The following is a 55,223-nucleotide window of genomic DNA, read 5'->3' as shown; positions in this document are numbered from 1 at the left end:
CGCGGTGCGACCTTTTGAAGGCAAGATCGATTTCACCTGGGCGCCGTCGCCGCTCGACGACACGCGTCGGGCGGCGGAGCGCGTCCGGGCGCTGCTCGACGCAAGCCCCTCTTCCGCCTGACGCGCGGGTTTGCGCAGCGGCGATTCGTCCGGTAAACCGGAGATTATGAGCACGCTCGCCGACGCCTCTCCGATCGACCTCGACCGGCTGCGCGCGACCCCGGTCGCCGACGCGCCGTTTGCGCATCTGATCGTTCCGGGCTTCCTTAGGGCGGACGTCCGAGATGCGGTCGAGGCGGATTATCCCAAGATCGACAAGCCCGGCTCCATTCCGCTGTTCTCGGTGACCAGCGGCCCGGCTTTCCAACGCATGATCGACGCCCTGCGCGGTCCCGAGATGACGGCGGCCATGTCGGAGAAGTTCGACCTCGATCTCGCCGGACGCCCGACGATGGTGACGGTGCGCGCGCGCTGCCGCGCCAAGGACGGCCAGATCCACACCGACAGCAAGGGGAAGCTGGTCACCGTTCTGCTGTACATGAACGGCGGCTGGGAGGCCGAGGGCGGGCGCCTCAGGCTTTTGAACGGCCCGGACAGTCTCGACGATTTCGCCGCCGAAGTGCCGCCGGACGCCGGCACTCTGTTGGCCTTCAAGTGTACGCCGGACGCCTGGCACGGCCACAAGCCCTACGAGGGGCCGCGCCGCGCGATCCAACTCAACTGGGTGGTGGACGAGAGCTACGTTCGGCGCGAGCAGCGCCGCCACGGCCTCTCCGCCTTTCTGAAGAAGCTGCCCTTCGCCTCCTGACGCTCGGGGCGGCCGACCTTCTTACCGCGACCTATCTCAAGGACAGGCCGACATGGCGCTCACCATCGAAACCTTCTCCAACAAGATCGGCGGCTTCTCCACCTTCAAGGCGTTGGGCCACCCGCTGGCGGCGGAGCCGGCGAAGCAGCTGCGCGCCAAGCTGGAGGCCGCCGGTCCCGTCGCGCTTTACGATCCGACCGGCATGGCCGAGGCGGTGAACGCGATTCACGATCTCTCCGGCCTCGACCTGTGCGGCCTCTTCGTGCAGGACGTGGAGACGATCGGCGACACGCGCATCGGCCTGCAGGCGCAGCCGGTCACCGATCTGGCGTCCTCCGGGGCCAAGGCCGTTCTGATCACCGCCTTCGAGGCCGAGCGCTTGGCCGATCAGATTCGTCACCTTCTGCCCGAAGGCGCGGACTTGATGACGCTCGACGCCCTGCGCATTCCCGAGGATATGCAGACCAACCCGCGGCGCTATCTCGACAATCTCAACTGGGCCACCAATTTCGCCTTCTTTCGCGACGACGAGGGACGGCACACGCGTCTGGTCACCGCCAACTACTGGGGCGGCTACGGCGCGGAGAAGGTCGAGATCTGGGCTTGTCTGTTCGACGCGGACGGCCGGCGGCTCGCGCACTGGCGCGAAACGCTGGGGCCGGCCAACGCGGGCGTCGTTTTCGACAGCCGGGACGTGCGCGCGCGCTTCGACCTCGGCCCCTTCGCGGGTCAGCTGTTCCTGCACGTCATCGGGGCGAAGGGGCACGACATCGTCAAATACGCCCTCGACACCTACGGCGACGACAACGCCGCGCTCTCCTGCACGCACGACGCCAACGCCTGGCCGGCCGATCTCTACGCCGGTCTACCCGCCCCGGACCAGGGCGAGCGGGTGACGCTGTGGGTCCAGAACAGCCACCCCGCCCCGATCCCGAAAGGCGCGATCGGCCTGCGGCGGATGGGCCGGGATCAGACCGTCTGGTTGGACCGCGAGGTGCCGCCCTTCGGCTCTTATCCGCTGGACGTGGCCGACCTGCTCCCGGGCCTCGCCTGGCCGGAGCAGATCGAGATCGAGGCCGGCAAGCACATGGTCCGCCCGCGCTACGAGATCGTGAAGGGCAACGGGCGCGAGCGCATCAGTCATCCGAACGTCGAGCGCGTCGATCTGGTCGACGATCCGAAGATCCGAACGCTGGAGGATCTGATGGGCAAGGGCTACATCCTGCCCGCCCCGATCCTTCCGCCGGCGGACTACGACAGCGTCGCGCTGCCGACCCCGATGTCGACCGCGCAGACCGACCTGCCGACGCAGGCGGTGCTGTACGACGCCGGCGGGCGGGAGATCGCGCGTCACAGCTTCGGGCGCCTGCCGCGCGACCACGCGCAGACGCTCGACCTTCGCGCGCTGGCGCTGGAGGCCGGCCTCGGCGCCGGCGAGTACGGCCACGCCGAGCTGATCTACGACTTCCGCGACGGCGGGGTCGCGGACGGCTGGCTGCACGGGCTGTTCCGCTACACCGACCGGCGCTCAGGCCATGCGGCGGAGACCAGCTTCGGCGCGCACATGTTCAACCATGTCCTGACCTACAAGGGCGAGCCGCAGAGCTACGCCGGCAAGCCGCCGGGCCTGTCGACGCGCCTCTTCCTGCGCATCGGACCTGACGGTTACGACGCCTTCTGCCATTTGATCTATCCGGTCTCGACCGAGTGGAAGGCGACCAGCCGCACCGAGCTGACGCTGACCGACGGCCAAGGCCAGGCGGTGGCGAGCGAGACGGTCGAGATTCCCGCCGGCGGCAGCTTCCGCTTCACCCAGCGCGGCCTGTTCTCCGCCGAGGCCTGCGCGCAGGCCGGCGCGGACGGCTACGTCCTGATCCGCGACACGACCTGCCGCCTCTTCGGCTATCACGGCCTGATGGCGGGCGAACGCGGCGCGGACAGCTTCTCGCTCGACCATATGTTCGGGTTCTGAGAGGAGCGGCCCTTCGCGAGGGTCTTGCGCGCCCCCGCAAAAGCGGGGCCTCAGGCGGCCCGCCCACGCGGCGGAGGAGCTTGAGAAAGGTCCCCGCCTGCGCTGGGACACACCCTCAAGGCCAGGCCGCCAGCGGAGCCCCCTAGAACCCCGTCGCCCAGGCCTTGTCCCGGGGGAACGCCGAGGGGCGCCGTCGTCGCCTGTCGCTTGTCGGCGCGTCACACCCCCAGATGGCGATGCAGGAAGTCCGGATCCGCCATCAGCTGCTCGCCGTCGCCGTTGAAGACCAGTTCGCCTTTCACCAGCACCAGGTGACGGTCGCAGATCTCGACCAGCCGCTTCACGTTCTTGTCGACCACGAGACAGGCGATGCCCGTCCCTTTGATCTCGCCCAGCACCCGCCAGATCTCTTCGCGGATCAGCGGGGCCAGTCCCTCCGTCGCTTCGTCCAGCAACAGCAGATCCGGATTGGTCATCAGCGCCCGCCCGATGGTGAGCATCTGCTGTTCGCCGCCGGACAGATTGTTGCCCCAGTTGTCGATGCGCTCGGCGAGCCGCGGAAAAAGCTCGAGCACCCGCTCTAGCGTCCAGTCCACGCGGCCGTCGCGCCCGGGCCGCGCGGCGACGATCAGATTTTCGCGCACCGTCAGATTGGGAAAAATTCCGCGCCCTTCCGGCACGAAGGCCAGCCCGCTGGTGGCGCTCTTGTAAGAGGGACGGCCCGTCGCCGGCTCGCCAAACTGCATCACCATCCCGCGTTTGGGCGCGACCAGCCCCATGGCCGTGCGCAGCGTCGTCGACTTGCCCATGCCGTTGCGGCCCATCAGGCTCACGCACTCGCCCCGCCCAACCGTGAAGCTGAGGCCGCGCAAGATGTGGCTCGCCCCGTAATAGGTGTGCACGTCCTGGAAGCTAAGCGCCGCCTCGGCTGCGCGCGCCTCAACCTTCTCGGCGATTCCGGTCTCCGCCATCTCGTTCCCGTCCTTCAGATCATCTCGTCGCCGAGATAGGCCTCGCGCACCGTCTCGCTGGAGCGGATTTTCTCCGGCGGCCCGGTCTCCAGCACCGCGCCGTTGACCATCACCGTCAACTGATCCGCGACCGCGAAGACCGCGTCCATGTCGTGCTCGATCAACACCACGCAATGGGTCGCCTTCAAGGTGTGGATCAGCTGCACGATGTTCTCGGTCTCCTCCGGCCCCATGCCGGCGAGCGGCTCGTCGAGCAACAGCACCTCCGGCTCGGTCGCCAGCAGCATGGCGACCTCGAGTTGGCGTTGCTCGCCGTGGCTGACATTCGCGGCGACCGTGCGCGCGCGATGCGTCAGGCCGGCCAGCTCAATGGCCCGGTCGGCGCGTGCGGCCACATCCTTTCGCGCGGAGGCCGCTCGAAAGAACCGCATCGAGGAGCGCATGCGCGACTGCGCGGCCAGCCAGACGTTCCGGTAGCAGGTGAATTCCGGAAAGATGTTGGTGCGCTGATAGCTGCGCCCCACCCCGAGCTGGCTGATCCGGTGCGGCGGCATGGAGGTGATGTCCTGGCCGCGATAGATCACCTGGCCCGAGGTCGGCGTCAGATCGCCGGAGAGCAGATTGATCAAAGTCGTCTTGCCGGCGCCGTTGGGTCCGATCACCACGTCGACCCGGCCGGTCGCGAAATCCAGCGTGACGTCGCGCACCGCCTGCAGACCGCCGAAGCTCTTTGAGACGGCTTTCGTGCTGAGAACGGGGCCGCTCACGGCTTCTCTCCCTCTTCGGTCTCAAGCGGATCGGGTTCCGCCCGTCCGGCGCCGGCCAGCGTCCCCACGAGGCCGTTTTTCAGGCCCAAGACGACGGCGATGACGAAGGCGCCGATGATGATCTGGAAGTGGTCGGCCATGAAGCCGACCAGTTCGCGTTCTTTCGCCAGCTCCTCCACGCCCAGGAAGGCGACGGCGCCCACGATCGGACCGATCAGCGTGCCCATGCCGCCCAGGATCACCATGACGAGGCCGATCCCGCTTTCATGCCAGCCGAGCAGCTCGGGCGAGACGTAGCCGTCGATGCAGGCGTAGATGAAGCCCGCGAGACCCGCGACCGTGGCCGAGATGATGAAGCTGACCAGCTTGTAGCGATAGGTGTCGTAGCCGAGCGCGCGCATCCGGTGCTCGTTCACCTTGATGCCCTGGATGACCTGACCGAAGGGGGAGCGCAACAGCATGAGCAGCAGCCCGTAGACCGTCAGCATCGCGCCGACGGCGAACCACAGCAGGGCCTCTCGGCTGCCGAAGCTGAAGAGCTGGACCTCGCCGATCGCCAGCACCGGCTTCACCCAGATATAGGCGCCGTCGCTGCCGCCGGCGATCTGGCTGTCGTGGAAGAAGTAGAACAGCATCTGCGCGAAGGCGAGCGTCACCATGATGAAGTAGATGCCGCTGGTCCGCACCACCAAGGCGCCGATCAACCCGCCCACCAGAGCGGTGACGCCGAGCACGACCGGCAGCGCGAACAGAAGGTTCGCGGCCTCGTACTCCGGCGAATAGATCTGAAGGCTGTAGGCCGCCAACCCGAAGAACGCGGCGTGACCGAAACTGACCAGCCCTGTGTAGCCGAGCAGCAGATCAAGGCTCATCGCAAAGATCGCGAAGACGATCATGCGCGTCGCGACCTTGATCGCGTAGGTCTCGCCGAAGAGCGGCGTCAACGCCAACCCGAGCACGATCGCGGCCAGCACCAAAAGCGCGGACAGACGGGGAATCGTCACCATCTCGTTTCTCTCCTCGCCCGACCGGTCAGTGCGCGCGGCCGTAGAGGCCGGCCGGCCGCCACAGCAGAATCGCCGCCATCAACGCGTAGACGGTGACGGAGGTGAGATTGTCGACGCTGAGCCCGCTCATCAGCTCGACATCGTCGAAGCTGCGCAGGATCGTGGCGCCGAGGCTGTCCATCAGGCCGATCAGCAGCGCGCCGACGAAGGCGCCCTTGATCGAGCCGATGCCGCCGATGACCACGACGACGAAGCTGATGATCAGAACCTGCTCGCCGATGCCGGGATAGATCGAGCGCTCCGGCGCGGCCAGCAGTCCGGCCAGCGCCGCCATCGTGACGCCGATCGAAAAAACCGTGGCGAACAGCACCTTGGTGTTGATCCCGAGCGCCTGGATCATCTCCGGATTGGAGGAGCCCGCGCGGATGCGCATGCCGAGGCGCGTCTTCTGCACCACCCAATACATCACGCCCGCCAGCGCCAGACAGACCAGCGCCAGGAACAGATTATAGGCGGGATAGGCCTGCACCTCGGTCAAGGGGATCGAGCCCTGGAGGAACTCCGGCTTGGGAATGCTGTGAGGATCGTCGCCCCAGATGATCGACTGCATCTCGTTGAAGATCAGGATCAACCCGAAGGTCAGCAGCACCTGCTGCAGATGGTCCCGATGGTAGAGATGGACGATGAAGAGCCGCTCCACCAACAGTCCCAGCAACGCGGCCAAAGGCGCGCCGAGGAGCACCGCCCAGAAGATGCTGCCGGTCCAGCTGGTGAGCGACCAGGCGAGATAGGCTCCGATCATGTAGAAGGAGCCGTGCGCCAGATTGATGACGCCCATGATGCCGAAGACGATCGTCAGCCCGCTGGCGATCAGGAACAGCAGCAGGCCGTACTGGACGCCGTTCAGCGTCTGAATAAGCAGAAGTGTGAGATCCATCCCCGCCGCACGTCTTTCTTTTGGAAAACCACCGCCGGACGCTCTGTCGCTGTCGGCGCCTTTGAAAAACCCGGTCGACAGGGCCCCTCCAGGCCGCCGACCGGGTTTTCGAAAGGCGCGGACGGGGGCCGTCGACTCAGGGGTCGACGGCCCCGCCGCGATAGTTGGGGCCTCAGCCCATGCTGCACCCCTGGGACGGCGCGGACAGCGCCTCGACCGCGATCCGCTCGACCGCGTTGACGCCGTTCGTCACCTTGCGCAGGTAGAAATTCTGCACCGGGTTGTGGGCGGCCGACAGCTTCAACGGCCCGCGCGGGCTGTCGATCACGGCGTTCTCCATCGCCGCGACCATCTCGCCGCGCGCGCCCATGTCGCCGTCCACGGCCTCCAGGCCGATGCGGATCAGTTCCGCCGCGTCATAGCCCTGCACGGCGTAGACGTCCGCTTCCTTGCCCCACATTTCCCGATAGTTCCGGCGGAACACCTGGTTGACCGGATTGTCGAGCGTGTCGGCGTAATGCAGCGTGGTGCGGATGCCCTCCGCGGCCTCGCCCTGCGCCTCGGTCACGCCTTCGGTCAGGAAGCCTGCGCCGGTCAGCTCGATGCCCGAATCCTTCAGGCCGGCCGCCGCCCAGTCCTTGACGAACTTAACCGCGCCGCCGCCGGCGAAGAAGGTGTAGACCGCGTCGGGCTTGAGCGCCGCGATCTCGGAGAGGACCGACTGGAACTCGACGTCCGGGAAGGGCACGCCGATTTCCTTGACGATCTCGCCGTCGCCCCCCGTCTCCTTGAGGCCGTCCGCGTAGCCGTCCTTGAAGCCCTGGGCGGACTGCTGGCCGGCGCCGTAGTTCCAGTAGCAGGTGACGACCCGCTTCTTGCCTTCCTCGGCCAGCACGCGGCCCATGGGATAGCCCGGCTGCCAGTTCGAGAAGGAGGAGCGGAAGATGTTCGGCGCGCACAGCGGGCCGGTGATCTGATCGGCGCCGGCGTTGGGGATCACCGTCATCACGCCCTCTTCGCGGGCGATCTTGGCCATCGCCATGGCGACGCCGGAATGCACGGGCCCGACCAGGAAATCGACCTTCTCACTGTTGACCAGCTTGGAGGTGTTCTCCGTCGCCTTCGGCGGCGCGGCTTCGGAATCGAGGCGGATCAGCTCGATCTCGCGGCCGCCCAGCATGTCCTTGCCTTGGGCGAAGCGCATCACCATCGCGTTGGTGATCGCCTCCCCGAGGCGGGCGTAGGTGCCGCTATAGGGCAGCAGCGTGCCGATGCGGACCTTCGCCTGCTGGCCGATGGCGAACTTGGTCGGCGTGAAGCCGGCGACCGCGCCGACGCCAGCCGCCGCGCCCATCAGGCCGAGGGCCCGCCGGCGCGTGAAATCAGTTTTTTTGCTCACTTTGCGTTTCTCCCAGACGTTGCGACCTCAGATCTCGCGACCCCGGTCGGGCAGCGATTGCACTTGATGTTCGACCGCCCGGCGATCGCCGCCACGCCCCAAGCCGGAGCGGACGACGCTCGTCGGGCGTTCGGAATGGGACGGGAGCCGCTCGCCGCTCGCCGCGCGAAGATGCCCCGACGCGCCCCGGAACGTTCCGGCTCGCCTCGGCGGCGGTCGCGTCGATCGGCGCTTCGCTCCCTGTCTCACCCCGCCCTTACTCGACGTCGTGCGGCTCTTGCCCGGCCGCTTCGCGTCTGAAGCCTAACCGCTTCCGCCGCCGCCGGGAACCCGGCCGACGCGGCGTCGGACGGACGAAGCATCGCCGTCGCGCCGATATTTTAAGCTTAAAATATTTCCCGGCGCAACGGGCGTTCTTCACCCGTCAAGTAAATGCAGTATATTGCATGCGGTCGCCCGCCTCAACGCTGTTTCGCGCGCCGACGTCCCTTGGCCTGATCCGGACAATGCATTATGCTGCATTTCCTTAGGGGCAATCAGGCTTCAGACGACGAGAGGCGATAGAGCGATGGCCGAGCCGAAAAGCGACAATTGGATCGAAACCTTCCGCGGCGCGGTGTTGGCGGCGGAATACGATCCGGAATCCACCATGAATTCGCGCCTCTATATCGAGCGGTTCGATCAGGCCACGTGGTTCCTGATGCATGCGATCGGCGTCACCCCGCGCGGCGTGAAGGCGGACGGCCGTCGCGTGGCGGTGGTTCGCCAGAGCTTCCAGTATGTCCGGGAGTTGAAAGGCGGGGAGCTCGTGACGATCCAGTCGGGCTTCATCGCCGTCGGCAAGAAACACTTCCGCTTCATTCACCGCATGCTTGATGTCGAGACGGGCGCGCTGATCGCAAGCGCCGACATGACCGCCGTTCAGGCGAGCCTAGAGACCGGCAAGACCGTGCCCTTGCCGGCGCCCCAGGTCGAGAAGGCCGAGGCGCTGACGATCACCGAGGCGGAGATCGAGTGAGGGGCGGGCCTAGGTCCCGCCAGCCGGCCGGGTCGACGCCCTCCTATTCCCCGCCGCCGCGCGTCGCGGCTCAGGCGGCGCCCAACGCCTTCTCCCGAATCTGGGAGAGCGATTGAACAGGGGTCAACGCTTCCGGATCGATGATCAGGTGAAGCAGCGCCGGGCGCCCCGCCTCGGCCTCCGCCATCGCCGTCTCGAAGGCTGGGAAGAATTCCTCCGTCCTCTCGACCCGCGCCGAATGGGCGCCGTATGCGGCGGCGAGCGCCGCAAAATCGGGGTTGCGCAAATCGGTGCCGCTGACCCGTGTCGGGTACTCGCGCTCCTGATGCATGCGGATGGTTCCGTACATGCCGTTGTCGACGACGATCACCAGAATTCCCAGGCCGTACTGCGCGGCCGTCGCCAGTTCCTGGCCGTGCATCATGAAGCACCCGTCGCCCGCGAAGGCGATCACCGGCCGGTCCGGATGCACGGCCTTGGCCGCGACCGCGGCCGGCGCGCCGTAGCCCATCGAGCCGGACGTCGGCGCCAATTGGGTGCGCCAGCCGCGGTAGGGGAAGAAGCGATGCACCCAGGTGGTGTAGTTGCCGGCCCCGTTGGCGAGGATCGCATCCTCCGGCAGGGTCTCGGCGAGCCAGCGCACGATGTCCGCCATTTGCAGCGCGCCCGGGACCGGCAGCGGTTCGATGTGCGCCTCATAGTCCGCGCGCGCGGCTGCGCGGTGAGCGGCCCAACGCGACCCGTCCAGCGGCGCCAAGTCGCCTAGGGCGCGCGCAAAGGCCTTCACGTCCGACACGATTCCGAGATCGGCGTCATAGACCCGGTTGAGCTCCTCGGCCTGCGGATAGACATGGATAAGCTGTTGGCGCGGGCGCGGCGGCTCGACCAACGTGTAGCCGGCCGTCGTCGATTCGCCGAGGCGCGCGCCGACGACCAGAAGCAGATCCGCCTCCTTGACCCGCGCCGCCAGCGCCGGATTGATCCCGATCCCGACATGGCCGACATAACAGGCGCTGCGGTTGTCGAGATAGTCCTGGCAGCGGAAGGAGGCGGCGACCGGCAAGTCTGCGGCCTCCGCAAAGGCGCGGACGCGGGCGAGGCTTTCCGCGTCCCAGCCGCCGCCGCCCAGCAGCGCCAGCGGTCGCTCCGCCGCCGCGAGACGCCGGTGCAGGTCCGCCATCGCCGCCGGCGTCGGCGCCGCCTCGAGCGGCGCGTACCGATCGACGGCCGGGGGCGGCGCGACGCGCTCGCTCAGCATATCCTCCGGCAGGGCCAGGACGACCGGACCCGGCCGGCCGGATGTCGCGGTGTGGAAGGCGCGGTTCAGATACTCGGGGATGCGCCGCGCATCGTCGATCTCGGCGACCCATTTCGCCAACGCGCCGTACATCTGGCGGTAATCGACTTCCTGAAACGCCTCCCGGTCACGCATGTCCCGCGCGACCTGGCCGACCAGCAGAATCATGGGCGTCGAATCCTGAAAGGCTATATGGACGCCGGCGGCGGCGTTGGTCGCGCCTGGGCCGCGGGTCACCATCGCGACGCCCGGTCGACCGGTCAGTTTGCCGTAGGCGTCGGCCATCATCGCCGCGCCGCCTTCTTGACGGCAGGTGATGAAGCGAATCGAGCCGCCGACCAACGCGTCCAGCAGCGCCAGATAGCTTTCCCCCGGAACGCCGAAAGCGATCTCCGTCCCGTGAATCGCCAAGGCCTCCGCAAGCAGCTCGCCGCCGGTCTTTGCGCTCTGGTTGGTCATTCCGCCCTCATTCCCGGATCAAGAGAATAGCCGCCCGTCGTCAGCTGCGGCATCCTAATCGCAGGGGCCGGCGAAGCAAACGTCCTAGCCTTGAGTTTTACCGTGCCGTCCGATTCTCGGCCTTATGATGCGGTTTGGGCTTTTCTCGCGAGGCACGGACAAGCCTACTCCCGTAAGATTACGGGGAAAGGGGCCGTTCGCGGACGGTCCCGCGCAGCGCGGGGGGCGCATGGCGGCGCAGAGCGGCGCCTGCGGTCGAGGGCGGAGGATTGCACGAGACCGCCACGGTTCTTGGGGTGATGCGGCGCACAGCATGAGCGAGACGGCGATTCACAGCTTCCAGGGACGCTTCGGCCGCGTCGCCTTGCATCGCGCGGTTGATCCGTCGCCGGCCCACACCCACCCGCAGCTGCACATCCTTCTGAAGATCGACGGCGGCGACGGGCGCTATCGCACCGAGAACGGCGCCGCCGCCCTGACCGATCGCGCCGCGGTGCTGATCAATCCCTGGTGCGCGCACAGCCGCGACGGCGCCGCCGACGGGCAAGCGTGCCTGTACCTCGCCCTTTACATTGAACCTAGCTGGCTCGGCAGGCCGGCGATCGGCCTGGCCGAGACGGGCTATCCGCCGGAGATCTTCGCAAAGCCGGAGCAGGCTCTCGACGACGAAGTCTGCGCCGCGCGGGACGGGCTGGCGCAATTGCTGCTGGCCCGCCGAGAGCGCGACGAGGGCGAGCGGGACGATGACGCCGCCCTGGAGGAGCCGCTCTTCGCCCTGCTCGCGCTGCTGCTGGCGCGCTGCGTCGGCGGCGCCCATTTGCCGCGGGGCGTGCGCCCCATCGATCAACGCATACGGCGCGCGATCGTGGTGATGCGCGAAGCGCTCTCCAAGGATCCGGGTGTGGACGCGATCGCGGTCAGCGCCGGCCTGTCCCGCTCGCGTTTCTTCGAGCAGTTCCGGGATTGTTGCGGCATGACGCCCCGCCATTATGCGGACACCCTGCTGCTGGAGGAGGCCGTGCGCCGCCTGACCGAGGATGACGCGCCGATCGCCGAAATCTCGGATCAGTTGGGCTTCAGCGCCCAAAGTCATTTCACCCGCTTCTTCCGCAACAAGACCGGCGTCTCGCCAAGCGCCTACCGCCGCGGCGCACGGCCGTGGCGAACGCGGCGCGACCGCGGGTTGGAGACGCTGCTCACCGCGACGCAGTAGCTGCGCGCCGGGGGTCCCGTCGTTACTCCGCCGCCCCGCCGGACGCTTTCAGAAAGGCCGTCAGATCGGCGCGGTCCTGCGGATCGGGCAGGCGCTGGATCGGCATCTTGGTGCCGGGCAGCATCACGTCGGGACCGACCTCGAACAACTCGGAGACCGTCTTTTCGGTCCAAATGAAATCGGCGTCCTCAAGCGCGGACGAATAACGATAGTCCGGCAAGCCGCCGACGCGCCGACCGAAAATCCCATGCAGGGTCGGGCCGGACTTGGGCGGTCCGTCGGGCGTCAGGCTGTGGCACACGGCGCACTTGCGAAACTGGAAGGCGCCGCGCTCGACCGGGTCGTCGCTGTCGGCGAAGGCGCGGCTCACCCGATCGATCGGCTGGAAGGGCGTTCCGCCGCCGCCCAAAGGCGCGCCGTCCTCGGTCGAGAAGACGCGGGTCACCGAATCGACGCCGGAGGCGTAGATCGCGCGCCCGTCGACCGCGAAGTCGAGGGCCCAGACCGCCCGGTAATGGTCGATGGGCACGTCCAGCCGCGGCTCGGCCGCGCTCCCCGCCAGCCGCCACAGCAACAGCCTTCCGTCGGTCCCGCCGCTGGCGATCTGCCGGCCGTCCGGCGAGATCGCGACCGCCAGAACGGCGCCCTCATGCGCCTCCAGCCGGCGGATCTCCCGCCGCGTTGCGACATCCCATATGCGCACGACGCCGTCGGCCGAGGCGGTGACGAGACGCGCGCCGTCCGGGGAGAGTTCAAGATCGTTGATCGGAAAGCCGGCCTCCGCGAACAGGCCGGCCTCACCGCCGTCCTGCTGCGCCGGCCAGGTGCGCAGAGCCCCGTCATGACCGCCAGAGATCAGGCGCCGCCCGCCGTCGAAGAACCGCACGGCGTTGACCGGCCCTCGATGGCCGTCAAAGGTTCGAAGCGGCGCGCCGGTCTCGGCGTCCCACAGGCGCACCGTCCGATCCCAGGATGCGGTGGCCAGGCGACGGCCGTCCGGCGAGCGCGCGAGGTTGACGACTTTCTGGCTGTGGCCGGACAGCACGTGCAGCGTTTCCCCGGTGTCGAGGCTCCAAATCCGCGCGGAGCCGTCGTCGCTGACGGTCGCCGCGCGCCCGCCCGGCAGAAACACGCCCGCGTTCACCGCCGCCTCGTGGCCGTAGAGGCGCACCGCTTGCTCGCCCGCCGCGAGATCCCAGACGATGGAGAGGTCGTCGAAGCCGGACGTGATGGCGCGCGCGCCGTCAGGGCTGAGCGCCACGTCGCGCACCGGCGCCCCGTGCCCCAGCAGATCGGCCGCCGCCGGCTGCGACGCCGCCCAGAGCCCAGACGCGACGAGGGCCGCGCGGGCGAGAGACGCGACGCGTTCGCAGGATCGGCGCATGCGCGCCCGGCGAAACCGCACCTCCGTCACCCTTCCGCACCGCCCTCGCTTCATCCTATCCGCCGCGATCCGAGGCGGCGCGCTCTGGGGAGACGCCGACCTGAGCGCGCCCGCCGGCCTATTCGGCCGGCTGCGCGCGGCCGACGCCGCTCTTGCTCATCTCCTCCTCGACCCAAAGATTATGGTGCTCCCGCGCCCAGTTCAGATCGACCTGACCGCTGCCCATTGCGGCGAAAGCGCCCTCCATCCCGATCGAGCCGATATAGATGTGCGCCAGGATGATCGCGATCATCACCAACGAGACGATCCCATGCCAGACGACGGCGAGCTGCTGCTCCTCCATCAGCGTGAGGTTCGTCGGCAGATTGAAGCCGAGCGTGTTCACGAGCGCGAAGGTGTCCGCGAACATCGTCGTCGTGAACGGATCGAGCAGCGCCCAACCCGACAGGCTGAGCGACGCGCCGCCCAAGATCGTCGCCCAGAAGATGATCTTCTGGCCGGCGTTGAACTTCTTAGAATCCGGATGCACGCCCTTGGAGAACAGGCCGCCGCCTTTGGCGAGCCACTTAAGGTCGGTCTTGTTCGGGATGTTGTGCGCGACCCACATAATGAAGATCAGCACCAGCCCGGCCATGAAGGCGAAGGCGATCCAATTGTGCACCCACTTGCCGGCGTTGGTGATAAAGGCGTAGGCCTCCTTGCCCATCACCGGCATCAGCACGTAGCGGCCGTACATCAGGTTGAGGCCGGTGATCGCCAGCACGATGAAGGAGCCCGCAGTCAGCCAATGGCCGAACCGCTCGAGCCCGGTGAAACGCTCGATCGTCGTCCCCGCCGGACCATGCTCGATTTTGATGCGGCCGCGCAGCGCGAAGAACAGGGCGAGCAGGCCGATGATCCCGATCATCAACCACACGCCGTAGGTCTTCAGCGGCCCGTTGCGCACGGCCCGCCAGTTGTCGCCCTCAGACTGGATCAGAACGCCGCCCAGCTCGTGCGGCTGCTGCGCCGTACCGCTGGCGCCGCGGCGGATCTCGCGCCAGAAATCCGTGTCGCTTGCGACCCCCAGCGAGGAGCCGGGCACGGCGCCGCCGACGGCCTCCTCAGGACCCGGCGCCGGGTCGGTCTGTTGCGCCGACGCGCCGGGCGCGACGGCCAGGAAGACGAGCAGCGCGGCAAGCGCGGCCGCAGCCTTCAGCTTGGTTAGTGCGACTTGCATGGGTCCAACCCCTTCTCCATCCCGTAAGCGAACCGGCGCTCACATCTGCTGGCCCGAGCGCGCGCGGTCGCGCAGCTGGTCCACCACCCCTTCGTCCAGCGGTTCGTCCTGCTGTCCGAGATAGACGCCGGGCTCGTAATCGAGCGGGCGGTTCTGTTCGCTCTCCCGGCATCCGCCGAGCATCAGGAGCCCGACCGCCGCCAACGCCAATCCGCCGCGGACCGCGCGGCCCGCCGTCGGCCGGCCGATCGCCGCCTTGTCTTGCGTTCTCTTCGTCATCGTCTCACGCGACCTCGCGAAGCCGCGCCGCCGTCAGGCGGCGCTCTCACCGTCGGGAAGGGGGGGGCGTCGGTCGACCCGTACGCCCCCCGCTATTTCCCGGGGAAAAGTTCCTGAGGCGACGGGATCGGGGACGGCGCGTCGCGGCCGCCCCCAGTTCCGTCGGTCAGGAGCCCTTCTGCTCGTAGGCCGTGCCCCAGCCCCAAGCGCCCGAGCCGAAGCCGCGGGCCACCACGCGCTCGCGGTAGATGTCGGCGACCGTGTCGCCGTCGCCCGCGAGCAACGCCTTGGTCGAGCACATCTCCGCGCACAGCGGCAGCTTGCCCTCGGCCAGACGGTTGCGGCCGTACTTCTGGAACTCGGCCTGGGAGTGGTTCTCCTCGGGACCGCCGGCGCAGAAGGTGCACTTGTCCATCTTGCCGCGGCTGCCGAAGTTGCCGGCCTGGGGATACTGCGGCGCGCCGAACGGGCACGCGTAGAAGCAGTAGCCGCAACCGATGCACAGATCCTTCGAATGAAGGACCACCCCTTCTTCCGTCTCGTAGAAGCAGTCGACGGGGCAGACGGCCATACAAGGCGCGTCCGAACAATGCATGCAGGCGACAGAGATCGACCGCTCGCCGGGCTTGCCGTCATTGATGGTGACGACCCGACGCCGGTTGATGCCCCAGGGCACCTCATGCTCGTTCTTACACGCGGTGACGCAAGCGTTGCATTCGATGCAGCGCTCGGCGTCGCAGAGGAATTTCATTCTCGCCATTGTCTATTTCCTCCCTTACGCGCGCTCGATCCGGCAGAGCGTGGCTTTGGTCTCCTGCATGTTGGTGACCGAGTCGTAGCCGTACGTCTGCGCGGTGTTGCACGATTCGCCGAGAACATACGGATCGGCGCCTTCCGGATATTTGGAGCGCAGATCCTCGCCCTGATAGTGACCGCCGAAGTGGAACGGCATGAAGGCAACGCCCTGGCCGACCCGTTCGGTGACCATGGCCATGACCTTCACCTTGCCGCCTTCCGGGCTGTGCACCCAGACCATCTCGCCGTCCTGGACGCCCAGATTGTTGGCGTCCCGAGGATGCATTTCGACGAACATGTCCTGCTGCAGCTCCGCGAGCCACGGGTTCGAGCGCGTCTCGTCGCCGCCGCCTTCGTACTCCACCAGACGGCCCGAGGTGAGGATCGTCGGGAAGTCCTTCGAGTAGTCGACCTGCTGGATCGACGCGTACTTCGTCGGCAGGCGATACATCATCCGGTCTTCGTAGGTGGCGTACTTGTCGAGCAGATCGCGACGGCTGGTGTAGAGCGGCTCCCGGTGCAGCGGCACCGGATCCGGGAAGTTCCACACCACGCAGCGCGCCTTGGCGTTGCCGAAGGGCGCGCAGCCGTGCTTGATCGCGACCCGCTGGATGCCGCCCGAAAGGTCGGTCTTCCAGTTGGTCTTGTCGCCGGCGATCGCCTCGATGGTCGCGCGCTCCCCGTCGGTGAGATCGGAATCCCAGCCGAGCTTCTGGAGCATCGCCATCGTGAACTCCGGATAGCCGTCCTTGATCTCCGAGCCGACGGAGTAGGAGCCTTCGGCGAGCAGGTTCTCGCCGTTTCGCTCCACGCCGAAGCGCGCGCGGAAGGTCAGGCCGCCCTCGGCGACCGGCTTGGACGGATCGTAGAGATTCGGCGTGCCGACATGCTTCATCTCAGGCGTGCCCCAGCACGGCCACGGCAGCCCGTAGTACTCGCCGTCGGCCGGACCGCCCACCGCCTGGAGGGTGGTCTTGTCGAAGGTGTGCTGGTTGGCCATGTGAAGCTTCAGGCGCTCCGGCGACTGGCCGGTGTAGCCGATCGTCCACATGCCGCGGTTGAACTCGCGGGTGACGTCTTCGATCAGCGGCTCGTCATTCTCGACGGTGATGTTCTTGAACATCTCGTCCGCGATGCCGAGCTTTTTCGCCAGCTTGTACATGATCGTGTGGTCGGGCAGCGACTCGAAGAGCGGCTCGACCACCTGCTCGCGCCACTGGATCGACCGGTTGGAGGCCGTCACCGAGCCGTAGGTCTCGAACTGGGTCGAGGCCGGCAGCAGATAGACGCCGTCCGTGCGGTCGTGCAGCACGGCCGAGACGGTCGGGAACGGATCCACCACGACCAACAGGTCCAGCTTCTCCATCGCCGTCTTCATCTCGGGCAGGCGCGTCTGCGAGTTGGGGGCGTGCCCCCAGAAGATCATGGCCCGGAGATTGTCGTTCTGCTCGATGTTGGCCTTGTCCTCGAGCACGCCGTCGATCCAGCGCGACACGGGGATGCCCGAGGCCTCCATCATCTCCTTCGAGGCGAAGCGATTGAGCAGATAGTCGTAATCCGTCTCCCAGACGCGCGACCAGTGCTTCCAGGAGCCGGCGGCGAGGCCGTAATAACCCGGCAGCGTATGGCTCAACACGCCCAGATCGGTGGCGCCCTGGACGTTGTCGTGGCCGCGGAAGATGTTCGTGCCGCCGCCGGAGACGCCCATGTTGCCGAGCGCCAGCTGCAGAATGCAGTAAGCGCGCGTGTTGTTGTTGCCGTTGGTGTGCTGGGTGCCGCCCATGCACCAGATCACGGTGCCCGGCCGGTTGTTGGCCAGCGTGCGCGCGACGCGCTTCAGCTGGCTGCCCGGCACGCCGGTGACGCGCTCGGTCTCCTCAGGATCCCAGTTCGCGACTTCCTTGCGGATTTCGTCCATCCCCCAGACGCGCTGGCGGATGAACTCGCGATCCTCCCAGCCGTTCTCGAAGATGTGCCACAGGATGCCCCAGACCAGCCCGACATCGCTGCCGGGCCGGAAACGCACATACTCGTCGGCGTGCGCGGCCGTGCGCGTGAAGCGCGGATCGCAGACGATCAGCGGCGCGTTGTTCTGCTCCTTCGCCTTCAGCAGGTGAAGCAGCGAGACCGGGTGCGCCTCGGCCGGATTGCCGCCGATGACGAACATGGCGCGGCTGTTGTGGATGTCGTTGTAGGAGTTCGTCATCGCGCCGTAGCCCCAGGTGTTCGCAACACCCGCGACCGTGGTCGAGTGACAGATACGCGCCTGGTGGTCGCCGTTATTGGTGCCCCAGTAGGCGTAGAACTTCCGGAACAGATAGGCCTGCTCGTTGTTGTGCTTCGCCGATCCCAGCCAGTAGACCGAATCGGGGCCGGACGTCTCGCGGATCTGAAGCAGCTTGTCGCCGATCTCTTCGATCGCCTGCTCCCACGAGATCTTCGTCCACTTACCGTCGACCATCTTGGTCGGGTACTTCAGGCGCCGCTCGCCGTGCGCGTGTTCGCGCACCGACGCGCCCTTGGCGCAGTGGGCGCCGAGGTTGAACGGGCTGTCGAAGCCGGGCTCCTGCCCGACCCACACGCCGTTGTCCACCTCAGCCAGAACCGTGCAGCCCACCGAACAGTGGGTGCACACCGATTTGACCGTCTTGACGTTCCCGCTGGTCGCGCCGGTGGAGGCCGCCTGCGCCTTGCGCGCGACCAGACCCGACGGCGCCGCAGCCAATGCGGCGACGCCGCCCGCTGCGAGACCGGAACGCTTCAAGAAAGTCCGCCGATCGACCGCTTCGCCGGCAGCGCCGGTGAAGGCCGCGGACGCCCGGGAGCCAATCGCAACCCCGTTAGTCTTTTTGCGGAGCATCTTTCACGCCCTTTCAGTAGTTTGGATCGTTTCCTCCCCCGCCGCGACGTCGAACGTCCGACGGGGAAAGCGTTTCTTGTTGATTGCGAGCCGCCGACTTAGAAGCGGGACAGCTCGTAGACCTTCTTCACATGATCGGTCTCCCGATACAGGTCCCCGTCGGGACCCGCATCGGCTTCGGCGTCGGACGCGCCCGCCGCCGCCGCCGCGACGGCGCCGACGCCGACCGCGACGGTCTTGCCGACCGATGAGAAGAAGCGGCGCCGGCTGACGCCTTCCTCTTCACGCATCTCCATCAACCCTTCTCCTTGGTCCTGGTCGGCCGCCGTCTCCGACGCCCGACCGCTCTTCCGCCCGCGCCCGGATCAGGCGCGGGCCACCATGGCGAATCCGTCTTCTTCGATCGCCATGAAGCAGCGGCCGACCTCGCCGAGCCGCCGGTAGACGTCGGCCGTCTTGGCGCTCGAAAGGTCCGCGAAAAACTTGTCCGCCCAGGGTTTCAGATGGGCGGCGAAGAACCGGTCCTGATCGTAGAGATCGCGCTCGCCCGTCGCCGCGCCGGCGATCAGATGGCCCATCAGATCGCAAAGGCTCGCGATGTTGTCCTCGGGCTCGCGCACGCCTTCCGCGCGCTCGAAACCGAGCGCGTCCATGTCGCGACGCAGCTCGGCCAACGGCTTCTCGTTCAGGAATCCGGTGAGGTAATAGGACGCGTAGGGCACCAGCTCGCCCCGCCCGACGCCGATGAAGAGATCGTGGAACTCTCGCTCCAGCGCCGTCGCGTCGGCGGCGTCGACCGCGTCGATGAAGGCCTGGACGGCCTGGCCCAGCGCGGTGGAGCCGTCGGCGAAGGGGGCGATGCGCCCCGCTTCGGTCTTTTCGATCGGGCGCGACAACGTGCGCGCCAGGAAATGATACAGCGCCCGGCGCCCCGCCTCCTCCGGCGCGAGGCCGCCGTCCGGCGCGTCGCTCTGCGGTGATGTCGTGTGGGCGCTCACCGTTATGTCCAACCCCCTTAGTCTTGTGAGCCCGGCTTATGGACCGGGTCTCGACCGTCTTTTCAACGACGGGACGGGGGCGACGGTTCGGCAAAAAGGCCCGATTCCGGGTCATTCTGCGGACGCGAGGCCCCCCAGCCCATGCGTCGCTCAATTGGTCTTACCAGTCAGTATCTCCCGGGCCGCCCGCTCTGTCCACCATTCTTGTCATGGGGACTTGACGCACGCCGCGCGTTACAAGCCGTCGCCCGCTCGCGACCCGGCCGGCGCCTCAGGCCCGGCCGCCGCCCCCGTGGCCGCCCTCGTAGCCGCCCTCGGCGTCGCCTTCATCCTCTACGGCGTCCGCGGCGTCGCCGGCTTGCGCTTCAGCGGCGCGCGGCGCCTCACGCTCCGGCTCCGGCTCGGGCTCCGCGTCCGGCGGGGCCGCGGCCTCGGGCGCGCGATCGGGGTCTGGGCGCGCCTCGCCCTCCGCCTCCGCTCGATCGAGCGCCGCCTCGGCCTCGGCCAATTGCTCCTCCGCCTGCCGGGCGTAGCCTTTGCCGACCTGATAGGCGCTCTTCATCCCGGCGACCACGCGGGCGGCGTCGGTGAAATCCTCGCCGTAATCGACGAGCCCGTCGACGTTCGCGTACAGCGGATTCGAGCGCCACAGCCGGCGCAGCGCGATATTGCGAACCGCCTCGCTCACCTCCGGCGAGAAGAAAGGGCTGTAATCGCTCTCGGAATCGAGTTCATCCGGATGCGGCAGATCCTCCGGCCACTCCGCCAGGACCTGCGCCTCGTCGACGACGGCCCGGGTCTCGGGCGCGGTCTCCGGCGCGGTCTCGGGCGCGGCCTCGACGGCGCCGGCCTCGACCTCCGGCTCTTTCTCCGCGACCTCCGCGCCCTCATGCGGACGCCAAGCCGTCGCGGCGGGGTCGGGCCGCGCGCGCGGCGGCGCCTCGGCCGCCCGACCCGCGCGCGAGCGCGCCTTCATCCGCGACCAGCGGCTGAGGAAACGATCCTGCGTCATCAAGCCTCCCCCTCCGTCTCGTCGTCGGGCCGCAGGCGCTCGCGGCGCTCGTAGAAGGCGCGCTCAACCGGGTGCAGCCGCTTGCCGAAGGCGGGTTCCTCGGCCGTGTGCGGTTTGCGCTTCCGCTTCTTGAACGGAACTTCCTTGTGATGACGCGCGACGAAAGCGCGCACCCAGGCGGCGATCTGATCGGGCATCGGCACCGGCTCGACGACGTCCTCGCCGCTGTCGAGGAAATCCTGCGCCTCATAGGGCGACAGCGTCGCGCAGACGACGCTCGCCTCATGCGGGTCGTCCGGATCCTGCGACGGGCGCAGCACCACGTAGACCGCCGGCTGTTCGGCGTGCAGGTTCTCCAGATACGCTTCCGACTCGGTGCGATGGAGCGCGATCTCGACCGTCGCGGCCAGCCAGCGCCGCACCCCCGGCGGGTCGTCCGGCTCGCTCGGCAACGGCGTCCAGTCGGCCCGCCCGGCGTTCGGGACGACGGCGCTCGGCAGATATTGGTCGTCGGCCCACGGGTTGGCGACCGGACGGCGCTCGACGACGACGCCGACCTGAAGCACCGACCGGCGTTCTTGCCGATCGAGCGTTCCCGCTCCTTCGGCGCGCGCAGACGAATCGTTCGGCCCGCCCGCGGCGTCCGCCTCCGTCGCGTTATCCACCCCGTCGGACGCCGTTCCCCGACGGGCGGCGTCGCATCCTTGATTGGTCATACCAATAGGGTCGCCCAGCCGCCGCGAACTGTCGAGACATGTTTGACTGCAAGCGAGCGCTTCCTATTGAATATTGACAGCCTTTCTGTAATTCTTGCATATAAACGCATAATAATGCGCACATTCGAGGGTGGCAGAGGCTCATGGCCTTTCAAGAGGCGTTCGCCGAAGCCGGGCGACTATTGGCGACCGGCGACGAGAAACTCTACGAGATCGTCGGCCTGTCGCTGCAGGTGAGCCTCAGCGCCGTCGCGGTGGCGGCCGTCGTCGGGCTGCCGCTGGCGGCGCTGCTGGCGGTCGCGCGTTTCCCCGGACGCGGCGCGGTGATCGCGGTCTTGAACGCGCTGCTCGGCCTGCCGCCGGTGGTGGTCGGGCTGGTGGTCTACCTCATGCTCTCGCGCGCCGGCCCCTTGGGCGAGTTGGGCCTGCTTTTCACCCCGGGCGCGATGGTCGTCGCGCAAAGCATTCTGGTGACCCCCATCGTGGCCGCGATCGCCCATCGCACGTTGGAGGATTTCTTCGCGGAATACGCCGAGGAGCTGGCCTGCTTCCGGATGAGCCGTCGAGAGGTCGCCGCGACCTTGCTCTACGAGGCGCGGCTCAGCCTAGCGACCGCGCTCGCCGCCGGTTTCGGCCGCGCGGTGGCGGAGGTGGGCGCGGTGATGATCGTCGGCGGCAACATCGACGGCGTCACGCGCGTCATGACGACCGCGATCGCCTTGGAGACCAGCAAAGGGGATCTGCCCCTCGCGCTCGGCCTCGGCGTGGTGCTGTTGGGGATCGCGCTCAGCGTCAACGCGCTCGCGTTCGGATTGCGGGCGCTGGCCGCGCGCCACGCCGGTGAGGAGGGTCCCGGCGGCCGTCGCGCGCCGGCCGGCGCCCGCGGACAGGGAGCGTGAGCGCCATGCCCCGAGACGACCTTACGCCCCGCGTCCCGCAGGCTCCCGCGCCGCCGGCGGCCCGACTGGCGGACGTCTCGGTCCGGCGCGGCGGGCGTGCGATCCTGGACGGCGTCAGCACGCGCCTGACCGCCCGGGGCGTGACCGCCCTGATCGGCCCCAACGGGGCGGGCAAGACGACGTTTCTTAAGGTGCTGAACGGGCTGATCGCGCCTGACCGGGGCGCGGCGCTTTGGGGCGAGGACGGCGCCGCGCCGAAAGCCGTCGCGCAAGCCATGCTGCTGCAGCAGCCGGTGCTGCTGCGCCGTACGGCGGCCGCCAATTTGGTCTTCGCCGCGCGGCGCGCCGGGATCCCCAAGAGCGCGCGCGCCGACCTCATCGCCTATTGGCTGGAGCGGGCGAGCCTGACGGGCCGCGCCGACGCCCCGGCGCGTCGGCTGTCCGGGGGCGAGCAGCGCCGTCTCGCGCTGGTGCGCGCGCTGATGCTTCGCCCGCAGGCGCTGTTGCTCGACGAGCCGGGCGCCGGCCTCGACCCGAGCGCGCTTCGGAAATTGGAGGCCTTGATCGCCGAAGCCGCCGAGGCGGGCGTGAAGGTGATCTTCTCAAGCCACGATCTGGGACAGGTTCGCCGGCTGGCTGACGAGTTGCTGTTCCTCAACGCCGGCCGGCTGGACGCCGCCGGCCCCGCCGGCGCGCTGTTGGACGACCCGCCCGCCGAGACCCTGCGTCGTTTCCTGAAAGGAGAGCTGCTATGATCGAGCGCCTGATCGCCAAGACGACCCGCCGCGCTGCGCTGGCCGTAACGGCCGCCGCGCTCGCCCTGCCTTTGGTCTTCGCCGGCCCGGCCGCGGCTGCGGACAAGTTCATCACGGTCGCCTCCACCACCTCGACCGCGAATTCCGGCCTGTTCGACTATCTGCTGCCGAAGTTCGAAGCCGAGACGGGAATCCAGGTTCGCGTCGTCGCGGTCGGAACCGGCCAGGCGATCCGGTTGGCCCGCAACGGCGACGCCGACGTGCTGTTCGTTCATCACAAGCCCTCGGAAGAGGCGTTCGTCGACGAGGGTTTCGGGGTCGAGCGCTACGATGTGATGTACAATGACTTCGTCCTGGTCGGGCCGCAGGCGGACCCCGCTGACGTCTCGGACGCCGGAGACGTCAAGGGCGCGCTGCAGGCGATCGCGGAGGCCGAGGCCGCCTTCGCCTCGCGCGGCGACGACAGCGGCACACACAAGCGCGAACTGAGCCTCTGGAAGGCCGCTGGCGTCGATCCCAAGGCTGCGGGCGCGTGGTATCGCGAGACCGGCTCCGGCATGGGCGCGACGCTCAACACCGCGGTCGGCATGGGGGCCTATTCGATGAGCGACCGGGCCACCTGGCTCGCCTTTGAGAACAAGGACGACTATCGCATCGTCTTCGCGGGCGATCCGGCGATGTTCAACCAGTACGGGATCATCGCGGTCTCCAAGGAAAAGTTCCCGCATGTGAAGCTTGATCTCGCCCAGCAGTTCGTCGATTGGGTGATTTCGCCGGAAGGCCAGAAGCTGATCGCCTCCTACACGCGCGACGGCGAGCAGCTGTTCTTCCCGAACGCCGGCGGCGAGAGTTGAGCGGATCCGCCGGGTCGCCCGACAAAGACGTCATCCGGGCGGAATCGTAACGCCGCCCGCGCCTTCATCGAGAGCCCGGGTCGGCCTTTCGGCCGCCCGGGATTGTCTGTCCCGACTTCGCCGGCTGGCCGCCCCCTACCCGTTAAAAACCACGCGCCCCAGCGCGCTCACGTCGTAGCCGCCCAGCCGCGCGGCCTCGTCGACGAAGCGCGGGCCGGCGGCGAAGGCCAGCAGCTTTTGGAAGGGCGGCTCGAAATAGTCGCGTCGGTCGATCGCGATATCATAGCGCTCGTCGGCCAGCGGCAAGAAATCAAGTCCGAACCGCCGCGCGGCGGATTCGACCCCGAAGGCGAGATCCGCACGGCCTTCCGCAACCGCCGACGCGGCGTCGGTCTCTGTCCGCGCGATCGGATCCGCCGCCTGGACGGCGCCAGGCGCCACGCCGGCCGCGCCCAAGAGCGCGTCGAAAAGCATGCGGCTGCCGGCCTCCGGTTGGCGCAGCTTAACCTTAAGGCGCCGCTCGCCCAACTCGGCCAGGCCGCGCACGCGCGCCGGGTTGCCGGCCGGCAAGATCAGTCCCTGCACCCGCTTCGCCCATTCGATCACCACCGTCGCTCCGGCGGCGGCCTGGGCGTCGGCCAGGAGTTTGGGCGCGCCGCCGGGCGCCGATTCCGACTCCGCCTCGGGCGGCAGATGGAAGCCGCAGAAAAGCGCCTCGCGGCCGATGTAGCGTTCGATGCCCGACAGCGAACCGTCGAACAGCGTCGCAATTCCCGCCCCGCATTCCGACAAGGCCCAGGCCAGCAGGGGGTCGTGGCTGCCGGCCGCGATCGGCGGGCGCGGCGCGGCGGCGAGGCCGGGGCCGCCGGCCGTCTCGGCCGCCACCCAGAGATCGATCAGCGGCTTCGGAAACAGAAGCTTGCCGGTGACGCGCGTACAGGGAATCTTGCCGGACTTGACCAGATCGTAGACCTTGCGCTCCTTAATGCGCAGATAGGCCGCGACCTCGTCGGTCGTCATCAGATGACGGGTCGAGGGGGAAGAGACGGGGCTGGTCGACATAAGCGCGAAGTGTAAGGGCGCGCCGCGCATTGGAAAAGCGCGGGAAGAGACCGGGACTGGCGCCGGGGTGAGGAAAGAGATCCGATGACCGCAGGCGACGCGGACGACCGAGAAAGGGCTGAGACGGCGCCCGCCCTGCCGCCGCTGTTCGAGGCCCGCCCCGTCGGCGCGGACGACGACCCGCTGGCGCAGGCCGTCGCCGACGCACGCGCGGGCGCGGCCGACGCGGGCGCTCTCTACTACCCCGTGCGGCCGGACCGGTTGCGCGCGGCGCTCGTCCTGGCTCCGGAGACGCCCTTCGCCCACGCCGCCGAGATCGCCTACGTCGCGATGATCGCCTTCAACGACGCGCTCGGCGCGACGCTGCCGCCTCAGATCGGCGTGCTGTTCGGGTGGCCGGACCGGGTTCTGGTGAACGGCGCCGCGGCCGGGTCGATGCGCTACGTCACGTCGACGAAGGCCGCGGACGCGGTCCCGGACTGGATGGCCGTCGGCCTGGATCTGGCGCTGGCCGGCGACCCGAGGAGCGAACCCGGGCGCGAGCTGGGCCGCACCAATCTGTTCGAGGAAGGAGCGGGCGAGGTGTCGCCCAAGGAAATCCTGGAGGCCTTCGCCCGGCATTTCCTGAGTTGGCTGCATCGATGGGAGCGCGACGGGCTGAAGCCGGTGGCCGGCGCCTGGGAGGCGCGCATGGCGGGGGTCGACGAGCCGTACCCCTTCCCGATCTACGACGCAGACGGCGCGCCGACCCGCAACGCGCCCCCCGCCCGAGCCGGAGGCGTCGCGCAGGACGGGGCCATGCGCGTGCTGGTCGACGGCCGCGAGCGACGCATCGCGCTGGCGCACGCCTTCACGGCGGCCGCGGATCTGGCGGGAGGGGCCTCGTGAGCGCGCGGACGCGAAACGTGCTGCGGGTCATCCGCCTGGACGAGTCGGACGCGCACATCTTCGAGACGCCGGCCGGGCCCGGTGAGATCGCGGCGCCCGGCGGCTTCGCCTTCGCCGACGCCGACCCTGCCGCCTTGAGCGGGCGGGATCTCATCGCCTTTGGACAGACTTTCCTGGGTCTTGAAAGTTTCGGGCGCGCTACGCTGGTTCAAGCGGCCCGTGCGGACGCCGCAGAAGTGGAGGCCGCAGCGCGGGCCTTGGCCCGGCATTTCGTGGATCGTTACGGCGCGCCCGACCTGGAGTCGGCGCTGCCCGTCGCACGCGACGAGTTGGCCTACGCCGAAAGCCTGTGCGCAGACGCGGAACCGGGCCAGTTGCTGGCGATCGAGCGGGAGTTCGGCGAAGACGGGGTGATCGAGCGCGTGCGCGCGATCAAGCGCCCCGACGCGATGGATCACGGCCGGGTCTGGACCCTGATCCCTGACGAGAACGAAGGGTGAGGATCGCATGAGCGCGCGCGCCGCGAAGGATTTCTGGGTCAGCGCCGGACACGGCCTGTTGACCCGGGGCGAGGAGGGCCGCCATCAGGTGACCGACGCCTTCCTGCGCGCCTATATGGAGCGCCCCGAAATTCGCCCGCCGGAAGAGGCGTGCGCGGCCGAACGCAGGCTTTATCAGCGGTTGCTCGACGATCCGCGCCGGGCGGTCGGCGAGGCCGACATCGACGCGCTGGCCGACCCGGACGCGCGCGAGAACTACCGTATTTTCCTCCCCTTCCGCGACCTGCTGATCGACAGCGAAAGCCTGGAGGCCGCCTATCGCCGGCTGGTGACCGATCCGCCGGGCCCGATCCCGCAGCTGTTCCTGGACCATCTGGTCCATGCGATCCTCCGCGGCGTGCTGGACGGGGTCGAGAACCCGCTGCAGGCGCGCGCCGGCGAGCTGTTCTTCCGCACCCAGCGTGCGACGATACAGGACGGCCGCATCATGCTGGGCGACGCCGAGACCGTCGAGCGGCTGGCGACGACGGGCGGCTTCGGGGATCTCGGACGGCTTTTGAAGGAGAGCGCCGCCCCGATGCGGGAGGTCGATCTGGACGTCCTGAGCGAGGAGACGGCCGCGGACTACTGGGATCGCTCGGACCGGTTCGACACTGTCCTCGACCTGACCTTCGCAGGCGCCGGTCTCGACGCGCTGTGCCGCGTCATGGAGAGATGGATCGGCCACTTCTTCCAGCTGCAGTGCCGCATTCATCCGGTGCAGTCGATCCGCGACGAACGCTGGGTCTGGCACACCGGACTGGACGCGGAGTCGAGCGCGCTCTTGAACGCCCTCTATCGCGGCGAGAACCCGGGAGACGAGGCGCCGGCGCGCCTGCTGTCGCTGTTCCGGCTGGAGATCAAGGACGAGGCCGCGGTGATCGAGCGCGTGCGCGGCCGGCCCGTCTATCTAGGCCTGTCGATGACGCCGGACAGGCTGGTGCGGATGAAGCCCCAGAACCTGCTGGTCAACCTGCCCCTCACCGCCGAGTGAGCGCGGACGAAAAAGGAGACGACGCGATGAACGAAGACGCCTTCAACATGAGCGTGCGCAAATTCCTGAAAAAGGTCGGCGTCACCTCGCAGCGCGAGATCGAACAGGCCGTGCGCGCGGCTGTGGAAGACGGGACGATCGATCCCGCCAAACCGCTGACCGCGAAAGTTCGGCTGACCGTCGACGGCGTGGATCTGGACGTCGAGATCGACGGCGCCCTCGAGCTGGAGTGAGCGCCGAGCCATGGCGCGCGTGCGGCAAAGCCGTCTCGACGGGCGTCCGGCCCGGCTGATCGCGCTCGGCCTGTTCTGCGCGGCGATCGCCTTTTTGCTGTGGTACGAGCGCGACAGGCTCTTCCCGCAGCCCGCCGACGCCGAGCCGACCGACCCGGCCGAGGCCGCCTATTTGGCGTGCCGGGAGGCGCGCTTCGACGACATCGACGGCATGAAGGCGGACGGGGTCGTCACCGACGCCCAGGTCGAGCTTTTCCGATCGCGCGCCGACGCGCTGTGCCGCGATCAGCACCCGCCGTCGGGTGGGAGCCTGCCGGGGAGCTGACCTCCTTCCTCTTTCGTTTAAGCCCTCGCGCATCGGGGGAAGCGCGGGGACGGCTGCGCCTATGCGCCGCCGTCTCGACTTTCAGGCGCCCGACTACCCCGGCGCCGCGCGCGCTTCCGCCCGCTCCCAGTTGGCGAGCAGGCGTTCGACGATCACGCGCATCAGATAGAGGCCGAACTTCGGATTCTGGTAGTAGAGCTGCAGCATCGCGCTGTTGGTCAGGCTGTAGAGCGTGCAGTCGGTGGCGCAGACGGCCGTGACGGTGCGCGCGCGCTCCGGGGTGAAGAAGGCGATCTCGCCGATCAGCGCGCCGTCGGAGAGCGCATGGTCGATCTCAACCAGCCGCACCGTGCCCGATCCGATCATGTACATCCGATCGGCGTCGTCGCCCTTGCGGAACAGCACGTCCCCCTCGGCGCGCGTCTCGGTGCGCATATAGGGCAGCAAGGCCTCCATCCCGAAGCTCTCGCCCTCATGCTCGCGCCGGATCGTCTTCACCAGACGCAGCATCTGGTAGAGCCGGAACGCGTTGAGCGGCAGCAGGATGGCGTGCAGCACCGCCGTCGGCCAGATCCCCGCGATCAACCCGAAAGTCAGGAACATCGCATTGCCGAAGACCGCCCCCAGGCGCAGCGGGATCATCGTCTTGCGATGCATGGCGGTCAGCGTGATCGCTCCCGCGATATAGCCGATCAAATCCACCCAGAACGGATGCTGGGCCTCGAACATCGGCTCGATCAAAAATTCCGGCATGGCGGTCGCTCCCCCTCCGCCGCGCGGATCTCGCGGCGCCTGAAGCGTGGAGCGGGCCCGCTTCGCCTGTCAACGCGCTTGGCCCGCCGCCGACGATGGGTCTAGGCTGGCGAGTCCTTAGCCGGCTTACCGCCTCCACGCCCTTGCGACGGAAAGGCCGCCCCGCCCCGTGACAGCCTTCAGCGCCGACCCCGCCCTTTTGCAGATGAGTCTGGTCTTCGCGGTCATCGCGGCGGCGCTGATCCTCTACGCAACGGAGAAACTGGCGCTCGAAGTCACCTCTCTGCTGGTCATCGTCACGCTGATGGCGTTGTTCCAGGCCTTGCCGGTGCGCGACGCGGACGGCGCGAACGCGTTGTCGCCGACGGTGCTGCTCAGCGGTTTCGCCAACCCCGCGCTGCTGACGGTGCTGGCGCTGCTGATCTTGGGAGAGGGGTTGAGCCGAACCGGCGCGCTCGACCGGGTGGCGATCCTGGTGCATCAGTTGTCGCGCGGCTCGGCGCTGTTGAGCTTCGCGGTAGCGCTGCTGCTGGTGGCGGGGACCAGCGCCGTGCTCAACAACATCCCCGTTGTGGTGATCTTCATCCCGATCATGCAGGCGTTGGCCGTGCGCAACGACCGCGCGGCGGCGCGTTACATGATGCCGCTCAGCTTCGCCGCGATCCTGGGCGGCATGACGACGCTGATCGGCTCGTCGACCAACCTGCTTGTCTCGAGCGCGCTGATGAAGATGGGCGAACAGGGCTTCGACTTTTTCAGCTTCACGGTCCCCGGTCTGGTCGTGGCGGGCGTCGGGCTGGTCTATGTGATTTTCGCGCTGCCGCGGCTGATGCCGGATCGGCGCACGACCGGCGTCTCCTTGCGCGCCCAGGCGGCGCGCCAGTTCAAGGCGCAGATCTCGGTCGAGCCAGGCGACCGCTTCGACGCCATGCGGCCGGTCAGCGGCTTCTTCCCCGAACTGCCCGGCGTCACCGTGCTGTCGATCGAGCGCGGGGCGGAGACCTTCCTGCCGCCCTATGAGGAAGATCTGGCGCTGGCGCCCGGCGACGTTCTGGTGATCGCCGCCACGCGCGAGCGGCTGACCGAGCTGTTCCAATCGACCCCGCACAGCCTTCGGCCCAGCCTCGCCGCCGACCGGGAGGCGGGGGCGGAGGATGCGGCGGTCGCCGATACGGCGCCCTGGCTGCAGGCCGGCCAGTCATTGGCCGAGGTGATGGTGCCGCCCAACTCCCGCCTCGTAGGGTTGACGTTGGATCGCGCCGGCTTCCGCTACCGCCACGGCTGCGCAGTGCTGGGGGTGGAGCGACGCAGCCGCATGATGCGCCGGCGCCTGGTCGACATCGCGCTGGAGGCCGGCGACATCCTGCTGATCCAAGGGCGGCGCAACGAAATCGACGCCCTGCGCGGCAGCCAGGAAGTGGTGCTGATGGAATGGTCGGCGGAAGATCTGCCGCAGGCGCATCTGGCCCAGCGCGCCGCCGCGATCTTCCTTGCCGTCGTCGGCTGCGCGGCGAGCGGGCTGGTTCCGACCGAGGTGGCCGCGCTCGGCGGGGCGACGGCGATGATTCTGTTCGGCGTCGTCAGCCTGGACGAGGCGGTGCGCGCGATCGACCGCAAGATCATCCTGCTGATCGCGGCGGCGCTGGCGCTGGGGCTGGCGATGCAGCGCACGGGCGGGGCGGATTTTCTGGCCGAAGGCATGCTGGCGTTGGTGGGCGACGCGTCGACGCCGGTCGTGCTGTCGGCCTTCTTTCTGCTGGTCGCCGTGCTGGCGAACGTGCTGTCGACCAAGGCGACCGCCGTCCTGTTCACGCCGATCGCCGCGTCGGTCGCCCATCACGTCGACGCGCCGGTGGAGGCTTTCGCCGTCGCCGTGGTGTTCGCCGCCAATTGCTCCTTCGCAAGCCCCGTCGGCTACCAGACGAACCTGTTGGTGATGGCGCCCGGCGGCTATCGCTTCCTGGATTTCGTCAAGGCGGGCTCGCCGCTGTTGATCCTGTGCTGGCTCGCCTTCAGCTTGTTCGCGCCGGTGTGGTTCGATCTGTGATCCGGCGCCGGCGCGCGGCTGGACACGGCGGCGCGCCGCCCCATCTGCAAGAGGTCACGAGGGGAGCGAGATGGACAATGACTGAGACCGAGAGGCCCGAGGACGCCCCGCGCCGCCGCAGCGACGCCGTCGAGCAGGCGGTCGCGGGATCGGAGGCGCTGGCCCCGCCGAGACCGACGCGCGAGGAGGGCGCCCGCGCCGGCGAGCCCCGCCGCGTCGGCGTAGAAATCGAATGCGTCGCCCTGGACGTGGCCCGCGGGGCGGAGTTGGTCCAGGCGCATTTCGGGGGGTCGATCCGCCAGGAGGATCCCTACCGTTTCGTGATCGAGGGGGCGAAGCACGGCGATTTCACGGTCGAACTCGACACCAAATACGCCCACCCCAGCCCGCGCTGGGACAGCGTCGACGTCGAGGGCGAGTGGCTCGCCGATCTGGTCGGACTGCTGCGCGACCTCGACCGCGGGGCGAGCGAGCTGATCGGGCGCGTCTCCGAAGATTTCGTGCCGATGGAGATCGTCAGCCCGCCGATCCCTTGGGACGATCTGGGCTCGCTCTCGCCGCTCTACCGCTCGATCCGCGATGCGGGCGCGACGGGCACGGACGAAGGAGCGCTTTACGCGCTCGGCCTGCATCTCAACCCGGAAGTGGCGGAGCTTGAGTCCGGTTGGATCGCCGCCGTCCTGCGGGCCTACATGATGACCAGCGCGTGGCTGCGCCGCTCGATCGACATCGACCTGACGCGCCGCCTTCTGCCCTATATCGACCCGTTCCCGCGCAGCTACGCCAAGCGGGTCGTCGATCCGGGCTACGCGCCGAACATGACGACGCTGATCGACGATTATCTGGCCGAGAACGCGACGCGCAACCGCGAGCTCGACATGCTGCCGATCTTCGCCGAAGTGGAGGAGGCGCGCGTGCGCCGGGCGGTCAAGGACGACCGCATCAGCGCGCGCCCCGCCTTCCACTACCGCCTCCCCAACACCCGCTTCACCGAGGCGGAGGACGGCCCGGTCGCCGAATGGAACCGGTGGGTGCTGGTCGAGCGGCTGGCGGCCGACCGCGCGGTCGCTGAGGAAATGGCGGCGGCTTACCTCGACCATTACGACGCGCTGGTCCCCAGCGACTGGACCGGCGAGGACTGGGCCGAGAAGTCTGAGCGCTTCTTGCGCCGGTTGATCGGATGACGTCGGCCGTGCGCCGCCTGTTCCGCCGCAACAAGCCGCTGATCGGCGTCACCGGATCGCGCCGCGGCGGCTGGACGGCGTGGGCGTTCCACAAGTTGGCGATCTGGCGCGCCGGCGGGCGCGCCGTACGCCTCACGCCGCGCCGGCTGCCGACGCTGGAGGGGGTGGCCGCGAAGCTCGACGGGTTGATCGTCGGCGGCGGCGACGACATCGGCCCCGGCCTCTACGGCGGGCTGATCGAGCCGGAGGTGCGCCTCGACCCGGAGCGCGACGAGCTGGAGCTCAAGCTGCTCGACCTGTTCGCGCCGACCGGCCGGCCGGTGCTGGGCGTCTGCCGCGGGGCGCAGATGATCAACGCCCATCTGGGGGGCACGCTGGTCTCCGACATCTACGCCGCCTTCGACGACGTGCCGAAGATGCGCACGCCGCTGCCGGCCAAGCACGTCACCTTCGAGCCGGACAGCCGCCTGCGCGCCATCCTGGGCCGCGAGGTGTGCAAGGTGAACAGCCTGCACCATCAGGCCGTCGACCGGATGGGCCGGGGCCTGCGCGTCGTCGGGCGCGACCGCTGGGGCGTCGTGCAGGCGATAGAAGGGATCGGCGGGCGCTTCCTGATCGGCGTGCAATGGCACCCGGAGTTCCTCGTCTTCACCCCGGCCCAACAACGCCTCTACCGCAGCCTCGTAGCCGCCTCGGCGGCCGAAACCACCGGCGCCGAGCCCGACGACATCGCCACCTCCGCCCTCGACCTGCGCGCGGAGGAGCGCGCGGCGGGGTGAGGGCGTGGGCGCCGCGCCCCCTCACCCGCCGGAAACGCATCGCCTGAGGCCCCCGCCTTCGCGGGGGCGCCGCGACCCATCATGCAGGAGTCCCCGCGCAGGCGGGGACCTTCTCGGGCGCGCTCACCCGCCGAAAACGGGCGGCCTGAGGCCCCCGCCTTCGCGGGGGCGCCGCGACCCATCATGCAGGAGGCCCCGCGCAGGCGGGGACCTTCTCGGGCGCGCTCACCCGCCGAAAACGGGCGGCCTGAGGCCCCCGCCTTCGCTGGGGGGCGCCGCAGCCCTTCATGCAGGAGTCCCCGCGCAGGCGGGGACCTTCTCGGGCGCGCTCAGCCCGCCGTCAGTTCCGCCAGGGTCTCGACCGGGCGGCCCAACGCCGCCAGCACGCGGGCGGCGAGCGCGTCGGCGTCGAGGCCGGCCTGGGCCAGTTGCGCGGCGGGGCTGGCGTGTTCGATGAAGCGGTCGGGCAGATGGCAGGGGCGCACGCGGCCAACCGCCTCGCCCAGCCCCTGGCGCACAAGGCTGTCGATCACCTGGGCGGAGAAGCCCCCGATCGCGCCCTCCTCCAGCGTCAGGACGAGCTTGTGCTCCTCGGCCAAGAGCTTGACCAGCCGGTCGTCGATCGGCTTGGCGAAGCGCGCGTCGGCGACGGTGATCTCGACCCCCGTCTCAGCGAGGCGCGCGGCGGCGGCCTCAGCGTCGGCGAGGCGGGCGCCGTAGGAGAGGATCGCGATCTCGCGGCCCTCCCGGATCACCCGGCCGCGGCCGATCTCGAGCGGGGTTCCGCGGTTGGGCAGCGGCGCGCCCGTCCCCTCGCCGCGCGGAAAGCGCACGGCGGACGGGCGGTCGTCGATGGCCGCGGCGGTGGCGACCATGTGCTTCAGTTCCGCCTCGTCGGCCGGGGCCATCAGCACGAAGCCGGGCAGGCAGCCGAGATAGGCGATATCGTAGCTGCCCTGATGGGTCACGCCGTCGGCGCCCACCATGCCGGCGCGGTCGATGGCGAAGCGCACCGGCAATTGCTGGATCGCCACGTCATGCACGATCTGATCGTAGGCGCGTTGCAAGAAGGTCGAGTAGATCGCGGCGAACGGCCGAAAGCCCTCGCAGGCGAGGCCGGCGCAGAAGGTCACCGCATGCTGTTCGGCGATGCCGGCGTCGTAGCAGCGATCCGGATGGGCGGCGCCGAACTTGTCGAGGCCGGTGCCCGACGGCATGGCGGCGGTGATCGCGACGATGCGCGGGTCCTCGTCCGCCTCCTGGATCAGGCTTTCGGCGAAGACGCTGGTGTAGCTGGGCGCCTTGGGCGGGCTTTTGTGCTGCTGGCCGGTCGCGGCGTCGAACTTGGCGACGCCGTGATAGCAGTCGGCCGCCGCCTCGGCCGGCGCGTAGCCCTTGCCCTTGACGGTCAGCGCGTGGATCAGGATCGGGCCGCCCGCGGGTCCGCGGCAATGGTCGCGAGCGCGTTCCAGCACCGCCGCCATCTCATCGACGTCGTGGCCGTCGAACGGGCCGCAATAGGCGAAGCCGAGATCGTCGAACAGCGTCGGCCGGCCGGCGAAAGAGGGCGGCGGGCCGTCAGCGGCGGCGAGCGCCGCGAGGCGCTCGGCCTTCTCCGGGCGGCGCGCGCGCAGATCGCGCAAATGCCGGCTGAGCGCGCCCGACGGCGGCGCGATCGACATGTCGTTGTCGTTCAGGATGACAATCAGCGGTCGGCCGCTGGCGCCGGCGTTGTTCAGCCCCTCATAGGCCATGCCGCCCGACATCGCCCCGTCGCCGACGATGGCGACGACGGCGTTGCCGCGGCCTTCGTAGTCGCGCGCGGCCGCAAAACCGAGAGCGGCCGAAATGGCGGTCGAGCTGTGCGCGGCGCCGAACGGGTCGTAGACGCTCTCGCGCCGGCTGGTGAATCCGGCCGGACCGCCGTCCTGGCGCATGGCGCGCATCGCCTGGCGCCGGCCTGTCAGGATCTTGTGCGGATAGCACTGATGGCTGACGTCCCAGATCAGCTTGTCGTCGGGCGTGTCGAAGACCCAGTGCAGCGCCGTCGTCAGCTCGACCACGCCCAGGCCCGCGCCCAGATGGCCGCCGACGCCGGAGACGATCTCGATCATCTCGGCGCGCACCTCTCCGGCGACCTGGGCCAGCGCCGCGCGCGGCAGACGGCGCAGGTCGCTTGGCGCGTCAATCCCGTCGAGCAGCCGCGGCGCGCGGCCCGCGCCGGGCGTCATCGCCGCGCCGCTCAGCAGCTTGGCCTTGGGGTGGTGCATGTTCATGGCGCTGGCCTCCAGACCGCTCGTCCCTGTCTTTCGGACCCGTCTGCGCGTCGGCCCCCGCGAGAAGTTCGCGGCCCCGATGCGTCCCGTCGGCGCGCCTTAGTCTCTGGCGTCTTCGTCCGGCGCACGGCCGACCGACGAGATGGACCCAGGACGCCATTAAAACCCGGCGGAGGCCGACCTGTAAACAATTGTTTACGTCAGAAATACTTGACACTTCCAAGGCGCGCTCGACGCGCTCTCGAAACGCGCCCGCGAAAAAGAAACGGCGGCGCCCCGTGAAAAGGGCGCCGCCGCTGCGGCTCGCTATAGGATCGGGCTGCTTAGCCGCCGTTGCCGCCATGCGAGGCGACGTAGTCCACGACCGTGGCCGCATCGCCCTCGTCGCGCAGACGATAGGTCATTTTGGTGCGGCCCTGCGGGTCGCCGCCGTTCTCCTCAATGAAAGCTTCCAGGAAGCCCTGCGGATCCGGGAGATAGGCGGCCATATTCTCTTTCGTCCAGACCAGACCGAGTTCGCCGGCCTGGCTGTTGATCTTCGAATAACGATAACCGTCGGCCGTGCCGGCGGCGCGCCCGACCACGCCGTACAGCGAGGGTCCGACTTTGTGCTTGCCTTCCTCCAGCGCATGGCAGGCCATGCAGCGCTTGAACAGCGTCTCTCCGTCCTGAGCGACAGCGGCCGCGTTGCCGGAGACGAGCGCCGCGCCGAACGCCGCGGCCATCATCACAGTGCGTTTCATACCCATTAGTCCCCTTGTCATTCAGCCTAAGAAATCGGCTTGCGTCGCTCCACTTAGTGCGGCGCCGGCGGACGTCCAGGCGTTTAAGACCTCCGCCGTCGGCATATTAACCGGCCCGCCCCAGCCTCGCACCCCTCGTTTCCAGCCTTGATGCGGCGAAATAATGGCGCTGGCGGCGCATACGGCCAAACCGGCGCCGCAAATCGAAAAAGTCCTTCGGCGACCGGCCTATACCATAGTGCGCGGATTGCGGGTGCGGCGCGCATCGCTCTTGGCCCTGTATAGCCGTGTCGACGCGTGGATGTTCCGAACCCGCGGTCTGTATTCGGATAATGGCGGAGCGGATCTGCGCCGCACATTCCGAGATAATTAGGGAAAAACGATCCGACTTTATCTTGTCGTCTTGCGGCGGCGATCTAGAGCGGGCTCGTTTGCATTACATGGCGGATCGCGCTAACTATTGGGCGCGCCTGTGAAATCGTCGACCCGGGACACCGGGATACGCGAGAACGCCGCCGCAGGACCGATGGGGATTCCAGGTCGGAACGGTCCCGCAGCGCAACGAAGCGATAACCAACCATAACGTACGGGGGAGGATGCTTCCGATATGAGCGACGCACAAGATAAGGCGAATCTATACGAGACCGACTACGAGATCGGTCAGGACAATCTCAAGAAATGGGGGATGGACGTCCATCACCCGGTGTTCTGGATCGCCGCCGGCTTGGTGCTGGTCTTCGTGATCGGCACGCTGGTCGCGCCGACCCAGGCGAAGGAGATGCTGGACGGCGCCAAGTGGTGGTCGATCGCCCAGTTCGATTGGCTGTTCATGATCGCGGGCAACCTGTTCGTGATCTTCAGTCTCGTCTTGATCGTCCTGCCGGTCGGCAAGATTCGGCTGGGCGGCGACAACGCGAAGCCTGAGTTCAGCTATTTCTCCTGGTTCGCGATGCTGTTCGCGGCCGGCATGGGCATCGGCCTGATGTTCTGGTCGGTGGCGGAGCCGACGGCCTACTACACCGGCTGGTACGAGACGCCGCTGGGCGTCGAAGCCAACACGCCGGAGGCGATCGGCAAGGCGATGAGCGCCACCATGTTCCACTGGGGCCTTCACCCGTGGGCGATCTATGCGGTGGTCGCGCTGTCGCTCGCCTTCTTCAGCTACAACAAAGGGCTGCCGCTCACCATCCGGTCGGCCTTCTATCCGCTGATCAAGGACCACAGCTGGGGGCCGTTCGGTCACATGATCGACACGGTCGCGGTCGTGGCCACGCTGTTCGGTCTCGCCACCTCGCTCGGCTTCGGCGCGCAACAGGCGGCCGGCGGCATCGACTACCTCATGGGCGGCGAAGGCGGCGGCTCGATGGGGCTGCAGATCGCCATCATCATAGGCGTCACCTGCGTGGCGTTGATCTCGGTGATCCGCGGCCTCGACGGCGGCGTTAAGCTGCTGTCCAACATCAACATGGGCCTCGCCGGTCTGCTGCTGCTGTTCGTGATGATCGTCGGGCCGACGGCCTACATCTTCACGACGATGGGCCAGACCGCGGTCGGCTACGTCACCGACATCTTCTCTTACAGCAACTGGATCGGCCGCGAGGACGAGGCTTGGTTCCAGGGCTGGACCATCTTCTACTGGGCCTGGTGGATCTCCTGGTCGCCGTTCGTCGGCATGTTCATCGCGCGCGTCTCCTACGGCCGCACGGTGCGGGAGTTCATCACCGCGGTGCTGCTGGTCCCGACGATCGTCACGCTGGTGTGGATGAGCGTCTTCGGCGGCTCGGCCCTCGATCAGGTGATCAACGGCGTGGGCGAACTGGCCGGCGGCCTGGGCGCGGTCGAGCTGGCGATGTTCCAGATGCTGGAGAACCTTCCGATGGCGGCGATCACGTCCGGCATCGGGGTCATCCTGGTGCTGGTCTTCTTCATCACCTCGTCCGACTCCGGCTCGCTCGTGATCGACGCGATCACGGCCGGCGGCAAGGTCGACGCCCCGGTGGTGCAGCGGATCTTCTGGGTTGTGATCGAAGGCGTGGTTGCTGCGGCGCTGCTCTTCGGCGGCGGCGCGGACGCGCTGACCGCCCTTCAGGCGGCGGCGATCACGGTGGGCCTGCCGTTTACGGTGGTGCTGATCGTGATGTGCCTGTGCCTCTATCTCGGCCTGAAGCACGAGAAGGACTACGTCTCCGAAGTCGCCTGATCGCGACCGACGGACGTCGAGACGCGAACGCCCCCGCCGCAGGATCGCGGCGGGGGCGTTTGCTTTGCGGGGCGCCTGCCTGGCGGGAACGAGCTGGCGGGAACGGGCTGGCGGGAACGGGCTGGCGAGGACGGGCTGGCGAGGACGGGCGCGCTTAAGCCTCGACCGCGGTCTGCTGGTCGAAGAAGGACGCGGTGGAGGGCAGCTCCGGGGCCTGCATCTCGAAGGGGATGGAGCGGATGCGGCCCGTGCGCTCGCCCGCGACAAGCAGCCCCTCATAGCCGTTCGGCATCGGGTTGGGGCTGAGCGGCCGGGCGTCCTCTGCCGAATAGACGCAGATGAACAGGGTGCGCGGGGCGCTCGAAAGATTGGGCGCGCTGCCGTGCAGAAGTCGCGTGTGCATCAGGCAGACCGAGCCCGCCGGCCCGGCGCAGCGTACGGCGCGGCCGGCCGCTTCCTCGGCGACGGCGTCCTCCACCGCCCCGACGAATCGACCGTCGCGCCACAGCCCGTGCAACGGGCCGCGATGCGAGCCGGGAACGACTTCAAGCGGCCCGTTCTCGTCCGTCACGTCGTCGACCATCAACAGCGCGGTCACCACGTCGTCGTTGGAGTGCGGGGTGAACAGGAAATCCTGATGCCATTTCACCTCGGTCTTCGCGCCCGGCAGCTTGGCGTTGATTTTCGAATGATGGAACGTGACGTTCGGCCCGATCAGATCCGCGACCAAGCGCGTCATCCGGCTTTCCGCCATCGCGCGATAGTAGGCGTGCGAGACCTCCACCGGCGCATTGACGCGCCGCAGGCCCGAGCGCGCCGGCGAATGATCGGGATCCAGATCGAAGCGCGGCTTGCCGTTGATCGTCTCGCCGAAGGGCGCCTGATGGGAAAGGCTCTCTGCGGTCCAGCCTGCGAAATCGGCCTTCAGCGCGGCCAGCAGATCCGCATCGACGGCGTCCGCGACCAGCAGATATCCGTCGCGCCTAAAGGCCTCGCGCTGCGCCTCGCTCAATCCCGACATCGCTCGCTCCCGTTTCATCCCAGCCAGGCGAGCCTAGCAAGAGAGGGGAGCGGGGCGAAGGGCTTTCCCGCCCGTCGGCTCACCCGGTCGCGATGGCCGGATCAGGACGGGACTCGCGCTGCGGGGCTGCGTGCTCGCCGTGCGCGTTTTCCTGGGCGGCGAACAGGCGATCGATCAGCTGCGCGATCTGTACAAAGGCCTGTTCGGCCAGCTCCTCGGTCCCATGATAGACGGTCATCGGTCGCCCTCGCGATGCTGCGGCCCGCGACGGGCCGCCTCTCCCGACGTGAATAGCGCGCAGCGCCCGTCCGCGACCGCCCCCATTTGAGGGGGGCGTGCGCCTCTCAGCCGCGCGTGCAGACCGCCTGCAGTTTGTTGCCGTCGGGGTCGCGGACATAGGCCGCGTAATAGTTCCGCCCATAGGCGGGCCGAGGCCCAGGCGGCCCCGCGCAGGCGCCCCCGAGGGCGAGCGCCTTCTCGTGGAAAGCGCGGACCTGTTCCCGACTGTCGGCTGTGAACGCGACGTGCGTGCCGTTTCCCCAGGTCGCCGGGCGCCCGTCCTCGGGCGTGTAGAGGTAGACCGTCGGCGGCCCGCCCTTCTCATAGGCGGGCGGCTTGCCGGGCGGCTTGTGCAAGCGCTCGAAGCCGAGCGCGCCGATCACCGCGTCATAAAACCGCGACGCGCGCGACGGATCGTTGGTCCCAAGCGTGATGTGGCTGATGACGCTCAAGGCGCGCCTCCTCTTCCGACCGGGCCGCCCAGGATAGAGGGCGAATCCCGCGCGGGTAAGCTCGAATTTAGGCCGCGGCCGCTAAAACCGACCGGCGCGGTAATCCTCGATCGCCTGCTTTATTTCGGCCTCGGTGGTCATCACGAAGGGCCCGTATTGCACGACCGGTTCGCCGATCGGGCGCCCCGCGACCAGGATGAAGCGGCCCCCGTCCGGCGCGTCGACCGCGACCCGATCCCCCTCCTCCAGGACGGCCAGCGCGTTGGCGGCGCAGGTGCGCTCCCCCACCTTCACCGATCCCTCGAAGGGATAGAGGAAGCAGGTGTGGCCGGCGGGGATCGGCGTCTCGAACCGCCCGCCGGCGGGGATCGCGACGTCGAAGAAAATCGGCTCGACCGCGATTCCGGAAACCGGCCCGGCGACGTCGCCGAAACGCCCGGCGATCACGCGGACCTTGACCCCGCCTTGCGCCTCGACCTCCGGAATCTCCGCCGGGTCGATGTCCTGATAGCGCGGCGCGACCATCTTCTGCGCCGCCGGCAGATTGACCCAAAGCTGAAAGCCGCTCATCTCGCCCTCGGTCTGCTCCGGCATTTCCGAATGGACCAGGCCCCGCCCCGCGGTCATCCACTGCACCCCGCCCGGCTTCAGCAGGCCTTCCGCGCCGGTGTTGTCCCGGTGGCGCATCAGGCCCTTCAGCATGTAGGTGACCGTCTCGAAACCGCGGTGCGGATGATCGGGGAAGCCCGCGATGTAGTCGTCCGGGTTCGCGGTCCCGAAATTGTCGAGCATCAAGAACGGGTCGAGCCGACGCAGCCCCGCCGTCCCGATCGATCGCTTCAAGACGACGCCCGCCCCGTCGGACGTGGTCTGGGCGGGGACGATGCGGGTGACGCGGCGCATGATCTTTCTCCACGCAAGGGGACCTTGGGTCCGCCGATAGATCGCGCGCCAGACCGCCCGCGTCCAGAGGGCGGCGCGGAAACAAAGCGTTGCCGTCGGCGCGCGAAAGCCGGACGGACGGATGCGGATTGACGAGGAAATGGCGCTCCCTAGGGGACTCGAACCCCTGTTTCCGCCGTGAGAGGGCGGCGTCCTAGGCCACTAGACGAAGGGAGCGCAAAGCGGCGTCGTTTGACGTGCGCGCGGGTTCTAACCGCTCGCCCGGCGCCGATCAAGCCGATTCTATCCGGCGGATTGAGAAAGCCGTCTCACGCCGCCGCTTGGCCGCGCGCGGCCGCCGTCAGCCGGTCGACGTCGGCGGGATCAGTCGACCAGGCGGTGACGAAGCGATGGCAGTCGGCGCCCAGCGCCGGCCAGGGATAGAACTGAAAACCCGCGTCGCGCAGCATAGCGGCGGTCTCCGCGCCGAGGTGGATGAAGACCTCGTTCGCCGCCGGCTCTTCGGCGAGGCGCGCGTCCGCGGCGGCGCGCACGCCGTCGGCGAGGCGCTTGGCCATCGCATTGGCGTGGCGCGCATTGTCGAGCCATAGCCCGTCGGCGAGATAGGCCTCGAGTTGCGCCGAGAGGAAGCGCATCTTGGAGAACAGATGCCCGCCGCGCTTGCGCCGGAAGGCGAAATCCCGGGCGTGCGCCGGATCGAAGAAGATCGCCGCCTCCGCCGCCATCGCCCCGTTCTTGGTCGCCCCGAAGCTGAGCGCGTCGACGCCCGCCTTCCAGGTCATCTCCGCCGCCGTGCAGCCGACGGCGGCGATCGCGTTGGCGAACCGCGCGCCGTCCATATGCAGCGCCAAGCCGTGCGCGTGCGCGACCTCGGCCAGCGCCGCGACCTCGTCGGGCGTGTAGACGGCGCCGGCCTCGGTGACGTTGGTGATGGAAAGGCAGGCCGGCTGCGCGTGATGGACGACGCCGCGCCAATCGCCGGCGAGCGCCTGTTCGACCGCGGCGGGCGTCAGCTTCGCCGCCGGGCCGTCGAGCGGGATCAGCTTCGCCCCGCTGGTGAAGAGCTCGGGCGCGCCGCACTCGTCGACGTTGATGTGGGCGTCGCGGTGGCACAGCGCCGCGCCGTAAGGCGGGACGAGACTGGAGAGGATCAGGGCGTTCGCCGCCGTGCCCGTGGCGACGGGGAAACTGGCGATCTGCTCCTCGGCCCGCTCGAACGTCGCGGCCAGCGCGCTCTCGAGCCGCTTGGTCACAGGGTCCGCGCCGTACGGCATCGCAGGCTCGGCGTTGACCGCCGCCAAATGCTCAAGGATCGCGGGCGCGGCGCCCGTTACGTTGTCGGAACAGAAGTTCATCTTTGTGAGCCCCCTTTCAGCGGCCGGGCCTACGGCGCGTTGAGGTCGATCTCGCCGAGCGGCGCGCCGTCCTGCGCGTCCAGAACCAGGATGCGCGCGCCGTCCGGTCCGTCGATATGGAGATAAAGCCGCGGTCCGTCGGGGCGCATCTCCACCAGACGTTCGCCCGCCTGCAGACCGATCGACGCGGGCGCGCGCATCGCCGCCGCCTCTTCCGCGCGCTTGCCCGCGCCGGTCGCGATCAAGTACACCAGAACCGTGACGCCGCCGATCAGCAGCACGCCCATAAAGATGACGACGCCTTTTAAGGCCTGCATGCGCGCATCCCTTCCGCCGCTTTGGGAAAGAGCCCGCCGCCCGTGACCGCCGACCCCGAACCGTACGAGGGAGACGACGACCACGCCCGCGGCGAGACGCGGCGGTTCTCCGTCGGCGAGGACGCGGCCGGCGCGCGACTGGACCGCTGGCTGGCCGATCGGTTGGCGGATCTGTCGCGCAGCAGGGTCAAGACGCTGATTCTCGGCCGTTTCGTAACGGTGGACGGCGAAACGGTAGCCGAGGCGAAATGTCCGGTCAAACCCGGCTCCGAGGTCGCAGTGCATATTCCGCCGCCGGCGCCGGCGGTCCCGAAGGCGCAGACCATCGCGCTGGCGGTCGTTCATGAGGACGCGGATCTTATCGTGATCGACAAACCGGCCGGCATGGCTGTCCATCCGGCGCCGGGCAGTGCGGACGGCACGCTGGTCAACGCGCTGTTGGCGCACTGCGCGGGCGCCCTCTCCGGCATTGGCGGCGTGGCGCGGCCCGGGATCGTCCATCGGCTGGACAAGGACACAAGCGGATTGATCGTCTGCGCCAAGACGGACGCAGCGCACCAGGCCTTGTCGCGTCAGTTCGCGGATCACAGCGCGGGCCGGCGCTATCTGGCGGTGACCTGGGGACGCCCCAGCCCTGCGGCGGGCCGAATCGAAGGCCCGATCGGCCGCGACCCGACGAACCGCAAGCGCATGGCCGTCGTGCGCGCCGGCGCCGGCAAGCCGGCCGTCACCCATTACGAGACGATCCAGGCCCTGGGCGTCGGGGCGAGCCTCGTCGCCTGCCGGCTTGAGACCGGGCGCACCCATCAGATCCGCGTCCATCTGGCCCATATCGGCCATCCGCTGATCGGCGATCCGCTGTATGGGCGAACCACGGCGGCCAGGCGCAAGGCGCTGACCGATAAGGGGCGCGCGGCGGCGGAGGCGTTCTCTCGTCAGGCGCTGCACGCCGGGCGGCTCGCCTTTCAGCACCCGACGAGCGGCGAGCCGTTGTCTTTCCAGGCGCCCCTGCCCGCCGACATGGCCGCCCTGATCGCGGCCCTCGCGCCCTGAAACGGCCGTTATTCGATGGTTTCATGAGGCTGACCGCTCGCGCGAAGCTCTTGAAAAATCGCGCGAAAGGCCCAATTGATTCGAGCTTAAGCGATGTCTGCGCGACGGCGTCGAGACTGCGACCAGACGGGTTCGATCAGACGACTGCGACCACGGGGAAGACGAGGTCTATGAGCAACGGCTCCAAGGGCATTCCGACACTGACGCCGGAAGGCAATCTGCAACGCTATCTGGACGAGATTCGGAAATTTCCGATGCTTGAGCCGGATCAGGAGTACATGCTCGCCAAGCGTTGGCGGGAGCATGACGACCGTGACGCCGCCCATCAGCTCGTCACCTCGCACTTGCGTCTCGTCGCCAAGATCGCGATGGGCTACCGCGGCTACGGGCTGCCGGTGGCCGAGCTGATCTCGGAAGGCAATGTGGGCATGATGCAGGCGGTCAAGCGCTTCGACCCCGACCGCGGCTTCCGCCTGGCGACCTACGCCATGTGGTGGATTCGCGCCGCAATCCAGGAGTACATCCTGCATTCCTGGTCGCTCGTCAAAATGGGCACGACCGCAGCGCAGAAGAAGCTTTTCTTCAACCTGCGCAAGATCAAGGGTCGTCTGCAGGCCTTCGAGGAAGGGGACCTGTCGCCTGAGCATGTCAAACACATCTCGGACGAATTAGACGTCCCGGAGCAGGACGTGATCTCGATGAATCGCCGTCTGGCGGGCGGCGACAATTCGCTGAACGCGCCCTTGCGCGCCGACGGCGAAGGCGAGTGGCAGGATTGGCTGGAGGACGATTCCGAAAGTCACGAGACCACGATCGCCAACAGCGAGGAGCTGTCCATCCGCCGCGATATGCTGCAGGACGCGATGAAGACGCTGAACGATCGGGAGCGTCGCATCCTGACCGAGCGGCGCCTGAAAGACGAGCCCAAGACCCTCGAGGAGCTGAGCCAGGAATACGCGATCAGCCGCGAGCGGGTGCGGCAGATCGAGGTGCGCGCCTTCGAGAAGCTTCAGAAATCCATGAAAAATCTGGCGGTCGAGCGGAAGCTGCAGGCGGTCTGAGCGCCCTTCGAGCGCTCACCCGCTGGCTGAGCGCCGCCCGCCGATCGGCCGGCCGGCCGGCGTGTCCGACAGATCCTCTTCCGGCTCGGGCTCCGGCTCGTCGTCCGGTCGCCCGGCTTCGGTCGACTGACCGTCGCCCCCCGCCGCGCCGCCGGCGCCTGCACGGCTCGTCTCACGGTCGGCTTGGGCGGCCAGTTCGTCCTCCACCGCCTCCAGCCGGTCGAGGTCCGCATCGCGCCGAACCTCCTTGCCCCATTCTTTTTCAAGCGTCTTCTGGGTCTTCGCGAGCTCCTTCAGCTTCATCTCTTGCGAGAGTTGCAAATAGCCGCCCACGATCGGAGGGAGCGCGAAATAGATGATCCATCCGAACGCGGCCGAACCGAACATGATGGTCCAGTTGATCGGATCCATCAGCAGTTCGAACGCCGCCTCGATCGAGCCGCCGCCGTCCCAAAGATCGAGCACCACGATCAAACAGCCCGCAAGGTTCATCCAGCCGACCGTCCTGGCCGCGTACTTGCGGGGGTGCCGATCGACCAGATAGGCGACGCCCGTAGGGATCATGCCGCCGGCCAACACCATCACGCTGTCGAAGAAAAGCGTCACCAGCACCACGGCGATGACGAGCGACAACGCGCGCGCGCCGCCCGACGCGCGCTTCGCCTTAGCGGCCGCCTCGCCGCCCGAGGCCCCCTGTTTAGGCTTCTTCGCCATCAGAACCACCACACGATGAAGGTGATGAGCGCCGAGACGGTGGCCCCCAAAGCGGAGAACGTGCTGGCCAATTGCCCGCCGATCTCGCGCGCGAGTTGCTGACGGTTCTTGATGTCGCGCTTGGCGGCGATGGTCTGCTCCACCGATTGGCTGTAATCGCGCACCGCGCCGGCGAAATTGTTCGCGTCCGCCTTCACCTCCGACTGGTCGTCGACCACCTCCAACAGATCGGAAAGCCGGCCGCCCTTGGCCGCCTTGCGCAGCCGGTCCGTCACCTTCTTGCGGCGTTGGCGGCTGTGGAATCGCTCGATAGACGGCTCAAGAATCGTCGCCGCCATGGCGCACAGAGCGGGAAACTCACCCTTCTTGTGCAGGTAGTCTTGGATGTTGGCGAGCAGACGGATTTGCGCGATTCGGCCGGCCGGCTCGTCGCCCTCGCGCTCGATGTCGCGAAGCTCGGAGCCGCTGGGGCGCTTGTAATGCACCATGACGTAGGCGGCGACGTCGCGGTCGATCAGGCGGCGCGGGCGCTCCTCCGCCCCGCCGCGCCGCTTCGCCAGGCGTTCGAAGGCGGGCAACAGATGCTCGATGGTGGCGATGTAGTCCCGCTCGAACAACGGCGACTGGCAGGGCAGATTGGGGTTCAGATCGTAGGCCACCCGCTCCACCCCGAAGCCGAGACCCGACTGATTCATCACCATCTTCGACTTGTCGAGACGGGTGAGAAAGCGCAGCTGGTTGGGCTCGACCTTGCGCTGCTGCTCCAGCCAGAATTGACCGAGACCGAGCTGGATCGTCTTGGCGAAGAGGTTGCGCGCCTGACCGTCCTGGGCGTGAAGCCCGATCAGCGAGCCGACGCCTTCGATGGTCGCGGCGAAGTCCCGCAGCCGGATCGGGCCTTCCGGGTCGAGCGCGATCAGCACGCGGGCGACCAGCTTATCGACGTCGTCGCCCTCTCCGACGCCGCTCTTCGCCTCGTTCACCGCCTCGACCCGATCGTCCTCGCTCAGCGAACGGCGCAGCCAGGTGTCGAGCGAGCCGTCGCGGATCGGCGCGGCTGCCGCGTCCCAGTTGCGGTGCAGGGCGTGGGCCAGCTCTCGGGCGGTGAAGTAATCGCGCCCGCCAAAGGTGAAGCCGCGCGACGCCTTGGTCGGCATGACCTGCTGCTTCGGGGACAGCCGCCGGCCGTTGAGCCACATCGACAGATCCTCCAGCGTCCACCGCTCCTTCGGATCGTCGTTCAAGAGGCCGCGCAAGGGCTCCATCATGGTGAGCGAGATGCGTTGGTTCTGCACCAGGGCCGCGTAGGAGCCGACATTGAGCCGGCGCGCCATCACGTCCTCGTCCGACAGGCCGGCGAGCGGCGTCTTGCCGGTCAACAACGCCACCACGGCGACGCCGACGGCGAACAGGTCATGCTCGGCCGACCCTTCGCCGCGGCCCGCCGGAGCGGCGAGACCGCACTCCATCGTCTCGAACAACGCCGGTTGGTTCGTGCCAGGCTGGGCGGAGAAGCATTCGCCGATATAGAGTTCGCGCTCGTCGCTGTCGAAATAGAACAGATTATCCGGCCGGATGTTGCGGTGATAAACGCCAAGCGCGTGCATATCGCGCAAGATGTTGACGATCGGCGTCAGAAAGATGCGCGTCACGCGCTCCTCGGTCATCGGGGCGATCTCGGCCGTCAGGGCTTTGAAAACCCGTCGCCCTGCCGGGCGCTCCATCACGACGACGGGGCAGCGCCGCTGCTCCGCCGGCCAATCGACGACGCCCCAATCGACGACGCGCTGCAGGTTGCGGTGATCCACCCGATGGACGGAAGAGACGATGTCGAGCCGCGGCGGCAGTTTGGGATCGCACACCAGCCCGTAAAGCGCCCGGTCGCTGTCGCGAACGTGGGTGACGCGCACCGCGACGGCGGGCGGATTGTCGAGCTCGGGGATCGGCTGGTCGGGATGGACCTCGTAGCGATCCTTGATCAGCAGCGGGCCGCCGCCGGAGGGGACGCCGCCCTCGACCTCGCCGTCCTCCGTCCCCGCCTCGCCGCCGCTGACTTTGAGCGCCGCCATGCCGCCTGGTTCCCATGGCTGAAGCGCCCGCTCGACCCCGCCGCCGGACGCACCGTTACCGCACCGAGGCTAGCATGATTCTGCGCAGTGGCCAGCAGCGGCGCGCCAAGCGGCGCTCAATCCTCGAACGGGTCGCGAACGCGGATCGTGTCGTCGCGCTCCGGGCTGGTCGAGAGTAGCGCGACCGGGGTGTCGATCAGCTCCTCGATGCGCCGGATGTACTTGATCGCCGTTGCGGGCAGATCGGCCCACCGCCGCGCGCCGTAGGTGCTCTCCTTCCAGCCGGCCATGGTTTCGTAGACCGGCGTCGCGCGCGCCTGCAGCGCCTGGGAGGCGGGCAGGTGATCGTAGGTCATGCCGTCGATCTCATAGCCGATGCAGATCTTGATCTCCTCCAACCCGTCGAGCACGTCGAGCTTGGTGAGCGCGATCCCGTCGACGCCGGCCACCTTCATCGCCTGGCGCACCAGCACCGCGTCGAACCAGCCGCAGCGCCGCGCCCGGCCGGTGACGGTGCCGAACTCTCGGCCCCGTTCGCCCAGGGTGCGGCCGATCTCGTCGTCCAGCTCAGTCGGGAACGGACCGCTGCCGACGCGGGTCGTGTAAGCCTTGGTGATGCCGAGCACGTAGCCGATCGACTTCGGCCCCGCGCCGCTGCCGGAGGCCGCCTGGCCCGGACCGGTGTTCGACGAGGTGACGAACGGGTAGGTCCCGTGGTCGACGTCCAGCATCACGCCCTGCGCGCCTTCGAAGAGCACCCGCTTGCCCGCGCGGCGCGCCTCGTTCAACACCTGCCAGGCGACGCCGGCGTAGGGCAGGATCTGCGGCGCGATCGATTCCAGCTCGGCCGCCAGATCGTCGGCCGAAACAGGCTGGTCGCCCAGGCCCTTGAGCAGGGCGTTGTGGTGGACCAGCAAATCCGCCACGCGCTGGCGCAACAGCGCCGGGTCGGCCAGATCGCACACGCGCACTGCGCGCCGGCCGACCTTGTCCTCGTAGGCGGGGCCGATGCCGCGGCCGGTGGTGCCGATCTTGCCGGCGCCGCGCGCCGCCTCGCGCGCGCGGTCGAGCGCCCGGTGCACCGGCAGGATCAGCGCCGCGTTTTCCGCGATCACCAGGCTCGACGGGTCGATCTCGACGCCTTGCGCGCGGATGCGCTCCATTTCCTCGACCAAGGCCCACGGATCGATCACGACGCCGTTGCCGATGACGCCCAGCTTGCCCGGCCGCACGACGCCGGACGGCAGCAGGCTCAGCTTGAAGGTCTTCTCGCCAATCACGAGCGTGTGGCCGGCGTTGTGGCCGCCTTGATAGCGCACGACGATGTCCGCGCGCTCCGACAGCCAATCGACGATCTTGCCCTTGCCCTCATCGCCCCATTGGGCGCCGATCACCACCACGTTGGTCATACCGGATCGTCCTTCATCTCTCTCAAAAAAGGCGCGGGCCGCGCCGGGTCTGGTTCGCGCGCTCGCTCAACCCAGGGCGCGCGGCTCGCCGCCGGGGCCGTCCTCTGGGTCCAGGTAATGGGTGCATCCAAGCCGGCGCGCCTGCCGCGCCGGATCCTCGTCCGACCCCGCATCGAGGCCCGCCACCGTGATCCAGCCGGCCGCCCGAAGCCGGGGGCCGACCTCCAGCGCCGACGCCGTCGGCAGAAAGCAGCGCGCGGCCGGCTTAGGCGCCGGCGCGCCGCGCATCACCGAATCGAGATACAAGGAAAACCCGGTCGCCGCTTCGCCGGCCTTGTCCGGGCCGGCCCCGGCGGCGTAGCGCCCGCCGCGCCCGAGCTCCCCGCGCACGCCCTTCGCGAACAAGGTGAAGCTGAGACCCGTCTGATACTCGAAACCGCGATGCTCGACCGCATCGACGGTCACCGAGAGGTCCGGCGCAGCCTCGGCGAGGCGCGGCAGCACGGCGGACAGACGATCGATCTCCCCGGCCGTCGACGAAGGCAGGCCGAGCGCTTGCAATCCCTCAAGCGCCGGCCCGGCGCGGCCCGACGCGTCAAGCAACGCGCCCAGCACCCGCGCCGCTTCGCCGCCCAGGTCGCGCACGGCGGCGGCGTCGCGCCGGTCCAACGCCGAGCGAGCGGCCGCGCGCGTCTCGGCGTCGAGACCCAGCGTCTCGAACAACGCCGGCGCCAAGGTCGGCAGCGCGATATCGACCGAAAGCCGCTTCAACCCGACCGCCGCAAGCGCGTTCGCGGCCAGAGCGATCGCCTCGGCGTCGGCCTCGGCCGCGTCGGACCCGATCAGTTCGCAGCCGGCCTGGGTCACCTGACGCTCGGGGCGCAGCTGCTGGCCGCGCACGCGCAGCGTCGGGCCGGCGTAACACAGGCGCACCGGACGCGCCTGCCGGGCGAGCCTGCTGGTCGCGATGCGCGCCACCTGCACCGTCATATCGGCGCGCACGCCCATCATGCGCTGGCTGACCGGATCCATCAGACGGAAGGTCGACGGAGCGACGGCCGCGCCCGGCCCGTCCAACAGGCTGTCCTCGAACTCCACCAGAGGCGGCTCGACGCGCTGATAGCCCTCGGCCTCAAAGCGCGCGATCAGGCCGCCCACCGTTGCGGCCTCGTGCGCCGCATCCGGCGGCAGCACGTCCCGCAGCCCGTCGGGCAGCAGGGATTTCGACGCGTCCCCGCGCATGGCTCGTCGCCCCAATCGAAAGAAAGCGGCCCGGAGGCCCCGAAAAACCGGCGCACGGGTAGCGCGTTTCGCCCCGGGCGGCAAGCCGGGCGCGCAGCCGATCGATTTATCGGAGCGCATTCCGGGCGCGACGCGGAAACCTTTTCTTTACGACTTCAACCGCACACTAATGCGGAAGGCCCGCCTCCAAGGCGCCGTACGCGCCGGGCGCGCAGGCGCCGCAGCGATTGTAAGGACAGCCGAACCTCATGGCGCTCGACCTCTCCCGCATGACGTTCCTTCTGGTCGTGGAGGACAGCCCCATGCAACGGCTGATCCGCGATCTTCTGGCCGATCTCGGGGCGGGGCGTGTGGTGGAGGCGGCGAACGGAACGGACGGGCTGGTCGCCGTCGCCGAGAACGAGGTCGACATCGTCATCTCGGACTGGATGACGGAGCCGATGGACGGGCTGGACTTCGTGCGGCGCCTCCGCGCCTGCGGCGGCGGCGGCGATCCGACGGTCCCGATTATCATGCTGACCGGCCACACAGAGCGCCACCGCATCGTCGAGGCGCGCGACGCCGGCGTGACCGAGTTTCTGGCCAAGCCGGCGACGGCGCGCGGCGTCAGCAGCCGCATCCGTTCAATCGTCGAGGCGCCGCGCCCCTTCGTGCGGCTCGGACGCTACGCCGGCCCGGACCGGCGCCGGCGCGCCGCGAACGAGGACGACCGGCGCCGCCGCGCGCTGGACGCCGACGCGGCGGATTGAGCGCGAACCCGACCGGCGCGGCCTAGGCGGCGCCGACGCCGTCCGAGAAAAGGCTCGTCGCCCGCGCCCGCGCCTTGCGCGCGCCGGCGCCGTCGCCCAGTCCGTCCCGGGCGCGCGCCAGCATGCGCCAATTCTGCGGACTCGTCGGCTTGAGGGCGAGGCGTTCGTTCAACAACGCCCGCGCCTGCGCGAAGCGCCCCGCGCGCAGGGCCGCTTCGATCAGCGTCAGGGCGATCACGTCGCGCTGCGCGTGACTGCCCCCCAGCTTGTGGGTCTCGTAGCGAATCGGCAGCAGGCGCTCCACGGCCTCGTCGTAGTCGCCGCGCGCGAAAGCCTGTTGCGCGCGGCAGAACGGCAGCCCCACCTCGCGGGTCATGGCGACGTTGTCGTCCGCGCCGCCCTGAACATGTCGTTCGGCCGCGGTCAACACCTCCTCCGCCAGATCGTCCCGCCCGTCGGCGACGAAGGTCATCATCGCATGCACGTCGTTGAAGGCGTAGAGACTGTCGGTCGCCGAGGGCGCCCATTTCTCGGACAATTCCGACCAACGCGGGCCGACGTCCTCGCCGTACAGCGCAAGGCGCCAGAGGAGCGCGGCCGAATCCAGCTCCTGATACTTGTTTTCGGCGCCCGGACCGCCGCGCAAATACCGGTCGTAGATATCGAACACCCGGTCGATCTCGCCGACGTCCAGATGGAACAGCGACAGGTGCCACCACAGGTGATTGGCGAAATTGCCGTGCTCCCAGTCGTCCCGGCGGCTGGTCATCCACCAGATCCCGCCCTCCTGCCTGCCGGTCATCTCATGGACGTGCGCGACCGCGTGGATCGCGTAGGCGTCTTTGGGATTAAGGGCGACGGCGCGCCGGCCCATCTCCTCGGCCCGGCCGAAGTCGCGGTTCTCCTCAAGCCCGAAGGCGTAGAAGCCGAGAACCCAGCCGTAGCCGGGCGCGCCCTCGTGCCATTCCGGCAGAACGCGGGCGATGCGGTCGCGCTGATTGACCGTATCGCCCAACAGCACGTCCGAGAGGTGGGCCAGTTGGAGGGCGAGGAGATCGCGCGGATGATCGACCAGCACGCGGTCCCATTCTGCGCAGGCGCGGCTGAAATCGCCGTCGACCCAGGCGCGCACGGCGGCCATATGGCCCCGTTCGCGCTCGTTGGCGCGCGCGACGAGCGCCTCGGCGCGCTCCAGCGCGGCCTTCATCGGTCGGTAGACGCGGGTCTCCATGGCCTGGGTCAGCATGCCGGCCTTGAACAGCCAGCCCATCACGAAGTCGGGAGAGCGCGCCAGCGCGGCGTCGATCTCCGCGATCGGATCCCCTTCGAAGCCGAGGGCCATGGCGTGCGCGCGCTCCAACGCCGCGACGTTCTCCGGATCGGCGGTGCTGAGCGGCGCGCCGCGCGGATCGGTTTGTCCCTGCATGGTCTGCTCTCCCGGCGCCGGCGCCGCGGCCGCGCCCGATGGTTGCGGTCGTCATCAGGGTAAGGGTTTCGGCCGGCGAACGCGAGGGGGCGCCGCTCACAAACAGGTCACGCGCCGCTCACATTTTCAGGCGCGCCATCGCCCGTTGGGCCTCCAACAACGAGTGAAACGGCGAGGCGAGGCGCACGAAAGCGCCGGCGTACGCCCCCAGCGCGCAGATCAGCCCGCTCAGGAAGACGCCCGCGAACAGCGGGTTGTCCCCCAGGCCCGCGAACATCGCCGACAATGTCGGCGTCGCGCTGTCGGCCGTGCTGAGCAACCGGTCCGCATGCAGCATGACCGCACGCTCCATGTTGACGTCGAGCGCGATCAGCAGGCTCACCTGCGCCAGCAACACCACCGCGAAAGCGTCGAGCCGGTGGAACAGGAAGATCCCGTGCGGGGTGGAGAAGAACAGCCCGGCCAAGGCCTCCGAGCGGCGCGCGCGCCAGCCGATCACGAGGCCCAAGAGTGCGAACAAGGCCACGTGGACGGCGAGGAACAAGCCGACCGGCCCGCCCAATGCGTCGAAATAGCCGCGGTAGGCCTGGGCGCAGGCGTAGCCTTCGGCGCAGGGAACGAAGGCGACGATCGCCTCCGCCTCCGCGGCCAGCAGACGTTTTAGCCACACGACCTCCATCGCGAAGATCACCAGACAGACGAGCGTGACGGCCGCCACGTCCCGCGCCGCCGCCGCCAGCCCCCGGCGGCGCGCCGCGGTCAGCACCGGCCAGGCGAAGCTGCGCGTCCAGGCGAGGCAGCGCCGGTCGCTCATCAGGCCGAGAAGCGCGACCGCACCCGCCGTCCAGGCCGCCAAGGCGCCCGCGGTGTCGGCGTGAACGTAATCGCCCAACATCGGACCGGCCGGCCCGAGCGCAATGCGCTTGGCGATCCACCAGTCGAAGGCGAAATAGGCGACGATCCAAGCCAGCCCCGCCATCGCGAGCGGCGCGGCGAGGCGCAAACCCAGGCCCGGCGGCGGCCTGCCGCCCCCGCCGACCTCCCGCCAATGAGCGGGCTCGGGCTCTCGGTTGATGATCATCGCGACGATCAGCAGAGCGCGAAGCCGGTCGCCCGGTCAACCCTAGGAATGATCCGGACATTGCCGCCCTGCGTATCCAGATATGACGGGCGCGCATGCAGACCCTAAGCAGCCTTTCGGCATATGCATGGCTGGCCTTCGGAGTTTGCACGACCGCTTATGCTGCATTGCAATAATGTGACGGTTAGAGACGCGGCGCGTCGCGCCGGTCGCCCGTTAAGCCCGGTTACATTCGCGGTGCGGCTGCGGTTTGGGAAAAGCCGCCGTCGACGTGTTTGGCCTAGACGACCGCGCCCCGACGATCGGGACGACGCGGCGCAAGATCGAAGGATGGAAGAAGAGATGACGACCGATATGATGGAGACCCGCAGCCCCTGGATCGACGGCGGTCGCTGGCTGACCGGCCTGCGTCGCGATCAAATGTTGACCCCGGCCGAGTTGGCCGAACAGGTCGGCGCCCCCTCCGCCCGCTGGATTGAGGAGGTCGAGGCCGGCCGACGCCCGATCCCGTCCAGCCTTTACCTCAGCTTCGCGCGCCAGTTCGCGATGTCGGCGCCTGATTTCGCGGCGCTGTGCCTGAAGTTCTACGACCCGAAGGCGCATGAGGCGTTGTTCGGCCCCGCCACGCCGGCGCTCGCCGAAGTTCGCGCCGCGGCCTGAGGCGCCGCGCTGCGCCGCGGCGCGGCCCGAGCGGATTGAAAACCGCCCCCGGAGACCGGTTGCGCAGCGATCGGGGTTCGGGGGCGTTTTCGTATCCGAATTCTTTTTTAGAATTATTCCAAAAACTGCTTGAACCTCCTGATTTAAAGTTTATCTATCAAACTAGAGAGGACGATAGAGGCGACCTTTCGGCCGATATCGACGCAGATCTAACCATCGGATGATAAGGAGACCCGTAATGGCCCAATTGGAGACGGACATCGACATCGGAATCGACGCGGACGGGCGCCAGGAAATCGCGCACGGTCTGGCGCGCGTGCTGGCCGACAGCTACACGCTTTACGTCAAGACGCACAATTTCCACTGGAACGTCACCGGCCCGATGTTCCACACGCTGCACGCCATGTTCGAGGAGCAGTACACCGAACTGTCGACCGCGGTCGACGAGGTGGCCGAGCGCATCCGCGCGCTGGGCGCCTATGCGCCGGGTTCCTACAAGGCGTTCGCCGAGCTGACCTCGATCGAAGAGGAGACCGGCGTGCCGACGGCGCAGGACATGATCCGTCAGCTTGTGAAGGGCCATGAGACCGTCGCCCGCACGGCCCGCGAGGTCTTCCCCGCCGCGGAGAAGGCCGGCGACGAGCCGACGGCGGATCTCCTGACCCAGCGCATGCAGTTGCACGAGAAGACCGCCTGGATGCTGCGCAGCCTGTTGCAGTGATCCGCGCTGGCGGCGGAGACCGGAGACTCGGCCCGGCCGTCGCGCCGGGCCGATTTGCGGTTCGGCCCCGTTGACTAGCCCGCCGCCTCGTGTAGCCTTGGCGGCGACATAGCCCGCGCCGCCGTCGAGGGAGAGAGCGTCGGACCGCCCGAATGCCGGGCGGCCGCAGACGCCGCCGAAGGAGCAACCGCCCCGGAATCTCTCAGGCGAAAGGACCGCGACAGCGCATTTCGGGCGTTCTGGAAAGCGGGCGCCGCCGTCTGGCGGCGCTCCACCGACGGGGAAAACCCGACCCGCGCGCAGGCTGACGCGGGGTCGGGCGACACTCTCAGGTTTTCGACAGAAGGGGCGTTCCATCCGGCTTGGCCGGAGGGGCGCCCGCGCACAGTCGGGACGGGAATCGCCGTCCCCGCCCCGTGCGGCGCCCTGTTTGACGAGGCGACGAACGGGAGCGAGCATGGCGGCCGACGCATCCAAGACGCGAAGCCTGGCGGAAACGCCGCTCGCCCCGCTGCACGAGCGGCTCGGCGCGAAAATGGTGCCGTTCGCCGGCTACTCCATGCCCGTCCAGTACCCGGACGGCGTCCTGAAAGAGCATCAGCACACCCGCGCGGCCGCCGGGCTGTTCGACGTCTCCCACATGGGTCAGGCCTTTCTGATTGCGGAGGACGGATCGGACCCGGCCGCGCTGTTGGAGGAGTTGGTCCCTGCGGAATTGCAGGCGCTCGAGGCCGGCCGCCAGCGTTACACGCAATTCACCAATGAGCGCGGCGGGATCCTGGACGACCTGATGGTCACCCGCCCGCTCGCGGATCTCGGGCGCGAGCGGCTGTATCTCGTCGTGAACGCCGCCTGCAAAGACGCCGACTTCGCGCATCTGGAAGCCCGACTCGCCGGACGCGCCCGGGTCGAGCGTCTGGAGGATCGCGCGCTGATCGCGGTCCAGGGACCGGAGGCCGCGGCCGCCGTCGCCGCCGTCTTCGACGATCAGGCGCTGCTTGCCCGCCCCTTCATGAGCCAAACGCTCGCCCGGTTCGACGGCGCGGTCTGTTGGCTCAGCCGGTCGGGC

Annotated in this window: 54 protein-coding genes, 1 tRNA gene and 2 riboswitches (2 of these 57 running past the window's edge); of the genes, 23 read left to right on the top strand and 32 right to left on the bottom strand. The window is 68.6% G+C overall.

Annotated features, from left to right (window positions below; translation table 11 throughout):
* The 3 genes in view from RIB45_RS04105 to RIB45_RS04095 are tightly spaced (at most 52 nt apart) and all read left to right on the top strand, a layout consistent with a single transcriptional unit that may run on beyond the window.
* On the top strand, positions 1–121 hold the final stretch of the coding sequence (locus RIB45_RS04105; protein WP_350048951.1) for a mitochondrial fission ELM1 family protein. Its footprint begins 863 nt before the window's first position; only the last 121 of its 984 coding nucleotides appear in the window; the start codon falls outside the window, past its left edge; it ends in the stop codon at positions 119–121.
* Positions 122–166: 45 nt separating this feature from the next.
* Positions 167–808, top strand: a complete 642-nt coding sequence (locus tag RIB45_RS04100) for a 2OG-Fe(II) oxygenase (protein ID WP_350048950.1) — start codon at positions 167–169, stop codon at positions 806–808.
* A 52-nt stretch (positions 809–860) separates the two neighbouring features.
* On the top strand, positions 861–2,780 hold the full coding sequence (locus tag RIB45_RS04095) for a hypothetical protein (RefSeq protein ID WP_350048949.1): 1,920 nt from the start codon (positions 861–863) through the stop codon (positions 2,778–2,780).
* Positions 2,781–2,998: 218 nt separating this feature from the next.
* Here the strand turns inward: RIB45_RS04095 and RIB45_RS04090 are convergent, their stop codons facing one another.
* The 5 genes from RIB45_RS04090 to RIB45_RS04070 form a co-directional block, all read right to left on the bottom strand.
* On the bottom strand, positions 2,999–3,751 hold the full coding sequence (locus RIB45_RS04090; RefSeq protein WP_350048948.1) for an ABC transporter ATP-binding protein: 753 nt from the start codon (positions 3,749–3,751) through the stop codon (positions 2,999–3,001).
* Positions 3,752–3,765: 14 nt separating this feature from the next.
* Positions 3,766–4,518, bottom strand: coding sequence for an ABC transporter ATP-binding protein (locus RIB45_RS04085; RefSeq protein WP_350048947.1), 753 nt, complete (start codon positions 4,516–4,518; stop codon positions 3,766–3,768).
* Positions 4,515–5,525, bottom strand: a complete 1,011-nt coding sequence (locus tag RIB45_RS04080) for a branched-chain amino acid ABC transporter permease (RefSeq protein ID WP_350048946.1) — start codon at positions 5,523–5,525, stop codon at positions 4,515–4,517. Before RIB45_RS04080 ends, RIB45_RS04085 begins: the two co-directional genes overlap by 4 nt.
* 25 nt (positions 5,526–5,550) lie before the next feature.
* Entirely contained in the window at positions 5,551–6,462 is a 912-nt protein-coding gene (locus RIB45_RS04075; RefSeq protein WP_350048945.1) for a branched-chain amino acid ABC transporter permease, read from the bottom strand.
* A gap of 172 nt (positions 6,463–6,634) precedes the next feature.
* Positions 6,635–7,861, bottom strand: coding sequence for an ABC transporter substrate-binding protein (locus RIB45_RS04070; protein WP_350048944.1), 1,227 nt, complete (start codon positions 7,859–7,861; stop codon positions 6,635–6,637).
* A gap of 568 nt (positions 7,862–8,429) precedes the next feature.
* Between RIB45_RS04070 and RIB45_RS04065 the strand changes: the two genes are divergently transcribed.
* A complete protein-coding gene (locus tag RIB45_RS04065) occupies positions 8,430–8,879 on the top strand; it encodes an acyl-CoA thioesterase (RefSeq protein ID WP_350048943.1) in 450 nt (149 codons plus the stop codon).
* A gap of 70 nt (positions 8,880–8,949) precedes the next feature.
* Here RIB45_RS04065 and RIB45_RS04060 read toward each other — a convergent pair whose 3' ends face one another.
* Positions 8,950–10,635: a thiamine pyrophosphate-binding protein gene (locus RIB45_RS04060; protein ID WP_350048942.1), complete on the bottom strand. Its 1,686-nt coding sequence runs from the start codon at positions 10,633–10,635 to the stop codon at positions 8,950–8,952.
* Positions 10,636–10,948: 313 nt separating this feature from the next.
* On the opposite strand from RIB45_RS04060, the gene RIB45_RS04055 reads away from it, so the two are divergent.
* Positions 10,949–11,848 (top strand): helix-turn-helix domain-containing protein, encoded by a 900-nt coding sequence (locus tag RIB45_RS04055; protein WP_350048941.1) that lies wholly within the window; start codon positions 10,949–10,951, stop codon positions 11,846–11,848.
* Between the two features lie 22 nt (positions 11,849–11,870).
* Here the strand turns inward: RIB45_RS04055 and RIB45_RS04050 are convergent, their stop codons facing one another.
* From RIB45_RS04050 to RIB45_RS04010, 9 genes are all read right to left on the bottom strand, one after another.
* Entirely contained in the window at positions 11,871–13,262 is a 1,392-nt protein-coding gene (locus tag RIB45_RS04050) for a WD40 domain-containing protein (RefSeq protein ID WP_350048940.1), read from the bottom strand.
* 88 nt (positions 13,263–13,350) lie between these two features.
* Positions 13,351–14,451, bottom strand: a complete 1,101-nt coding sequence (locus tag RIB45_RS04045; protein ID WP_350048939.1) for a formate dehydrogenase subunit gamma — start codon at positions 14,449–14,451, stop codon at positions 13,351–13,353.
* 39 nt (positions 14,452–14,490) lie between these two features.
* Positions 14,491–14,730: a hypothetical protein gene (locus RIB45_RS04040; RefSeq protein WP_350048938.1), complete on the bottom strand. Its 240-nt coding sequence runs from the start codon at positions 14,728–14,730 to the stop codon at positions 14,491–14,493.
* 166 nt (positions 14,731–14,896) lie between these two features.
* Positions 14,897–15,490 (bottom strand): formate dehydrogenase FDH3 subunit beta, encoded by a 594-nt coding sequence (fdh3B, locus tag RIB45_RS04035; RefSeq protein WP_350048937.1) that lies wholly within the window; start codon positions 15,488–15,490, stop codon positions 14,897–14,899.
* 15 nt (positions 15,491–15,505) lie between these two features.
* On the bottom strand, positions 15,506–18,385 hold the full coding sequence (locus RIB45_RS04030; protein WP_350048936.1) for a formate dehydrogenase subunit alpha: 2,880 nt from the start codon (positions 18,383–18,385) through the stop codon (positions 15,506–15,508).
* Between the two features lie 98 nt (positions 18,386–18,483).
* Entirely contained in the window at positions 18,484–18,681 is a 198-nt protein-coding gene (locus RIB45_RS04025; protein ID WP_350048935.1) for a formate dehydrogenase, read from the bottom strand.
* A gap of 69 nt (positions 18,682–18,750) precedes the next feature.
* Entirely contained in the window at positions 18,751–19,383 is a 633-nt protein-coding gene (locus tag RIB45_RS04020; RefSeq protein ID WP_350048934.1) for a TorD/DmsD family molecular chaperone, read from the bottom strand.
* 271 nt (positions 19,384–19,654) lie between these two features.
* Entirely contained in the window at positions 19,655–20,395 is a 741-nt protein-coding gene (locus tag RIB45_RS04015) for a DUF3306 domain-containing protein (protein ID WP_350048933.1), read from the bottom strand.
* Complete coding sequence (locus RIB45_RS04010; protein WP_350048932.1) at positions 20,395–21,111, bottom strand: DUF3305 domain-containing protein; 717 nt, start codon at positions 21,109–21,111, stop codon at positions 20,395–20,397. Before RIB45_RS04010 ends, RIB45_RS04015 begins: the two co-directional genes overlap by 1 nt.
* 143 nt (positions 21,112–21,254) lie before the next feature.
* Between RIB45_RS04010 and RIB45_RS04005 the strand changes: the two genes are divergently transcribed.
* From RIB45_RS04005 to RIB45_RS03995, 3 genes are read left to right on the top strand one after another with little or no spacing between them, the layout of a single operon-like run.
* Positions 21,255–22,010, top strand: coding sequence for an ABC transporter permease (locus RIB45_RS04005; protein WP_350048931.1), 756 nt, complete (start codon positions 21,255–21,257; stop codon positions 22,008–22,010).
* Positions 22,011–22,015: 5 nt separating this feature from the next.
* Positions 22,016–22,765: an ATP-binding cassette domain-containing protein gene (locus tag RIB45_RS04000; RefSeq protein ID WP_350048930.1), complete on the top strand. Its 750-nt coding sequence runs from the start codon at positions 22,016–22,018 to the stop codon at positions 22,763–22,765.
* Positions 22,762–23,619, top strand: coding sequence for an ABC transporter substrate-binding protein (locus RIB45_RS03995; RefSeq protein WP_350048929.1), 858 nt, complete (start codon positions 22,762–22,764; stop codon positions 23,617–23,619). Before RIB45_RS04000 ends, RIB45_RS03995 begins: the two co-directional genes overlap by 4 nt.
* 135 nt (positions 23,620–23,754) lie before the next feature.
* On the opposite strand, the gene RIB45_RS03990 is transcribed toward RIB45_RS03995, so the two are convergent.
* Positions 23,755–24,639 (bottom strand): substrate-binding domain-containing protein, encoded by an 885-nt coding sequence (locus tag RIB45_RS03990; protein ID WP_350048928.1) that lies wholly within the window; start codon positions 24,637–24,639, stop codon positions 23,755–23,757.
* A 126-nt stretch (positions 24,640–24,765) separates the two neighbouring features.
* On the opposite strand from RIB45_RS03990, the gene RIB45_RS03985 reads away from it, so the two are divergent.
* From RIB45_RS03985 to RIB45_RS03965, 5 genes are read left to right on the top strand one after another with little or no spacing between them, the layout of a single operon-like run.
* A complete protein-coding gene (locus tag RIB45_RS03985; protein ID WP_350048927.1) occupies positions 24,766–25,569 on the top strand; it encodes a biotin/lipoate--protein ligase family protein in 804 nt (267 codons plus the stop codon).
* Positions 25,566–26,069: a DUF6505 family protein gene (locus tag RIB45_RS03980; RefSeq protein ID WP_350048926.1), complete on the top strand. Its 504-nt coding sequence runs from the start codon at positions 25,566–25,568 to the stop codon at positions 26,067–26,069. The genes RIB45_RS03985 and RIB45_RS03980 overlap by 4 nt, the downstream gene beginning before the upstream one ends.
* 7 nt (positions 26,070–26,076) lie before the next feature.
* Positions 26,077–27,102, top strand: a complete 1,026-nt coding sequence (locus tag RIB45_RS03975; protein WP_350048925.1) for a DUF6352 family protein — start codon at positions 26,077–26,079, stop codon at positions 27,100–27,102.
* A gap of 26 nt (positions 27,103–27,128) precedes the next feature.
* Positions 27,129–27,335 carry a DUF6494 family protein gene (locus RIB45_RS03970; RefSeq protein WP_350048924.1) on the top strand — a complete coding sequence of 69 codons (207 nt, stop codon included), beginning with the start codon at positions 27,129–27,131 and terminating at the stop codon, positions 27,333–27,335.
* A gap of 10 nt (positions 27,336–27,345) precedes the next feature.
* Entirely contained in the window at positions 27,346–27,660 is a 315-nt protein-coding gene (locus RIB45_RS03965; RefSeq protein WP_350048923.1) for a hypothetical protein, read from the top strand.
* A gap of 93 nt (positions 27,661–27,753) precedes the next feature.
* Here RIB45_RS03965 and RIB45_RS03960 read toward each other — a convergent pair whose 3' ends face one another.
* The gene (locus RIB45_RS03960; RefSeq protein ID WP_350048922.1) at positions 27,754–28,413 is read right to left on the bottom strand and encodes a Crp/Fnr family transcriptional regulator; all 660 of its coding nucleotides are present in this window, start codon (positions 28,411–28,413) and stop codon (positions 27,754–27,756) included.
* A 169-nt stretch (positions 28,414–28,582) separates the two neighbouring features.
* Here RIB45_RS03960 and RIB45_RS03955 point away from each other — a divergent pair, with 169 nt between their 5' ends.
* The 3 genes from RIB45_RS03955 (at position 28,583) to RIB45_RS03945 (ending at position 32,423) form a co-directional block, all read left to right on the top strand.
* On the top strand, positions 28,583–30,460 hold the full coding sequence (locus tag RIB45_RS03955) for an SLC13 family permease (protein WP_350048921.1): 1,878 nt from the start codon (positions 28,583–28,585) through the stop codon (positions 30,458–30,460).
* A 77-nt stretch (positions 30,461–30,537) separates the two neighbouring features.
* On the top strand, positions 30,538–31,644 hold the full coding sequence (locus tag RIB45_RS03950; RefSeq protein ID WP_350048920.1) for an amidoligase family protein: 1,107 nt from the start codon (positions 30,538–30,540) through the stop codon (positions 31,642–31,644).
* Entirely contained in the window at positions 31,641–32,423 is a 783-nt protein-coding gene (locus RIB45_RS03945; protein WP_350048919.1) for a gamma-glutamyl-gamma-aminobutyrate hydrolase family protein, read from the top strand. Before RIB45_RS03950 ends, RIB45_RS03945 begins: the two co-directional genes overlap by 4 nt.
* 329 nt (positions 32,424–32,752) lie before the next feature.
* Here RIB45_RS03945 and dxs read toward each other — a convergent pair whose 3' ends face one another.
* Positions 32,753–34,654 carry a 1-deoxy-D-xylulose-5-phosphate synthase gene (dxs, locus tag RIB45_RS03940; RefSeq protein ID WP_350049089.1) on the bottom strand — a complete coding sequence of 634 codons (1,902 nt, stop codon included), beginning with the start codon at positions 34,652–34,654 and terminating at the stop codon, positions 32,753–32,755.
* 368 nt (positions 34,655–35,022) lie between these two features.
* On the bottom strand, positions 35,023–35,442 hold the full coding sequence (locus tag RIB45_RS03935; protein WP_350048918.1) for a c-type cytochrome: 420 nt from the start codon (positions 35,440–35,442) through the stop codon (positions 35,023–35,025).
* A 607-nt stretch (positions 35,443–36,049) separates the two neighbouring features.
* Here RIB45_RS03935 and RIB45_RS03930 point away from each other — a divergent pair.
* Complete coding sequence (locus RIB45_RS03930; RefSeq protein ID WP_350048917.1) at positions 36,050–37,642, top strand: BCCT family transporter; 1,593 nt, start codon at positions 36,050–36,052, stop codon at positions 37,640–37,642.
* A 154-nt stretch (positions 37,643–37,796) separates the two neighbouring features.
* On the opposite strand, the gene RIB45_RS03925 is transcribed toward RIB45_RS03930, so the two are convergent.
* From RIB45_RS03925 to RIB45_RS03895, 7 genes are all read right to left on the bottom strand, one after another.
* Positions 37,797–38,663, bottom strand: coding sequence for a phytanoyl-CoA dioxygenase family protein (locus RIB45_RS03925; RefSeq protein ID WP_350048916.1), 867 nt, complete (start codon positions 38,661–38,663; stop codon positions 37,797–37,799).
* Between the two features lie 79 nt (positions 38,664–38,742).
* Complete coding sequence (locus RIB45_RS03920) at positions 38,743–38,901, bottom strand: hypothetical protein (protein ID WP_350048915.1); 159 nt, start codon at positions 38,899–38,901, stop codon at positions 38,743–38,745.
* Positions 38,902–39,007: 106 nt separating this feature from the next.
* The gene (locus RIB45_RS03915; RefSeq protein ID WP_350048914.1) at positions 39,008–39,394 is read right to left on the bottom strand and encodes a VOC family protein; all 387 of its coding nucleotides are present in this window, start codon (positions 39,392–39,394) and stop codon (positions 39,008–39,010) included.
* Between the two features lie 81 nt (positions 39,395–39,475).
* On the bottom strand, positions 39,476–40,297 hold the full coding sequence (locus RIB45_RS03910; RefSeq protein WP_350048913.1) for a pirin family protein: 822 nt from the start codon (positions 40,295–40,297) through the stop codon (positions 39,476–39,478).
* Positions 40,298–40,437: 140 nt separating this feature from the next.
* Positions 40,438–40,513 (bottom strand) — tRNA-Glu (locus tag RIB45_RS03905).
* 92 nt (positions 40,514–40,605) lie between these two features.
* Positions 40,606–41,652, bottom strand: coding sequence for a threonine aldolase family protein (locus RIB45_RS03900; RefSeq protein ID WP_350048912.1), 1,047 nt, complete (start codon positions 41,650–41,652; stop codon positions 40,606–40,608).
* A gap of 29 nt (positions 41,653–41,681) precedes the next feature.
* The gene (locus tag RIB45_RS03895; protein WP_350048911.1) at positions 41,682–41,969 is read right to left on the bottom strand and encodes a hypothetical protein; all 288 of its coding nucleotides are present in this window, start codon (positions 41,967–41,969) and stop codon (positions 41,682–41,684) included.
* Positions 41,970–42,011: 42 nt separating this feature from the next.
* Between RIB45_RS03895 and RIB45_RS03890 the strand changes: the two genes are divergently transcribed.
* Together RIB45_RS03890 and rpoH are read left to right on the top strand one after the other, a co-directional pair.
* Entirely contained in the window at positions 42,012–43,022 is a 1,011-nt protein-coding gene (locus RIB45_RS03890) for an RluA family pseudouridine synthase (RefSeq protein ID WP_350048910.1), read from the top strand.
* Between the two features lie 170 nt (positions 43,023–43,192).
* Positions 43,193–44,083, top strand: coding sequence for an RNA polymerase sigma factor RpoH (rpoH, locus tag RIB45_RS03885; protein WP_350048909.1), 891 nt, complete (start codon positions 43,193–43,195; stop codon positions 44,081–44,083).
* Between the two features lie 15 nt (positions 44,084–44,098).
* Here rpoH and RIB45_RS03880 read toward each other — a convergent pair whose 3' ends face one another.
* From RIB45_RS03880 to RIB45_RS03865, 4 genes are all read right to left on the bottom strand, one after another.
* The gene (locus tag RIB45_RS03880) at positions 44,099–44,797 is read right to left on the bottom strand and encodes a hypothetical protein (RefSeq protein WP_350048908.1); all 699 of its coding nucleotides are present in this window, start codon (positions 44,795–44,797) and stop codon (positions 44,099–44,101) included.
* Positions 44,797–46,866: a protein kinase domain-containing protein gene (locus RIB45_RS03875; RefSeq protein WP_350048907.1), complete on the bottom strand. Its 2,070-nt coding sequence runs from the start codon at positions 46,864–46,866 to the stop codon at positions 44,797–44,799. The genes RIB45_RS03880 and RIB45_RS03875 overlap by 1 nt, the downstream gene beginning before the upstream one ends.
* 116 nt (positions 46,867–46,982) lie before the next feature.
* On the bottom strand, positions 46,983–48,275 hold the full coding sequence (locus RIB45_RS03870) for an adenylosuccinate synthase (RefSeq protein WP_350048906.1): 1,293 nt from the start codon (positions 48,273–48,275) through the stop codon (positions 46,983–46,985).
* A 66-nt stretch (positions 48,276–48,341) separates the two neighbouring features.
* The gene (locus RIB45_RS03865; protein WP_350048905.1) at positions 48,342–49,517 is read right to left on the bottom strand and encodes an ATP phosphoribosyltransferase regulatory subunit; all 1,176 of its coding nucleotides are present in this window, start codon (positions 49,515–49,517) and stop codon (positions 48,342–48,344) included.
* Positions 49,518–49,765: 248 nt separating this feature from the next.
* Between RIB45_RS03865 and RIB45_RS03860 the strand changes: the two genes are divergently transcribed.
* Complete coding sequence (locus tag RIB45_RS03860; RefSeq protein ID WP_350048904.1) at positions 49,766–50,266, top strand: response regulator; 501 nt, start codon at positions 49,766–49,768, stop codon at positions 50,264–50,266.
* Positions 50,267–50,288: 22 nt separating this feature from the next.
* Here the strand turns inward: RIB45_RS03860 and RIB45_RS03855 are convergent, their stop codons facing one another.
* Together RIB45_RS03855 and RIB45_RS03850 are read right to left on the bottom strand one after the other, a co-directional pair.
* Positions 50,289–51,692 (bottom strand): tetratricopeptide repeat protein, encoded by a 1,404-nt coding sequence (locus RIB45_RS03855; RefSeq protein ID WP_350048903.1) that lies wholly within the window; start codon positions 51,690–51,692, stop codon positions 50,289–50,291.
* 118 nt (positions 51,693–51,810) lie between these two features.
* Positions 51,811–52,773 (bottom strand): hypothetical protein, encoded by a 963-nt coding sequence (locus tag RIB45_RS03850; protein ID WP_350048902.1) that lies wholly within the window; start codon positions 52,771–52,773, stop codon positions 51,811–51,813.
* Positions 52,774–53,115: 342 nt separating this feature from the next.
* On the opposite strand from RIB45_RS03850, the gene RIB45_RS03845 reads away from it, so the two are divergent.
* The 3 genes from RIB45_RS03845 to gcvT form a co-directional block, all read left to right on the top strand.
* A complete protein-coding gene (locus tag RIB45_RS03845; RefSeq protein ID WP_350048901.1) occupies positions 53,116–53,433 on the top strand; it encodes a hypothetical protein in 318 nt (105 codons plus the stop codon).
* A gap of 238 nt (positions 53,434–53,671) precedes the next feature.
* Entirely contained in the window at positions 53,672–54,154 is a 483-nt protein-coding gene (locus RIB45_RS03840) for a Dps family protein (RefSeq protein WP_350048900.1), read from the top strand.
* Positions 54,155–54,277: 123 nt separating this feature from the next.
* Positions 54,278–54,376: riboswitch (glycine riboswitch) on the top strand.
* 7 nt (positions 54,377–54,383) lie between these two features.
* Positions 54,384–54,507, top strand: a riboswitch (glycine riboswitch).
* 104 nt (positions 54,508–54,611) lie between these two features.
* A protein-coding gene (gene gcvT, locus RIB45_RS03835; protein ID WP_350048899.1) for a glycine cleavage system aminomethyltransferase GcvT crosses the window boundary here: on the top strand, positions 54,612–55,223 show its 5' portion. It continues 540 nt past the right edge of the window; 612 of the gene's 1,152 nt are visible here — the first part of the coding sequence; the start codon lies at positions 54,612–54,614; its stop codon lies beyond the right edge, outside the window.

This window comes from Marivibrio sp., from assembly GCF_040218065.1.
Lineage (GTDB): Bacteria > Pseudomonadota > Alphaproteobacteria > UBA8366 > Aestuariispiraceae > Marivibrio.
Note: the sequence above shows the minus strand (reverse complement) of the source record. Positions and strands in the feature narration are given on the sequence as shown.

Excerpts from the sequence above, each read along its gene's own strand:
- RIB45_RS04010 (WP_350048932.1), bottom strand. The coding sequence starts at position 21,111 with ATGACCAATCAAGGATGCGACGCCGCCCGTCGGGGAACGGCGTCCGAC.
- rpoH (WP_350048909.1), top strand. The coding sequence starts at position 43,193 with ATGAGCAACGGCTCCAAGGGCATTCCGACACTGACGCCGGAAGGCAAT.
- RIB45_RS04075 (WP_350048945.1), bottom strand. The coding sequence starts at position 6,462 with ATGGATCTCACACTTCTGCTTATTCAGACGCTGAACGGCGTCCAGTAC.
- RIB45_RS03950 (WP_350048920.1), top strand. The coding sequence starts at position 30,538 with ATGACTGAGACCGAGAGGCCCGAGGACGCCCCGCGCCGCCGCAGCGAC.
- RIB45_RS03880 (WP_350048908.1), bottom strand. The coding sequence starts at position 44,797 with ATGGCGAAGAAGCCTAAACAGGGGGCCTCGGGCGGCGAGGCGGCCGCT.
- RIB45_RS03870 (WP_350048906.1), bottom strand. The coding sequence starts at position 48,275 with ATGACCAACGTGGTGGTGATCGGCGCCCAATGGGGCGATGAGGGCAAG.
- RIB45_RS04000 (WP_350048930.1), top strand. The coding sequence starts at position 22,016 with ATGCCCCGAGACGACCTTACGCCCCGCGTCCCGCAGGCTCCCGCGCCG.
- RIB45_RS03995 (WP_350048929.1), top strand. The coding sequence starts at position 22,762 with ATGATCGAGCGCCTGATCGCCAAGACGACCCGCCGCGCTGCGCTGGCC.
- RIB45_RS04080 (WP_350048946.1), bottom strand. The coding sequence starts at position 5,525 with ATGGTGACGATTCCCCGTCTGTCCGCGCTTTTGGTGCTGGCCGCGATC.
- RIB45_RS03920 (WP_350048915.1), bottom strand. The coding sequence starts at position 38,901 with ATGACCGTCTATCATGGGACCGAGGAGCTGGCCGAACAGGCCTTTGTA.
- RIB45_RS03960 (WP_350048922.1), bottom strand. The coding sequence starts at position 28,413 with ATGCCGGAATTTTTGATCGAGCCGATGTTCGAGGCCCAGCATCCGTTC.
- RIB45_RS03850 (WP_350048902.1), bottom strand. The coding sequence starts at position 52,773 with ATGATCATCAACCGAGAGCCCGAGCCCGCTCATTGGCGGGAGGTCGGC.
- RIB45_RS03875 (WP_350048907.1), bottom strand. The coding sequence starts at position 46,866 with ATGGCGGCGCTCAAAGTCAGCGGCGGCGAGGCGGGGACGGAGGACGGC.
- RIB45_RS04095 (WP_350048949.1), top strand. The coding sequence starts at position 861 with ATGGCGCTCACCATCGAAACCTTCTCCAACAAGATCGGCGGCTTCTCC.
- RIB45_RS03910 (WP_350048913.1), bottom strand. The coding sequence starts at position 40,297 with ATGCGCCGCGTCACCCGCATCGTCCCCGCCCAGACCACGTCCGACGGG.
- RIB45_RS04040 (WP_350048938.1), bottom strand. The coding sequence starts at position 14,730 with ATGACGAAGAGAACGCAAGACAAGGCGGCGATCGGCCGGCCGACGGCG.
- RIB45_RS04025 (WP_350048935.1), bottom strand. The coding sequence starts at position 18,681 with ATGGAGATGCGTGAAGAGGAAGGCGTCAGCCGGCGCCGCTTCTTCTCA.
- RIB45_RS03840 (WP_350048900.1), top strand. The coding sequence starts at position 53,672 with ATGGCCCAATTGGAGACGGACATCGACATCGGAATCGACGCGGACGGG.
- RIB45_RS04090 (WP_350048948.1), bottom strand. The coding sequence starts at position 3,751 with ATGGCGGAGACCGGAATCGCCGAGAAGGTTGAGGCGCGCGCAGCCGAG.
- RIB45_RS03860 (WP_350048904.1), top strand. The coding sequence starts at position 49,766 with ATGGCGCTCGACCTCTCCCGCATGACGTTCCTTCTGGTCGTGGAGGAC.
- RIB45_RS04060 (WP_350048942.1), bottom strand. The coding sequence starts at position 10,635 with ATGACCAACCAGAGCGCAAAGACCGGCGGCGAGCTGCTTGCGGAGGCC.
- RIB45_RS04055 (WP_350048941.1), top strand. The coding sequence starts at position 10,949 with ATGAGCGAGACGGCGATTCACAGCTTCCAGGGACGCTTCGGCCGCGTC.
- dxs (WP_350049089.1), bottom strand. The coding sequence starts at position 34,654 with ATGACGCCCGGCGCGGGCCGCGCGCCGCGGCTGCTCGACGGGATTGAC.
- RIB45_RS03925 (WP_350048916.1), bottom strand. The coding sequence starts at position 38,663 with ATGTCGGGATTGAGCGAGGCGCAGCGCGAGGCCTTTAGGCGCGACGGA.
- RIB45_RS03990 (WP_350048928.1), bottom strand. The coding sequence starts at position 24,639 with ATGACGACCGACGAGGTCGCGGCCTATCTGCGCATTAAGGAGCGCAAG.
- RIB45_RS04030 (WP_350048936.1), bottom strand. The coding sequence starts at position 18,385 with ATGCTCCGCAAAAAGACTAACGGGGTTGCGATTGGCTCCCGGGCGTCC.
- fdh3B (WP_350048937.1), bottom strand. The coding sequence starts at position 15,490 with ATGGCGAGAATGAAATTCCTCTGCGACGCCGAGCGCTGCATCGAATGC.
- RIB45_RS03900 (WP_350048912.1), bottom strand. The coding sequence starts at position 41,652 with ATGAACTTCTGTTCCGACAACGTAACGGGCGCCGCGCCCGCGATCCTT.
- RIB45_RS03985 (WP_350048927.1), top strand. The coding sequence starts at position 24,766 with ATGACCGCAGGCGACGCGGACGACCGAGAAAGGGCTGAGACGGCGCCC.
- RIB45_RS03935 (WP_350048918.1), bottom strand. The coding sequence starts at position 35,442 with ATGAAACGCACTGTGATGATGGCCGCGGCGTTCGGCGCGGCGCTCGTC.
- RIB45_RS03855 (WP_350048903.1), bottom strand. The coding sequence starts at position 51,692 with ATGCAGGGACAAACCGATCCGCGCGGCGCGCCGCTCAGCACCGCCGAT.
- RIB45_RS03975 (WP_350048925.1), top strand. The coding sequence starts at position 26,077 with ATGAGCGCGCGCGCCGCGAAGGATTTCTGGGTCAGCGCCGGACACGGC.
- RIB45_RS04015 (WP_350048933.1), bottom strand. The coding sequence starts at position 20,395 with ATGACGCAGGATCGTTTCCTCAGCCGCTGGTCGCGGATGAAGGCGCGC.
- RIB45_RS03865 (WP_350048905.1), bottom strand. The coding sequence starts at position 49,517 with ATGCGCGGGGACGCGTCGAAATCCCTGCTGCCCGACGGGCTGCGGGAC.
- RIB45_RS04045 (WP_350048939.1), bottom strand. The coding sequence starts at position 14,451 with ATGCAAGTCGCACTAACCAAGCTGAAGGCTGCGGCCGCGCTTGCCGCG.
- RIB45_RS04100 (WP_350048950.1), top strand. The coding sequence starts at position 167 with ATGAGCACGCTCGCCGACGCCTCTCCGATCGACCTCGACCGGCTGCGC.
- RIB45_RS03845 (WP_350048901.1), top strand. The coding sequence starts at position 53,116 with ATGACGACCGATATGATGGAGACCCGCAGCCCCTGGATCGACGGCGGT.
- RIB45_RS04065 (WP_350048943.1), top strand. The coding sequence starts at position 8,430 with ATGGCCGAGCCGAAAAGCGACAATTGGATCGAAACCTTCCGCGGCGCG.
- RIB45_RS04005 (WP_350048931.1), top strand. The coding sequence starts at position 21,255 with ATGGCCTTTCAAGAGGCGTTCGCCGAAGCCGGGCGACTATTGGCGACC.
- RIB45_RS03895 (WP_350048911.1), bottom strand. The coding sequence starts at position 41,969 with ATGCAGGCCTTAAAAGGCGTCGTCATCTTTATGGGCGTGCTGCTGATC.
- RIB45_RS03945 (WP_350048919.1), top strand. The coding sequence starts at position 31,641 with ATGACGTCGGCCGTGCGCCGCCTGTTCCGCCGCAACAAGCCGCTGATC.
- RIB45_RS03965 (WP_350048923.1), top strand. The coding sequence starts at position 27,346 with ATGGCGCGCGTGCGGCAAAGCCGTCTCGACGGGCGTCCGGCCCGGCTG.
- RIB45_RS03970 (WP_350048924.1), top strand. The coding sequence starts at position 27,129 with ATGAACGAAGACGCCTTCAACATGAGCGTGCGCAAATTCCTGAAAAAG.
- RIB45_RS03930 (WP_350048917.1), top strand. The coding sequence starts at position 36,050 with ATGAGCGACGCACAAGATAAGGCGAATCTATACGAGACCGACTACGAG.